This window comes from Candidatus Chlorohelix sp., from assembly GCF_037138995.1.
In the GTDB taxonomy this organism is placed as follows: Bacteria; Chloroflexota; Chloroflexia; order Chloroheliales; family Chloroheliaceae; genus Chlorohelix.
Genome location: NZ_JBAXHI010000022.1, coordinates 1 through 57,671 on the forward strand (window position 1 = coordinate 1; position 57,671 = coordinate 57,671).

Annotated in this window: 48 protein-coding genes (1 of these 48 running past the window's edge); 16 read left to right on the plus strand and 32 right to left on the minus strand. The window is 45.6% G+C overall.

All coding sequences use genetic code 11. From position 1 onward, the window contains the following. The 5 genes from WCK19_RS11150 to WCK19_RS11170 all read left to right on the plus strand — a co-directional run. Positions 1-1,558, plus strand: a 1,558-nt coding sequence (locus tag WCK19_RS11150; RefSeq protein WP_342397456.1) for a hypothetical protein, incomplete at its 5' end; no start/stop codon positions are given. A 359-nt stretch (positions 1,559-1,917) separates the two neighbouring features. Next, positions 1,918-2,850: a hypothetical protein gene (locus WCK19_RS11155; RefSeq protein ID WP_342397457.1), complete on the plus strand. Its 933-nt coding sequence runs from the start codon at positions 1,918-1,920 to the stop codon at positions 2,848-2,850. 319 nt (positions 2,851-3,169) lie between these two features. Further along, complete coding sequence (locus WCK19_RS11160; protein WP_342397458.1) at positions 3,170-3,595, plus strand: septum formation initiator family protein; 426 nt, start codon at positions 3,170-3,172, stop codon at positions 3,593-3,595. Positions 3,596-3,623: 28 nt separating this feature from the next. Next, on the plus strand, positions 3,624-4,229 hold the full coding sequence (locus WCK19_RS11165; protein ID WP_342397459.1) for a sulfite oxidase-like oxidoreductase: 606 nt from the start codon (positions 3,624-3,626) through the stop codon (positions 4,227-4,229). A gap of 2 nt (positions 4,230-4,231) precedes the next feature. Continuing rightward, positions 4,232-4,921, plus strand: coding sequence for a class I SAM-dependent methyltransferase (locus WCK19_RS11170; RefSeq protein ID WP_342397460.1), 690 nt, complete (start codon positions 4,232-4,234; stop codon positions 4,919-4,921). Positions 4,922-4,981: 60 nt separating this feature from the next. Here the strand turns inward: WCK19_RS11170 and WCK19_RS11175 are convergent, their stop codons facing one another. The 7 genes from WCK19_RS11175 to WCK19_RS11205 form a co-directional block, all read right to left on the minus strand. Further along, positions 4,982-5,530 carry a GNAT family N-acetyltransferase gene (locus WCK19_RS11175; RefSeq protein WP_342397461.1) on the minus strand — a complete coding sequence of 183 codons (549 nt, stop codon included), beginning with the start codon at positions 5,528-5,530 and terminating at the stop codon, positions 4,982-4,984. Between the two features lie 44 nt (positions 5,531-5,574). Then, positions 5,575-6,075: a GNAT family protein gene (locus WCK19_RS11180; RefSeq protein WP_342397462.1), complete on the minus strand. Its 501-nt coding sequence runs from the start codon at positions 6,073-6,075 to the stop codon at positions 5,575-5,577. 160 nt (positions 6,076-6,235) lie between these two features. Beyond that, positions 6,236-7,177 (minus strand): A24 family peptidase, encoded by a 942-nt coding sequence (locus tag WCK19_RS11185; protein WP_342397463.1) that lies wholly within the window; start codon positions 7,175-7,177, stop codon positions 6,236-6,238. Next, a complete protein-coding gene (gene aroE / locus WCK19_RS11190; RefSeq protein WP_342397464.1) occupies positions 7,117-8,025 on the minus strand; it encodes a shikimate dehydrogenase in 909 nt (302 codons plus the stop codon). Before aroE ends, WCK19_RS11185 begins: the two co-directional genes overlap by 61 nt. Before the next feature lie 139 nt (positions 8,026-8,164). After that, positions 8,165-9,226 carry an endolytic transglycosylase MltG gene (mltG, locus tag WCK19_RS11195; protein ID WP_342397465.1) on the minus strand — a complete coding sequence of 354 codons (1,062 nt, stop codon included), beginning with the start codon at positions 9,224-9,226 and terminating at the stop codon, positions 8,165-8,167. A gap of 183 nt (positions 9,227-9,409) precedes the next feature. Beyond that, positions 9,410-10,504: an ABC transporter ATP-binding protein gene (locus WCK19_RS11200; RefSeq protein WP_342397466.1), complete on the minus strand. Its 1,095-nt coding sequence runs from the start codon at positions 10,502-10,504 to the stop codon at positions 9,410-9,412. Between the two features lie 578 nt (positions 10,505-11,082). Then, positions 11,083-12,882, minus strand: a complete 1,800-nt coding sequence (locus WCK19_RS11205) for an ABC transporter ATP-binding protein (protein ID WP_342397467.1) — start codon at positions 12,880-12,882, stop codon at positions 11,083-11,085. A gap of 289 nt (positions 12,883-13,171) precedes the next feature. On the opposite strand from WCK19_RS11205, the gene WCK19_RS11210 reads away from it, so the two are divergent. The 5 genes from WCK19_RS11210 to WCK19_RS11230 are packed head-to-tail and all read left to right on the plus strand — an operon-like array spanning position 13,172 to position 21,343. Further along, entirely contained in the window at positions 13,172-14,110 is a 939-nt protein-coding gene (locus WCK19_RS11210; RefSeq protein ID WP_342397468.1) for a hypothetical protein, read from the plus strand. 56 nt (positions 14,111-14,166) lie between these two features. Further along, positions 14,167-16,092: a DNA repair protein RecN gene (gene recN / locus WCK19_RS11215; protein WP_342397469.1), complete on the plus strand. Its 1,926-nt coding sequence runs from the start codon at positions 14,167-14,169 to the stop codon at positions 16,090-16,092. Next, complete coding sequence (locus WCK19_RS11220) at positions 16,089-19,301, plus strand: O-antigen ligase family protein (RefSeq protein WP_342397470.1); 3,213 nt, start codon at positions 16,089-16,091, stop codon at positions 19,299-19,301. The genes recN and WCK19_RS11220 overlap by 4 nt, the downstream gene beginning before the upstream one ends. Next, positions 19,298-20,440: an MraY family glycosyltransferase gene (locus WCK19_RS11225; protein WP_342397471.1), complete on the plus strand. Its 1,143-nt coding sequence runs from the start codon at positions 19,298-19,300 to the stop codon at positions 20,438-20,440. Before WCK19_RS11220 ends, WCK19_RS11225 begins: the two co-directional genes overlap by 4 nt. Positions 20,441-20,488: 48 nt before the next feature. Further along, positions 20,489-21,343, plus strand: a complete 855-nt coding sequence (locus tag WCK19_RS11230; protein WP_342397472.1) for a fumarylacetoacetate hydrolase family protein — start codon at positions 20,489-20,491, stop codon at positions 21,341-21,343. A 61-nt stretch (positions 21,344-21,404) separates the two neighbouring features. Here the strand turns inward: WCK19_RS11230 and WCK19_RS11235 are convergent, their stop codons facing one another. Next, a complete protein-coding gene (locus WCK19_RS11235; protein WP_342397473.1) occupies positions 21,405-23,720 on the minus strand; it encodes a glycosyltransferase family 87 protein in 2,316 nt (771 codons plus the stop codon). Positions 23,721-23,805: 85 nt separating this feature from the next. Then, complete coding sequence (locus WCK19_RS11240; RefSeq protein ID WP_342397474.1) at positions 23,806-24,042, minus strand: hypothetical protein; 237 nt, start codon at positions 24,040-24,042, stop codon at positions 23,806-23,808. A 1,425-nt stretch (positions 24,043-25,467) separates the two neighbouring features. On the opposite strand from WCK19_RS11240, the gene WCK19_RS11245 reads away from it, so the two are divergent. After that, positions 25,468-27,657: a hypothetical protein gene (locus WCK19_RS11245; protein ID WP_342397475.1), complete on the plus strand. Its 2,190-nt coding sequence runs from the start codon at positions 25,468-25,470 to the stop codon at positions 27,655-27,657. 247 nt (positions 27,658-27,904) lie between these two features. Here WCK19_RS11245 and WCK19_RS11250 read toward each other — a convergent pair whose 3' ends face one another. The 17 genes from WCK19_RS11250 to fabZ all read right to left on the minus strand — a co-directional run bounded on the left by WCK19_RS11250 (position 27,905) and on the right by fabZ (position 46,288). Next, a complete protein-coding gene (locus tag WCK19_RS11250; RefSeq protein WP_342397476.1) occupies positions 27,905-28,351 on the minus strand; it encodes a hypothetical protein in 447 nt (148 codons plus the stop codon). Between the two features lie 12 nt (positions 28,352-28,363). After that, entirely contained in the window at positions 28,364-28,960 is a 597-nt protein-coding gene (locus WCK19_RS11255; protein WP_342397477.1) for a hypothetical protein, read from the minus strand. A 16-nt stretch (positions 28,961-28,976) separates the two neighbouring features. Further along, positions 28,977-31,226, minus strand: coding sequence for a cobalamin-dependent protein (locus WCK19_RS11260; protein ID WP_342397478.1), 2,250 nt, complete (start codon positions 31,224-31,226; stop codon positions 28,977-28,979). Between the two features lie 26 nt (positions 31,227-31,252). After that, positions 31,253-33,352 carry a DUF4388 domain-containing protein gene (locus WCK19_RS11265; RefSeq protein WP_342397479.1) on the minus strand — a complete coding sequence of 700 codons (2,100 nt, stop codon included), beginning with the start codon at positions 33,350-33,352 and terminating at the stop codon, positions 31,253-31,255. 64 nt (positions 33,353-33,416) lie between these two features. Beyond that, a complete protein-coding gene (locus tag WCK19_RS11270; RefSeq protein ID WP_342397480.1) occupies positions 33,417-34,388 on the minus strand; it encodes a bifunctional 5,10-methylenetetrahydrofolate dehydrogenase/5,10-methenyltetrahydrofolate cyclohydrolase in 972 nt (323 codons plus the stop codon). 3 nt (positions 34,389-34,391) lie between these two features. Continuing rightward, the gene (locus tag WCK19_RS11275; RefSeq protein ID WP_342397481.1) at positions 34,392-35,795 is read right to left on the minus strand and encodes a hypothetical protein; all 1,404 of its coding nucleotides are present in this window, start codon (positions 35,793-35,795) and stop codon (positions 34,392-34,394) included. A 66-nt stretch (positions 35,796-35,861) separates the two neighbouring features. Further along, positions 35,862-36,518, minus strand: a complete 657-nt coding sequence (cobO, locus tag WCK19_RS11280) for a cob(I)yrinic acid a,c-diamide adenosyltransferase (RefSeq protein ID WP_342397482.1) — start codon at positions 36,516-36,518, stop codon at positions 35,862-35,864. A 17-nt stretch (positions 36,519-36,535) separates the two neighbouring features. After that, positions 36,536-37,075, minus strand: coding sequence for a hypothetical protein (locus tag WCK19_RS11285; protein WP_342397483.1), 540 nt, complete (start codon positions 37,073-37,075; stop codon positions 36,536-36,538). A gap of 524 nt (positions 37,076-37,599) precedes the next feature. Further along, positions 37,600-38,328: a DUF177 domain-containing protein gene (locus tag WCK19_RS11290; RefSeq protein WP_342397484.1), complete on the minus strand. Its 729-nt coding sequence runs from the start codon at positions 38,326-38,328 to the stop codon at positions 37,600-37,602. A gap of 30 nt (positions 38,329-38,358) precedes the next feature. Then, positions 38,359-39,216 carry a hypothetical protein gene (locus tag WCK19_RS11295; protein WP_342397485.1) on the minus strand — a complete coding sequence of 286 codons (858 nt, stop codon included), beginning with the start codon at positions 39,214-39,216 and terminating at the stop codon, positions 38,359-38,361. A 92-nt stretch (positions 39,217-39,308) separates the two neighbouring features. Next, complete coding sequence (coaD, locus tag WCK19_RS11300) at positions 39,309-39,806, minus strand: pantetheine-phosphate adenylyltransferase (RefSeq protein WP_342397486.1); 498 nt, start codon at positions 39,804-39,806, stop codon at positions 39,309-39,311. A gap of 14 nt (positions 39,807-39,820) precedes the next feature. Next, complete coding sequence (locus WCK19_RS11305) at positions 39,821-40,615, minus strand: RsmD family RNA methyltransferase (protein WP_342397487.1); 795 nt, start codon at positions 40,613-40,615, stop codon at positions 39,821-39,823. 21 nt (positions 40,616-40,636) lie between these two features. Then, positions 40,637-43,264 (minus strand): C39 family peptidase, encoded by a 2,628-nt coding sequence (locus WCK19_RS11310; RefSeq protein ID WP_342397488.1) that lies wholly within the window; start codon positions 43,262-43,264, stop codon positions 40,637-40,639. A gap of 11 nt (positions 43,265-43,275) precedes the next feature. Continuing rightward, positions 43,276-43,998 carry a hypothetical protein gene (locus WCK19_RS11315; protein ID WP_342397489.1) on the minus strand — a complete coding sequence of 241 codons (723 nt, stop codon included), beginning with the start codon at positions 43,996-43,998 and terminating at the stop codon, positions 43,276-43,278. Positions 43,999-44,008: 10 nt separating this feature from the next. Beyond that, positions 44,009-44,509 (minus strand): GTP-binding protein, encoded by a 501-nt coding sequence (locus WCK19_RS11320; RefSeq protein WP_342397490.1) that lies wholly within the window; start codon positions 44,507-44,509, stop codon positions 44,009-44,011. Positions 44,510-44,632: 123 nt separating this feature from the next. Then, positions 44,633-45,838, minus strand: a complete 1,206-nt coding sequence (locus tag WCK19_RS11325; protein WP_342397491.1) for a glycosyltransferase family 9 protein — start codon at positions 45,836-45,838, stop codon at positions 44,633-44,635. Positions 45,839-45,844: 6 nt separating this feature from the next. After that, the gene (fabZ, locus tag WCK19_RS11330) at positions 45,845-46,288 is read right to left on the minus strand and encodes a 3-hydroxyacyl-ACP dehydratase FabZ (RefSeq protein WP_342397492.1); all 444 of its coding nucleotides are present in this window, start codon (positions 46,286-46,288) and stop codon (positions 45,845-45,847) included. 65 nt (positions 46,289-46,353) lie between these two features. Here fabZ and WCK19_RS11335 point away from each other — a divergent pair, with 65 nt between their 5' ends. Beyond that, positions 46,354-46,731, plus strand: coding sequence for a metallopeptidase family protein (locus WCK19_RS11335; RefSeq protein ID WP_342397493.1), 378 nt, complete (start codon positions 46,354-46,356; stop codon positions 46,729-46,731). Between the two features lie 53 nt (positions 46,732-46,784). Here WCK19_RS11335 and WCK19_RS11340 read toward each other — a convergent pair whose 3' ends face one another. The 3 genes from WCK19_RS11340 to ruvB all read right to left on the minus strand — a co-directional run bounded on the left by WCK19_RS11340 (position 46,785) and on the right by ruvB (position 50,276). Further along, a complete protein-coding gene (locus WCK19_RS11340; protein WP_342397494.1) occupies positions 46,785-48,239 on the minus strand; it encodes an NADP-dependent isocitrate dehydrogenase in 1,455 nt (484 codons plus the stop codon). 96 nt (positions 48,240-48,335) lie between these two features. Further along, a complete protein-coding gene (locus tag WCK19_RS11345; protein ID WP_342397495.1) occupies positions 48,336-49,154 on the minus strand; it encodes a hypothetical protein in 819 nt (272 codons plus the stop codon). Positions 49,155-49,172: 18 nt separating this feature from the next. Beyond that, entirely contained in the window at positions 49,173-50,276 is a 1,104-nt protein-coding gene (ruvB, locus tag WCK19_RS11350) for a Holliday junction branch migration DNA helicase RuvB (protein WP_342397496.1), read from the minus strand. Between the two features lie 225 nt (positions 50,277-50,501). On the opposite strand from ruvB, the gene WCK19_RS11355 reads away from it, so the two are divergent. From WCK19_RS11355 to WCK19_RS11370, 4 genes are all read left to right on the plus strand, one after another. Continuing rightward, positions 50,502-51,338, plus strand: coding sequence for a HEAT repeat domain-containing protein (locus WCK19_RS11355; RefSeq protein WP_342397497.1), 837 nt, complete (start codon positions 50,502-50,504; stop codon positions 51,336-51,338). Then, entirely contained in the window at positions 51,262-52,161 is a 900-nt protein-coding gene (locus WCK19_RS11360) for an alpha/beta hydrolase (RefSeq protein WP_342397498.1), read from the plus strand. The genes WCK19_RS11355 and WCK19_RS11360 overlap by 77 nt, the downstream gene beginning before the upstream one ends. 223 nt (positions 52,162-52,384) lie before the next feature. Then, on the plus strand, positions 52,385-53,806 hold the full coding sequence (locus WCK19_RS11365; RefSeq protein WP_342397499.1) for a trypsin-like peptidase domain-containing protein: 1,422 nt from the start codon (positions 52,385-52,387) through the stop codon (positions 53,804-53,806). Positions 53,807-53,879: 73 nt separating this feature from the next. After that, positions 53,880-54,041: a hypothetical protein gene (locus WCK19_RS11370; RefSeq protein WP_342397500.1), complete on the plus strand. Its 162-nt coding sequence runs from the start codon at positions 53,880-53,882 to the stop codon at positions 54,039-54,041. Between the two features lie 219 nt (positions 54,042-54,260). Here the strand turns inward: WCK19_RS11370 and WCK19_RS11375 are convergent, their stop codons facing one another. The 3 genes from WCK19_RS11375 to WCK19_RS11385 all read right to left on the minus strand — a co-directional run. After that, positions 54,261-56,282 carry a VanW family protein gene (locus WCK19_RS11375; protein WP_342397501.1) on the minus strand — a complete coding sequence of 674 codons (2,022 nt, stop codon included), beginning with the start codon at positions 56,280-56,282 and terminating at the stop codon, positions 54,261-54,263. A 184-nt stretch (positions 56,283-56,466) separates the two neighbouring features. After that, complete coding sequence (locus WCK19_RS11380; RefSeq protein WP_342397502.1) at positions 56,467-56,961, minus strand: FHA domain-containing protein; 495 nt, start codon at positions 56,959-56,961, stop codon at positions 56,467-56,469. Positions 56,962-56,968: 7 nt separating this feature from the next. Beyond that, a protein-coding gene (locus tag WCK19_RS11385; RefSeq protein WP_342397503.1) for a DUF3662 and FHA domain-containing protein crosses the window boundary here: on the minus strand, positions 56,969-57,671 show its 3' portion. 110 nt of this gene lie beyond the right edge of the window; 703 of the gene's 813 nt are visible here — the last part of the coding sequence; its start codon lies off the right edge, out of view — the gene reads right to left on this strand; the stop codon is at positions 56,969-56,971.

Here is a 57,671-nt window from a genome sequence, read left to right on the forward strand (position 1 = left end):
AATAGAATCGGCGGCAGAAGAAGTTGTAGAGCCTGAGCTAGAAGCGGAAGTAGAAGCGGCAGAAGAAGTTGTAGAGCTTGAGCTAGAAGCGGAAGTAGAATCGGCGGAAGAAGTTGTAGAGCCTGAGCTAGAAGCGGAAGTAGAATCGGTTGAACTTACAGAGGAAGAAGCTTTTTTTGCAGAGTTAGAGCGAGAAATAGCCGCGGAAAAGGCGGAAGCCGCGAGGTTGGCTTTGGAAGCGGCAGAACTGGCAGAGTTAGAGCGACAAATAGCGGTTATAACGGTGAAGTCGGAAGAAGTTGTAGAGCCTGAGCTAGAACCGGAAATAGAAGCGGTAGCTCTGATAGAACCTGAGCTAGGGTCGAGAGTTGCAGCAGTGGAAGAAGCTGCAACGCTAGAACCAGAAGTAGCGGCAGAAGAAATTTTAACTCATGAGCTAGAAGTAGAAGCGGCAAGTAACGAACCGATTATAGAACTGGATGATGCTGACCTATATGAAGCGTTGGCGAAAAACGCTTCGGAAATCGCTCCAACGGTAGTGGAAAAACTGTCTGTGCCTACCTTAGAGCCGCTGATGAGCGCAAATATCGCGCCCGAAACGAAACCGTTGGAGATTAAGAATGCTACACCGATACTAAATAGCTTGCCTTTGCCTTACAATAGCAACGCCAGCGAGCTAAAAACTAAAACTACTAGGGTTGCTCAAATTGAGGTGCCGCTCGTTCTGCAACATCCGGGTGTAACTGAAGTTGAAAAGCCCGAACAAAAAGCTAAGTACAAATTGCGCTCGTTATCGCTGTTTATTAAAATTCTCATCCTGTTATCTGCGATTATATTGTTGATATTGCTGGTAAGCTTCTCAAAAGCGCCGATTAATACGGTAAGGCTAGTTCCCAATACCCCTGCCCCCGCCAATTCATCCATTACTACACTGGTAAGCAGTTTAAATATACAAGCTTCTACTAATGATGTCTCGCAACCGCATCTAGGGCAAGAGCTTATAACCACTTTGCCAGTTTTATTCAGGGATAGCTTCACGCCTAACTACAACCCCAAATGGAAAATGTTCGATAACAAGTGGAACGTAGTAAACGGCATATTCAAGACAATAGATAATCGCCCCGGTACGCTGCTGCTAGATATAGGTGCGGTTCAGAATTATGAATTAGCGCTGGTTACGGAATCATTCGCCCTTACCAAATCGCTTGGAATATACTTCGAGGTAAACGGCGAACCTACTAATGGGACGCTCGCCGCTTCCAAAAGCTATATCAGCATTTCTTTCTTTAACTGTTCGTTATATGATATAAATACCAAAATTGATGGCAAACCAGCTTTATCCACCAGCGTTACAACAAACTATACTTATTGTAACGAGGATACACGTTATGCCAAACCCATCATAATTCAGATTAAAGCTAATGCCCTTTATATTTATACCAGCAACAATAATTACAAATTGTTCAAAACAGATTTGCCTCCGGGAGTTACCGTTGGTAAAATCGGAATAGTATCGGGTGGAGTTGGTATATCCGATATTCGAATTATCGGACTGTAAAATAAGAGATATGTCGAGGGTGAAACCCTCTCGCACAAATACGCCCGTGTTTGGGCGGCTTAATGTTTGGGGCGGATGTAGGAAATACCGACTTTATAACTGCACTAGGCAATATTTTAAAGATTCAGTTTTTTCCCCAACATTATGATAAAATAAACTACATCCTAGAGAGTATGCTTGCGCCCAATGGAATTGGACAAATAGAAGGAAAGAGTAACCCTTAACCCGAATAAAATCTTAAAAGTGTCAGAGTCGGTCACCTCAATTTCAGGTTCTTTTTTTTACTTTTAGAGAAAGTCTTGTATAATTGTCCCGGTTCTTGCTGCAAAAGGAAACAATCCTTTCTAGTTGGAGGATATATGAGTGAAGATGCCAAAACGGAAGTTAATAATTTAAAAGAGAAGCCTGAGGATACTGAATCTGAACAACTAAATGCAGTAACTGAAGTTCTTGAGGATGCAAGTCTAGATCAGTTAAAGTTAATTGATTTGGATGGCGCGGTCGAAGCGGATCAAACCCCCGATGAAGCGGAAGATGTGCCTGAAAAGCAGGTAGTAATTACGGAACAGGAAGCAACCCAACCTGTTACCAAATTAACTGCTTCTAAGGAAGAAAAAATAAATGAGGCTACTTCGACTGAAAAGTTGGTGAGCCAAGTTGTAAAAAAATCAGAAGTTACACAAGCCAACTCCCCTAAACAGCAAGAGGCGGCTACCGATAATAAGCAAGACAAAAAAGTTAGCATCGGTGAAGAAACGAACGGAAACAAGGTTAATAATATTGTAGCGGAGGTAAAACCCAAGATGATTGATTCCAGTCTCAACCAAAACCTGAACGGAAATGATGATCTCGAACAGGATGCGCAAGCTAGTCGCGATAAGGAGATAGAAACCTTACGTGGTATTATTTATGGCTCGCAGCAACGAGAAGCTGAGCGACGCTTCAAGGTCTTTGATGCGCGGCTCGAAGCTATTTACGAAGAGTTTCGGACATCTGCCTCCAGACAGCAAGATGCACAGGCAGCGTTAGAAAATAATTACAACTCTTTGGAAGAGCGCACCAAGCAGGATTTTGAAGCCCTCGAAGCCCGCTTGCAGAGCTATCGCCGCGAATTGCTGGAAAAAATCAGCATTATTGAGCGGCACTTGCAGGAAGGTATCAACACCTTGCGGCGTGACCTTAGCGCACAGGTTGAAACGCTCTTTTTTGAAAAGCTCAACACCAAAGATATCGGCAACCTGTTGATTGAAATGGGCGTGCGGCTTCGCAAAGAGCAAACCGGAGATAACTAGACTGCGCCAATAATTTAATCTTAAGTTTCCGGAGGGCTGGTTATTAGCTATAACCAAAGTATTAGCCAGCCCTTTCCTGTTACTTTTATGTGCTATTTCTCGCCTATCGTTGTACATAATTGCTCAACCCAAACTAAGACACCTCTAGTTTTCGCCTGTTGTCATTTGCTTTCCCCTTTTGAAATTCAAGATTGTGACAAGAAAACCTGATAGCCAATTAAAAATTTAATAATATTTTTCCCGTTGACATAATCAACCTATAACCCTAAAATGGGCGTACTGGCAAACTCATCATTAATGCAGGTAAAAGGCAAGTAAAATGACCCGACTAAGCCCCCTAGTAGCTAAACTGAGTTCGCGGTTAATTATCATCGGGCTGCTCGTAGTGGCTTTCGCTTTCGTGGCAATTTATATCGGTCAATCCTTCCGCATCCGCGAGATGCGCGAACAGAGCGACCAAAAGAAAGCGGAATTGGCTTTATACGAAGAGCGTAACACGCAACTCAAGCAGCAACTTGAATTTTTACAGGGACCGGGGTACATGCTTTACGTAGAATTGGTAGCAAGGCAAGCATTGGGTCTAGCTAGACCCGATGAGACTGTAATATTACCTGTGCAGCAGGGCGCTAACGGAGCGGCGATTCGTCCCGGTCAGGCTCCTGTAGGGCAAAAGGTAAATGCCCCTCCTCTGGAGCAGAAAAGCAAAACCGGTTGGGATAGTTGGTGGAGCTTTTTCTTTGGCTAAAGTTTTAAATCGGAGGTTTTAAAAATAAATGGCTTTTCAATTCTTTAAAAAATCTGACCCGGATATGTCAAAGCGCGTACCTCCGGGTCAGTCTCTTACCAATAGCTTCCCGGTTCTGCACTATGGTCCGGTTCCCTTTACCGATTTGGCAAAGTGGGATTTTAAAATATTCGGTACTGTCGAAGAACCGCTACGCTTTAGTTGGGATGAAATTATGGCGTTGCCACAGAGTGAAATCACTACCGATATTCACTGTGTAACGCGCTGGAGTAAGCTTGATACGGTTTGGACGGGCGTGTTGGTCAAAGATTTGATGAAAAACGTCAAGCTAAAACCTGAATCCTACTTTGTATTGGCGCATGCCGAACACGGCTTTACTGCCAATATACCGCTCGAAGTCTTTCTTGATGACGATGTGATGCTGGCGCATAGCTTCGACCGCAAGCCGCTCGCCCGCGACCATGGCTACCCCTTGCGCTTGCTCGTTCCCAAGAAATATTTCTGGAAAAGCGCGAAATGGTTGCGCGGTTTGGAGTTTATGACTGAGGATAAGCTCGGTTTCTGGGAGCGAAACGGTTACAGCAACAGTGCCGACCCGTGGAAAGAAGAACGCTACAGCGGTGATAACTGGTAGGAATGCTTAAAACGCTATTGCTACCTATCCGGTTTATGCGCCTGCTAGTCTTGCGCTTACTTAGGTTGGCGTTTCAGGCGCTATATTATCCGCTTGCCCCCTTGTACGATAAAATCGCCGAAACCGCTTTTCTTGGTCAGTGGGCTAAATGGCAGCGGGCGGTTTTGCCGCGCTTGGTTGGTAAGCAAGTGCTTGACCTTGGTTGTGGAACCGGCACGTTATACCTCGAACTGCTAAAATGGGGCTGTACTACAATCGGTGTAGATGCCAGTGCGCCGATGCTGAAACAGGCACATCGCAAGATAAGTGCGGCTGGCAAAACTCCGGCTCTCGCGCTTGCCAAAGCCCATAAACTACCCTTTCCAGATGAGACTTTTACATCAGTGGTGTGTACCTTTCCTACTTCTTATATAAGGGAACCTAATGCTCTCTTGGAAGTCGTGCGGGTGCTATATCCGGGCGGTAAGCTGATTATTTTAGATACTGCCCAACTGCGCCCCTTTAATCGGCGCGCTCGCTTCCTATTGTGGTTCTATACGCGAGCGCTAGGCTTCGGAGGCAGACCTTCCGATAATACGGGTTACGCTCGCTTTGATTTGCTATTGCGTGAGGTTGGGTTGTTGCGGCGTGATGAGATGTTCGAGGATGAGCAAGGTGAGGCTCATATAATAGTTGCCATCAAACTGTGGTAGAGAAAAGAGAGGTTGGTAACTCTCTTCGGGTTTTGCCTGAAATCTTTCTTAAAACATGCGTTATTGTTGGGGCGCACGCCACGGAATAGAACGGTAGAGCAATAAATCATACTGCTTATTGTCACCTGAACTTTGAACCTGCGTTCCCGCTTCTACAAAACCAAACTGTCGGTAAAAAGCACGCGCACCGTAATTATTTTCCCACACCGTCAGCCATATTGTGTCGAAGCCCCTGTTTTCGGCTTCTTTCAACAGCGATTGCAACAAGGCGGCTCCCACCCCCATACCGGTCAGTTCTCGCCGCACATACAGCCGCACTAATTCAGCCGGACGTTGGCAATTGATTTTGACGGTTGGGTAGTTGGCGCGTAATTTGGCATATCCAACCGGTCCTTGTTTGACTTCTGCCAGAAGAAAAAACTGGTGTGGGTTAGCGAGTTCGTTGCGACGCTTATCACTGTCTAAACAAGCCTCATAATAGGCTTCTTTATCTTGTGAGCTACCACCTGCTGCCGCGATTTCAGCAAGGCTGCGGTTGCTCAGTTCTCCAACCAAATCGGCATCGGCATGGGAAGCCAGCCGAATGTTTAATTTTTTGTTTTGTCCCATTGGTCTGGATTTTCTGCATAAAAGTACTCATGATTAGCGTAAGACTATGCGTTATACTCCTGTCGCAATAACGACATAATTATCAATGATTCAAAACACTCGCCGGTTTTTACACACTCGCGGAGGATGCCTTCCTCCACAAAGCCCTGTGCCAAATAAACCCGACGCGCTCTTTCGTTATTGCTTTTTACATCCAGCCAAAGGCGATGCACACTCAGTTGCTTAAACGCTAGTCTCTTAACCTGCCTTAACACTTCTGTACCGTAGCCCTTACTTTTTTCTGTGACGACGATTCGACGAAGCTGTAAACTCAAGTCGGGACTATTAATATCTTGTAGAATAACGTACCCTATTTGTCGGTTTTCTGCTGTATTCTCTGCTACCAGATGCAAAAAGTCGGGATTTGTAAAAGTATCCAGATGTTGTTGCCTGCTCCACTGACCGATATAAGGGCTGTTATTTTCGTCCTGCTCCGCAGCCAAAACGAACTCAAGGTCGCTTTCCAGAGTAGGGCGCAGCCTTAGATTACTAGCAGTATCTGTCATCGCTTTCTCCTTTTGAGTTTAATTACACAACGCAGTACCACGTCAAGTTGGATAACGTATCTTTCTCTAAGTTCGCGTTTGTACAAAATAGAACATTGATAGGCAAATAGACAGAAGTTGGCATCTATGTGTTTTCAGCGATTAACATGGTATGACTAAATTAACTCACCTGCACGCCGAGTATATTGAGCATAAAGCGGAAGATTATTTCAAAAAGTAAGCCAAGCAAATCGGTGAGTATGCCTAAAGGTCCCCAACGCCAGACACTTTCGCCGAATATTATCGAGAGCATAGTAGCAAGGCATAGGGTAGTGCCGTATGGAATGAATTCCCGCCTCCCCTTTTTGTGGAGGAGCATCACTAACCCTGCGGCGATTCCATTAAGTACCGCGCCCATAAAAAGGGCGGCAACCGAACTGGGAAAGCCGAGTATAAAGCCCATTAGGGCTGCCAGCAGTACATCGCCAAAACCTAACGCCCTGACTCGATATATCGCGATTGCCAGCCAATAGAGCATTTGGAAAGTCACGCCACAGAAAAGTGCGCCCAATATCCCGCTTCCGATTCCGTCCGGCAATAGCTTGTCTTGGTGTGAACCGCTTAGGATGCCGGTTAGGATTGCCACTAAACAGCCGAGATAAATCATGGCGGGAAATATCAGTCGGTGACGCAGGTCAATTGCGCCGACCACCACCATTAAAGTAATATAGAAGGCGTTAATAGCATAAATATAGAGCGGGGCATTCTGAAAACGCGCCCATGCAGCGACAAAGCATGCGACCAGTAACAATTCGAGTAGCGGGAAGCGGAGCGGCAATTTCTTACCGCAGTGGCGGCAAATGCCTTTTTGGAGAAAAAAGCCGAACAGTGGGAAATGGTCATACCAGTGTAGAGGTTCGCCCCCCTTCATACAGCGCAGGGGGGCAAAAAGCGCACGCTCTTCAATCGGGAAGCGATTAGCCACAATATTGGCTACCCAACCTGCGCCTAATCCGGCGAGACCGCACACTATGTAAGCCAGAATCTCCAAATTGAGCCTGTTTACTGTGAAGCTTGTACCGCCGCGAACATAACCTCGCGGGGTGCGGGCAAGCCCGTCCAAAGTTCAAAACTGAGCGCACCTTGATATACCAACATAGTGGTACCGTCTATCAGGTGTTGCGCTTTCTCGCTACGAGCTTGCTTCAGGAACGGGGTATCTCCATAAACCAAATCAAAGAAATAGGTCAATCTATCGGGATGATGCCCACTCAATTGCCACGCGGTAAAGGGGAAAGGTTTATCCTTATCTTCGGGTTTTAAGCCAAAAGAAGTGGTATTCACAATCAAGTTGCGGGGGTTGCGGTTGGGGGGCCAGCCCGCCGAGTCAAACGGCAAGGGGAAAATATGACAATTAGGGAACTGTTCCGTGAAATGGTCGGATAGCTCGGCGGCGCGTTCGATAGTGCGGTTTGCTATCGAGATTTCTATCGCGCCCGCTCTTGCCAATGCGTAAACTATCGCACGAGCTGCCCCTCCAGCACCAAGCACCATAGCCCTAATACCAGCTACTTCGCAACCTTCCTCTTTCAGGGCTTGCAGGAAGCCTCCCACGTCAGTATTGTGTCCTGCTAGGTATTGGTCTTCATGTAGGAACAAAGTATTTGCTGCGCCCACATCGCCCGCTTCTGGAGTTCCGGTTTCCAGATGGGCAAGCACACTTTCCTTATGTGGGATGGTAACGTTTAAGCCCAGAAAATCCTGACTCTTCATTTCTTGCAGAAAAGTTGCCAAATTTTCCGGCGCTACTTCCCATTTTTCATAGCGATGCGGTAAGTTGTAATATTCGAAAGCAGCGTTCTGGAATTGGGGCGAACGCGAGTGGCTGACGGGATACCCGATGACACCGACCGGGCGGGGTGTTCCATCAGCACGATAAAGACGTTTGGTTGTTTCCGGCATCTGGGTCATTTGCTCACCTAATGTTTCAGCTTTAGGGCTTTCGTTTCGAGAAAAGGGCTTACATCCTTTGTCTCTATCCCGGAGATATTTTTACTGTTCCGGGCGAAAGTCCTGATGTTTTTTATAATTTCGGTTTTTCCATGTATGGTTAATTGCTATACTTCTTTACTTTAGCAGCGTGTTCTTCGTAAGTGCGTGAGAAATCATGTGTGCCTTCCTTATCACCTGTAGCCACAAAATAATAATAATCGGTGGTTGCAGGTTCGGTGGCGGCGCTGAGTGAAGCCAAGCCCGGATTACAGATTGGTCCGGGTGGTAAAGCCTTTGCTTTGTAAGTATTATAGGGCGAGTCTATTTCAAGGTCTTTGAGTGCAGGTTTATCCCACCATTTGCTAAAATTCAGATTAGTTCGGGCGTTTTCGGTGTCACGCGCCCACTGAGCGGTGGGGTCGGATTGTAACATCATGCTCTTGTTAAGGCGATTGTAAAACACGCTGGCAATTATCGGGCGTTCGGGCGCTACTACCGCTTCACGTTCTATCAGCGAAGCCATTGTTACTACTTTGTAGATGCCGATACCAGCACGCGCCTTGTCGCGCAAGGTTGCGTTATATTGGTCGCCGAAGCGTTTGAGCATCATAATGATAATGTCATCTTCGGTATAACTGGCGGGTATGCGGTACGTATCGGGAAACAGGAAACCTTCTACCGAAGCGCCGGGTGGCTTATCGTCCAGAAAGCCAAACTGGTAATCGCCTTTTTTGACAAGCTGGCTAAACTTTTCTTTGTTCCAGCCTTTTTCTTCAAGACGGGTGGCAATTTGTTCCAATCGCCAGCCTTCCGGGATAGTGACTTGCCGTTCTACCAGACGGGCGCTGGTGATAGTTTCGAGGATTTCATCCATCGTCATATCACGCCGTAGGTAGAAATAGCCTGATTGCATGCGTTCTTCTGCGCCTAACATACGGGCGCGTACTCTGAAGACAAAGGTATTACGCACCAACTTGGCATCGTATAAATCCCCAGTAACTTGGCTGAAACTCTCACCAACGTTGATGTTAAAAGGTACTACATCAGCACTGGCGCTTGGGCGTGAGCCTACTTCCATAAAGAAATATACGCCGAAGCCGGCTATTACCACCACCACTATCATTATTAGACCGAAAATGATTTTGAGGGTTACGCCGGATAGCCGGGAGATGATATTCAAGCCACGTCTCCTTTAATTGTAAGTCTGCTAATTGTAACAAACCGTGAATCAAAGGGCAAGCCGTGAAAAAGAGGTGTTACTACACGGTTTTGACGAGTTGAGAATTAGGGTATCCTCAACACGATTTTACCAAAGCTTAGCGGTGTGTTCCGTTCGCTTTGATAAGTTCAAATACTCGGTCAATTACAGGCTTCTCTGCTCCTTGCCGTAGCGCAAACATGCTACTAGATGGTGAGGGTCGGCTTCTTCTTCAGAAAGTGGTACTGGCATGCCGGTATTGTCACGCTTAAAAGTGCGTGGAGTTAGCGGTGGGGATACCTTGTGACATTCCTCAACTCTTTCGGCACACCAGCGATAGAAAACGCAGCCGGGTTGCTTGGCGGCGGCTAGTTGGGCAACTGCCGCATCCTTACTTTGAAAGCTCAGGCTGCTGGCTTCTGATTCCATAGTTGAAAGAACCGGGTCATTTTCCCGAAAATGCTCATATTCAGACAAGGCTTGCGCCGGGTCGAGGGCTGCGCCGGGCAATGGGCTGGGGGAAGGGTTAATTTCAAGTAAGGTGCGGGTGTAGGGGTGTGCGGAAAACTCAAATAGGCGTTCGGTTGGCACGATTTCCATGATACGCCCGCCAAACATTATGGCGGTACGCCCTTTAGCGGCGAAGTAGCGCACCATAGAAAGATTATGAGAGATAAATAGGAAAGCAGTACCAAACTTGCGCCCGACTTCCAACATTTTATTCAGAATTTCAGTACGGGTATTCAAATCTAGATTGCTGACTGGTTCATCTGCTACCACAAGGCGGGGGCGGGTGGCAAGAGCGCGAGCGATGGCGTAGCGTTGCCGTTGTCCACCGCTTATTTGATTTGGGTAACGGCTCAAAAATTCTTCGGGGATACCGAACTTGTCAATTAGTTCATTGGCAAAGGCGCGTGCTTCTGCTTTCCCATCTGCTCCGGAATAGCGATCTACCATCTCGTACAGTAAGTTGTCCAAACGATTTTTGGCAATTTGGTTCATCCCGCTGAAATTATCTTCGGAGATAAAGCGAAGGTAGCGACGCGCCTTGTTGACTTCGGCTTCGCTCAGCCCGCTCAAGGGCTTACCCATGAACATTACAACGCCACGATCTGGTTTATCCAGTCCGGCAATGATTCTACCTAGAGCGCTTTTGCCGCTACCGCTTTCTCCGGTTAAGCCGAGGATTTCTCCTTCGTTGATTTCCAGTGAAACACCGTTGAGAGCGGGAATCCGCTTACCTCCAGAGAGAATATTCAATATTCCTTCATCGGAAGCATAGCTCTTATAAAGATTTTTTGTTGCAAGTAGGAGAGATGTGTTATCAGGCATAAAAATTATTTAATGTATTTTGGTACTAAAGTAATGTTTTTCGTAATGTTTCTTTGCTAAATTAAGAGTGTCAGTAAATAAAAGAGCGTGAATGTAATGTAACAAACGCAATTGTAGTCCTAACCGTCACACTAACGTTTTTATTCAAATCTGTCATAGCAACTATCTAAATTACGTCGTTATTAGTCGCAACATCGTCTTATTAAAAATTGGCACATATGTAGCACTACGTTTTACTACAGCTTTAGCACCGTCATACTCAAAATCGCATAACGTCATAGCAATTAATGAAGTAACGTCACACCCACCAACCTAGTCATTATATATTCTTAGTCAAGTCGCAGCACAAATCTAGCTATATCTAATTCGGTCACAGCAATGTCCTAGTCTTTCACGCTCTTTTATTTTACTGTAAAATTAATATTCTATCTCCATAACTTTTTTCCTGTATTTTTCCCACGCATTCTTCATAGCCTCTCCTAGTTTCCAGAGAGGCTTTTTTATTTTCATTCGTCCTGAAAATTACGGGTATAGAGGCGGTAATACAAACCTTGTCGCTCTATCAAATTTTCATGTGTGCCTTCTTCCACCAGTTCGCCTTTATCCATCACCACTATTTTATCTGCCTTCTCGATAGTGGTAAGACGGTGTGCAATCACAATGGTGGTGCGGTCTTTCATCAAGCGGTCAAGCGCATCTTGCACTAGGCTCTCGCTCTCATTATCCAGCGAGCTGGTGGCTTCATCCAGAATCAGGATACGAGGGTTGCGTAGGATGGCTCGGGCAATGGCGATGCGCTGGCGTTGACCCCCTGATAGTTTTACCCCTCTTTCCCCTACCAGCGTTTCATAGCCGTCAGGTAATTTCTCAATAAACTGGTGAGCGTTAGCCCCTCGCGCCGCTTCTTCGATTTCTGCGCGGTTCGCTTCTAATCGTCCATAAGCAATGTTCTGAAAAATGGTAGCGCCGAATAATACAGGTTCTTGCGGTACTATCCCGATTTGTTCGCGCAAGCTTTTCAGCGTTACGTCCCGAATATCATGTCCATCCAGCGTGATACGCCCCGCTTTTGGGTCATAGAAGCGCGGTATCAGGTTGGCGATAGTGGTTTTACCCGCGCCGCTTGGTCCAACCAACGCTACCACTTGCCCTTGTTTTGCTTCAAAACTTACCCCGCGTAATACACTGCTGCGCTCGTCATAATCGAAAAAGACTTCCTCAAAGCGCATGTCTCCTGTGCCTTGTGTTAGCGGTTTTGCGTTCGGCAAATTGGTTACAGCGGCGGGCTCATCAAGTAGATTGAAGATACGTTCTGCTCCACCCAACGCTTTCTGGAACTCGCTGAATAGCCCGGTAAGTGTGCCGATGGGACCGGCTACTACGCCCATATAAATCAGGATTGAAACCAGTTCGCCGGGAGTCAGATGTCCATCCAACACCTGCTGACCGCCAAACCACAGCACTACAATAATGGCGCTGAAACTCAGGAAGGTAATCAACGCCACAAAACCGCTCTGCAAACGGATACGGCGCATGGCAGCGGCGTACACCAGACCGATTCCGCTCTTGTAGCGGTCTATTTCGTAGTTCTCACGGGTAAAAGCCATCACGGTTTTTTGGTTGCTGATAGTCTCTTCTAGAATCGTGGTGGTCTCACCTAGATGCTTCTGCACTTCATTAGAATGAAAGCGGATGCGCTTGCCCACAGTTATAGCAACGACAGTTAGTATCGGTATTAACGCCAATATAAGCAGCGTCATGCGCCAATCTCGCGTGACAATCATGACAATCGCGCCTATTAAAGTCAGAAGGCTTTGCGCTGCGCTTATCAAATTGGTAGTGACGGCGTTCTGAACCATCGTCACATCATTGGTTAGGCGGCTCATAAGTTCGCCGGTGCGCCGTTCGTTGAAGAAGCCGAGTGATAGAGTTTGCAGGTGACTGTAGAGCTTTACCCGTAGGTCGTTGACGATACGCTCACCCGCGTTGTTTAGCAGATAACTTTGCAGGAAGATGAAAAACGCTTGAAAGGCGAATACCAGCAGCAGAATCATAGTGATGTTGTTAAGACCGTTGCGATCGGCTTTAACAAAAACGGTATCTATCAAACTGCCAGCCATTGCCGGTAATGCCAAACCCATCACACTCCCGATTAACATCGCAATCGCTGCTACCACCAACCACAGCCAATATGGTTTGGCGAAAGCCAGCAAGCGTAGCAGTTCGTTACGCTGGGGGCGTGGGCGCGTCTGTGCTTTTCTATCCACTATATCGCGCAACTCGCGCTTTTCTATTCTTGTTGCCATTTTTTTATCAGGTTTCTATCTAAATTTTCTTAATAAGGTCATTTTAATATGCTAAGTTTCAATATTATATGCTGATACCGATTTTGAGAGGGCAAAAGCACATATAGATTACGTATAGGTGGCGTGGAAGTTTCTAATTCGTCTTGAAAAAAGATTCAGTTTTGGCTAGACCTAAATGCTAACCCCGCTGAATTGCGATTAGTTAACTCAGGCTTTATAATCAATACCTGTCGTAAGCCTCGCATATCAGAACGCAGCTATTGAGAAGAGGGGGGACTACCGCAAACCGATGAAGATTGCTGAAGCGGTTACAGTTGGTGCAGTTGATATTGGCAGTAATACGGTACATCTTGTTATAGCTCGCACCGATGGCACCGAAATCGAAATTCTGGAAGACCAGAAAGAAATGGCGCGTCTTGGAGATGACGTAAGCTATCACGGTGAAATTTCGTCCTCTAAGCTGGAATTAACCATGAACCTTCTAAAAAACTATCGCCAGCTTTCCGAGAACCGCAACGCCCATTTGGTAGTGACTGGAACCGAGCCGTTACGCGCTGCTCGCAATTCTATCAAATTGGTGCAACGCGCCCGCGAAGAACTCGGCATTAATATCAATGTGCTATCGCAGCCCGAAGAAGCAATCCTCAGCTTTAGGGGCGCAACTTTCAATATGCATTTGCCCTCTCACTTTGTGATGGCGGATGTGGGCGGTGGTAGTACCGAAATTGTGGTGGTGAATTTCCACCAAATTCAATCTATAATCAAGTTGCCGGTTGGTTCAATCAAGTTGCGTGCTTTGTGCAACGCTGGAGACCCTCTGACGCAGGCGCAAGTGCATGCTGCCCAGTTCAAGCTCGGTGAGATATTCGGAGCCGCCCAATGGCCCCATCTGCCGCTTGGTCCTAATTTCGGGATAGTGGCGGGCGGGAATGCCAAAGCTATTACCCGCCTTTTCAATCGTGGGCGACGCGGTGAGTTTTTACGCTCCCCCGAACTATTGGGAGCGGTTAACCTAGCGATGTCCAAGTCATCCGAGCAAATCACGCAGGAATATAACCTCGTAGCCAGCCGCGCCCAAACTTTTTCTACTGGCGCGCTGATAATCCATGCGATTATGGATAAATTCAAGCTGAATAGTATGTTGGTAAGCCGTTACGGAATCCGCGAGGGGCTATTGCTTTCATACGCGCATTTCCATGAGGGCTGGCGAGATTCGCTGGCGTTATGATAAAATGTAAACGCTTTATTAGAAAACGCGTTCGGAATTTAGAGTAATATACATATATGCTGGTAGAGCTAAATATCTCCAATTTTGCCATAATAGATTCCCTCTCGTTGCGTTTTTCGCCCGGTTTTAATACGCTTACTGGGGAGACGGGCGCGGGCAAATCTATCATCATTGACGCGGTGGGCGCAATTCTTGGCGCGAAAACGGGCGCAGAATTTATTCGGCATGGGCAGAATCAGGCGCGGGTAGAAGGCTACTACGAGTTGGCAATGTCCGACAAAATGCTTGAGGATGAGCGATTTCGCCACTTGCTGGAATTGCTACAGCGTGAAAATCTGCTGGAAGATGAACATTATGCACACCAAACCCTTCGCCTAAACCTTAGCCGTGAAGTGAATCTGAGCGGGCGTTCGGTTTGCCGAATCAACGGTAGTTCGGTACGGCAGGACATACTGCGCGAGGTAGGCGAAGCGTTGGTGGATATTCACGGTCAAACCGAGCATATCTCACTATTGCGCGTCAGCGAACATCTGGAATTGCTCGACCAATATGCGGGGGTGATTCAACGGCGTGTCCGTTTGAGCGAACTGGTGGGGCAATTACGCACTGTTCGGCGCGACATCAACGGGATGCAGCGAGATGAGCGCGCGATAGCTCGGCGGGTTGACTTGCTTAAATTTCAGCTTGAAGAGCTTGATGCGGCACGCCTCCAGCCCGGCGAAGAAGAAGAAATGCTCAAGCAGCGGCAGATTCTGAACAGTGCGGAAAAACTGACTGCCGTTTCCGATCGCGCCTATAAATTGCTGTACGAAGGCTTTGAAGAAGGCGGCGATGAAGGCGGTTATGGCAAGCGTGGGCGTGGTGGCGGAATGGCTGTACACGCGGCTTTGGCTGAAATCGAGCGTTTGCTGAGCGATTTGCTGAAGTTTGAGGCTGAGGTCGGCAAACACCTTGAAACGGTGCAGGAAGCCGCCATTAAATTGGAGGATGTAGCGCATGCCATGCGTGATTTCCGTGACCGAGTGGAATACGACCCCAAACGCTTGGAGGGTATTGAAGAGCGGCTTGAAATGATTCGCGCCCTCAAGCGCAAATACGGCAACGGTATTTCCGAAATACTGGCATACCGTCAGAAAGCCGCTATCGAACTGGAACAAATTGCACACAGCGATGAGCGGTTAGTAGAGTTGCAGGTGCAAGAACAAGAACTGTTGCAACAAATTGGGACGTTGGCGGGTGAAATCTCGAAAATTCGCCGCACCTCTGCCGACAAACTGGCGCAAGAAGTGGAGCAATCGCTACGTGATTTGAAGCTGTTACGCGCCCGTTTTGAGGTCAATATTACTCAGAAGGAAGACCCCTCTGGCGCGCCCGTAACGCTTCTCGATGGACGCAAAGGGCTTTTTGCTTTTGACGGGCATGGCGTTGACCGAGTGGAATTTTATGTCTCTCTTAACCCCGGTGAGCCTCCCAAACCGCTTCAGAAGGTTGCCAGCGGTGGTGAAACCAGCCGCCTGATGTTGGCGCTCAAATCTATTCTGGCAAGCGCAGATTCTGTTCCCACCCTGATTTTTGATGAGGTGGACGTAGGCGTGGGTGGGCGTAGCGGTCAAGTGGTGGGCGAAAAGCTGTGGCAACTTACCAACTCAAACAATCATCAGGTAATTTGCATTACTCACTTGCCACAGATTGCCGCTTTTGGTGATTCGCACTTCAATATATTGAAAAAGGTAGTAGAAGATCGCACGCTTACCACTGTACGGCAGCTAGAATACGAAGCTATTATCGAAGAATTAGCTGCGATGCTAGGCGGGTTGCCTGTCAGCGATTCTATGCGTAACAGCGCCATCGAAATGCTGAAGGATGTGAAGGGCTGGAAAGATGCGGTGCATAACGGCACGCTCGAACAATTTTTGGCGCACCGCCATTCCAATCAAGCTACCGGACAGGGGCAATTGTGGGAGGAACTTAAGACTATATGACAAGGCGCGTAATCCAGGTTTGCAATGTGGTGATGGAAATTACCTGGCTTCTGGCGTTGGTGTCAATTCCGCTTTATTTTAACATCTATACCAGCCGCGTCTTTGAGCCTGACAAAATCGCGCTTTTTCGTTCTTTAGTGTTGGTAATAGGCGTGGCGTGGTTGCTCAAAGTGGTGGCGTTGCGTGCCTCCGTGAATGTAACTGTTGCGACTCGCGCTAATCCACGCCGGGCTTCTCGACCCATCCACGAGGAATTTCTGCCAGATGGTGATGTAATCGGATCTGACAACCGTCCTTTGTTTCGCCGTATTGCCACGCGCCCCCTTGTACTGCCTGCTTATATCCTGACTTTTGCCTATATCTCTGCCACCCTCATTTCGGTAGTTCCCGGTGTCAGCTTATGGGGCAGCTACGACCGTTTAGAGGGTACTTATACCTTTTTAAGCTACGTGGTGTTTTTCCTTGCTATAGTCTTTAATCTGCGCGAACGCCGCCAACTAGAGCGCATTATCAGCTTTATCTTGCTAACTAACGTGCCTGTTAGTATTTATGGGGTGATGCAGCACTACAAAGCCGACCCGCTACCGTGGCAAGGTGATACTACTTTCCGTGTTACCAGCACGATGGGCAACGCTATCTTTATATCGGCTTACCTTATAATGGTAGTACCAATCGTGGTGTATCGTATCCTTACCACCGGGCGTTGGTTGTTGGAGAACCGCTCCACCTCAAGCCGTTCTATTAACGGACGCGCTCGAAATGTTGCCTTTAGTTGGTTTGGGCTTTACGCTTTTTTCTTTATCTTTGAGTTGGGCTTGTTCTATGTCATTCTCAACCTGAACGCTAACTACCGCCCTGAAACCACCGGAGCATCACAGAATTCTACACAGCAGTTGATTGACCAAGCCGGAGTTGCTGCCGGAAATTCCAATCAACTTGTGGGTGGTACTTCTATTGGACCAATTTGGTCATTCCCATTGGCGTTGCTGCTTAGTTTTGGTATATTCTTCCTGTTTACGGTTAAGCGCAAGGATACCGATAATAATTTTCTGTTTCGGCTGGCGGAATTTGGTTGTTATATTTTGCTGCTCGGCTTGGTAATCGCGGTAATCGTATTTAGTAAAAGTCGTGGACCGCTTGCCGGTATGCTTGTCGGCTTGTATATTTTACCTCCGCTCCTATTCGCTATCTATAAGCGTTGGCGTTGGTTGGCGGGATGGTTGGGGATAGGGATAGTCGGTGGGGTATTGCTGCTGCTCTTTAACCTTCCGCAAGGCTCAACGCCGCTTGAGCCAGTATTTTCCACTCTTCGCAAGAACCCGGAAATTGCCCGGTTTGGCGAGTTTTTGCAAACAGAGGACGGCACAGGCAAGGTTAGGCGTTTAATCTGGCAGACCGATTTTGAATTGCTAGGCGATACTGCTGCCAAAGACCCCTTGAGATTGTTGCTTGGGCATGGACCCGAATCCATGTATTACATCTCACCACAATTTTATCAGCCGGAATTGGGCTGGTTTGAAGCCCGCAACGCTATCCCTGACCGTTCGCATAATGCCTATCTCGATGCGTTGGTGAATACCGGTATCTTTGGATTTGTGGCATATCTGGGATTTGTGCTGTTATTTTTCTATTACGGTGTAAAATTCTTGCGCCGTTCGCGCCGGTTTGAATACCGGGTTTTGCTGGCATGCCTTATGGCTGGCATGCTTTCACATCTGGTGGAAATATTTACCGGAATCCAAGTGGTCAGTAGCTTCATGATGTTTTTCCTGTTTGCCGGGTTGCTTGCAGTCTTGGGTGGGTTGGTGCAGGGTAGTTATGCCTCTAGCGTGGAAGCGGATGCGCCTACTCCGGTGGAGGAGAAGGTGGCTGAAAAGGTTGCGGCAAGCTCGAAACGCTCTCGTGGAGGTGACCGAGTCGTTGCGCCGGCGCGGGTCACTCCTGTTCGGGGTTCTTCGGCGGCTTCCGTGCAGGGCTATTTTGATACCGCTCTGCTAAACGTGCCGGAGACTAGCCTCAAGTCATGGTTCTGGACGGTAAGCGGGGCAGTTATTGTTCTTACCTTCTATTTTTCGGTTGTTATCAACTGGATGCCGCTAGTCGCCGATGTTGCTTTTAAGCAGGCGCAAAACCTGTTTTTCTCCAAACGCCCCGAAGAAGCCGCCCTTTATTACAAACAGGCTGCCAGCGCCGCTCCTACTGAAGACCGTTATGCGCTTTTTCTAGGACAAGCCTACATTGAGCTTGCCGATAAAGTTCGACAGGCTGAACAGCAAAAAAAGACCCCAAACCAACAAGCTGACCCGAATGCTCAAAACCAGATTCTTGGCTACCTGCATGCAACCGAAAGCGAACTGCTTCGCGCTCGCGACCTTGCCCCCCTCAATCCCGACCATTATTCCAACTTGGCGCGTATGTACGGTTCATGGGTGACTTATGAACCAGCAAAACGTAAAGAATTGGTTGCAAAACAGCTTGATTGGTACGATAAAACGATTGCATATGCCCCCCGCAATGTGAGGGTACGTTCGGAATATGCCATTGCCCTGATTAATTCCAGCCGTGCTGCCGATGGTACAGTTGATCAAGCAGTACAGGAACGCGCTATCAAGACAGGTGAGGAGTCGGTGAAAATAGACCGTTGTTACGACTTTGGGCGGTGGGTGCTGGGCGATATTTATCTTGGCGCGGGGCGCAATGATGATGCGGCAATCCAATTCGGCTACCTCTCCGACCTGAATCCAAAGGAATTAATCAATAACCAACGCTATTTGCAACGAATCCAGATTATGGCGCAAAGCAAACAAATTGATCAAGCGTTGATGGTTCAAACCCTGTTAAAGCCGCTTGCTTCTGTTGCAATCCAATCTTCTCAAATCGGGCAATTTACCAATTCTTGCTCGGAACTATCCAGACCCTATGTGACAACCCCTCCTATTGACTCGGATAAAGCCTATTATAATCAAACTGCCGGGATTTACCTGTTCCACCTTGAGCGGGTACAAGAGGCGGAACAACGTCTAATTGTGGCTAACCAGTTAGATGCTACCAGCACCTATACACACGCTTACCTTGCTGCAATCTACCAGAAAAGCGGGCGTACCGATCAGGCACAAAAAGAATACCAGAAGGCTTTAGACCTTTCGTCGCAAAACACCGACACAAAAGCGACAATTCAAGGCTTCCTATCCAACTATTTCAAGGCATGATGTATCAGCAGGCGACAACCCAGTCTGCCCCCGAAAATCCGGGCATGGCTTTTTATCTGGCTTTGTTCGTGGGGTCATTGTTGTTGGCGCTGCTGCTTACTCCTTTAGTGCGCCGGATTGCGCTAAAGTCCGAGATTGTAGATGCGCCCGGTCTTCGCAAGATACATAGCTCGCCCGTACCTTTATTAGGTGGGGTGGCAATCTACCTAGCCTTTACGCTGGTACTATTGGGTTTGACAAGCTGGATTCTGCCGTTTTATTTTTCGCAGTTAGTCGCAATTTTGTTTGGCGCAACTTTGATGAGTATTACTGGATTTCTGGATGACAAGTATGGCTTATCTCCTCTAGTAAAGCTGCTGGCGCAGTTAGGCGTGGGCTTGTGGCTGATTATTAGCGGTGTACAAATCGAGGTGTTTCGTGTTCCGGCAATAAATGTATTGATTACGTTGCTGTGGGTAGTGGCTATCACTAATGCCATGAATTTTCTGGACAATATGGATGGACTTTCAGGCGGCGTTAGCGTAATCGCCGCCGCATTTTTCTTTCTCTCCGCTTACCAGAGCGGGCAATGGTTGGTAGGGGCATTGGGAGCAACGCTGGCGGGTGCAAGCGCTGGTTTTGTTTATCATAATTTTGGGATATTCTCGCAGAAATCGCCTCACCAAATATTTATGGGCGATAGCGGTTCATTATTTATGGGCTTTTTGCTGGCGGCATGCGGCATCAAGTTGCGTTTTCCCAATACCGATTTTGTAACATGGATGGTTCCAGTGTTAATACTAGGTGTGCCGTTGTTTGACATAACACTTGTAACCTTATCGAGGCTCAGACGTAGGTTGCCCATAATGCGAGGCGGCAAAGACCACACTTCCCACCGTTTGGTTGTGTTGGGGCTGTCGAATCGCGAGGCGGTTTTGGTTATCTGGATGGCGAGCGGGGCGTTGGGCGTTGCTGCGCTGGTTATTATGGGTGCTTCAGTACGGGATGGTTATGTAGTGGGTGGCGTAGTGGCGGCGCTTGCCGGATGGGCGGTGTTGCGCCTTGAGCATGTCCCGTTGGTGAATACCAACCCGGCGGTAAAAGGAAGCGGCAAAGGCTTGAAAAATAATGCAGAAACGCCAAAGCCTAAAATAAAATAATTTAATCAAGCTTAAAAAACAAATCAAATTTTAGGAGACTCTATATTTATGAAGCTGGTGAGCTTTAGCGTCAAGAAAAATCTTCGCCCACAGCGCGGGGCTATAATAGAGACCGCAAGCGGTCAGAAGGTTGCGCCTGTTTCCGGCGGCTATAATGACCTGAGCGATGCCCAACTTGAGCAGATGTTAAACGAAATAAATGCGTTAGATGTAACGACATTACCGGATTTAGACGAGGTTACTTTACATAATCCACTGCCAACGCCCGGTAAAATAATTTGCATAGGCTTGAATTTTATGGATCATGTGCTTGAGGTTAAGGCGCAAGTACCCACTGAGCCGGTTATTTTCTCCAAATGGCACAACACGCTGGCGGGCCCGACTGACGAAATCATAGTGGATAAAGCTACTCAGCGGGTGGATTATGAGGCAGAGTTAGCTTTTGTAATAGGTAAAACCGCCTATCAGGTAAAAGAGGAAAACGCCTTCGAGTATATCGCGGGCTATCTATGCTCCAACGATGTGAGCGCACGCGACCTGCAATTCTCGCAAAGCCAGTGGGTGCGCGGCAAATCGCTTAACGGTTTCTGTCCGCTTGGTCCCTATATTGCCACTCGTGATGAAATTGCCGACCCCCATAATCTGCGAATCCAGTGCCGAGTAAACGGACAGACCCGACAGGATTCAAACACCGCGCAACTTATCTTCAAGATTCCCGCGCTGGTGGCGTTTCTCAGCGATGGCATCACCCTTGAACCGGGCGATGTTGTTTTGACCGGAACGCCTCCGGGAGTCGGCTTTACTCTCAACCCTCCCCGTTATCTGCAACCCGGTGATGTGTGTGAAGTAGAGATTGAGGGGTTGGGTATGCTACGAAATTTATTTGTTGTGCCTGCAGACTGATAGATTGTGTAAAGTTTGCTGCCTCAAAGAACGGTGTAGAAAGCTCGAAGTTTGAGAGAGGTTAATCATAGTAATTCTTTGCCTCCTTTTGTCGCTTAATCAGCCACAGGTACAAGCCCCACAGGATTAGCAGCGCGGCAAGGCGATAACTGGCGCCGAGTCGCGCCAGTCCTACCGCTTCACCCGGAAAGAAATCATAGGTACTGCCGTATCCTAACAGCCCGAAGCATACCCCAAATACTAATAACTGCCAGCGCGGGGTCTTTGCGTTGCTCAATACTTGCAATAAGAGCGCTAATGCGGGTAACGCCAACATTTCATTATTCATCAGAGCAATAGGCGGCACAATCAGTCCGGTCAGAATAAGTACACCGGGCAGTAACCTTGCCGTAGATGGATTCTCCACCTCGTGCCGGATTTGCCATAGCCGCCTAATGGTGAAAGCGATTAGCCCAAATGAGCAGACATATCCCGTAAGCAATGCCCAGAAAGGATATTCACCTCGGTAGCTCAAGGTTATTTCGGGAACGCTCAATCGCGCCAATGCCCCGAAGATTGACTGATTAGAAATATCCATGTCCGGTCTGGTCAGGATAATACCAACGGCTCTGAAATATAGATTGACATTGTCCCAACCCATTGCCATTATTCCTAACAACCCCACTCCCAAAAAACCTATTCCCAAACTCACCAGACCGCGCCAGCGTTTGGTGAGAACGAAATACAATGAAAGTACAGCCGGAAATAGAAGCAGCCCTGACGGAATAGCCAGATATAAACCTGCCATAACGTTACGCTTCTCATTTATTTTCAGCAACGCCAGCAATAAGCCCAGCAGCGCAATTGTGTTTACTTGTCCAAAGCCGATGGTATCGGTTACGGGACTGAAACTCAACGTCAGAAACAGCACAGGGGCGCGAAAGTGAATTTTGCCCGAATTCTGTCCGAACAGGCGCAATAAAAGTAGCAGCGTGGGTACAAGCAATAGCAAATTTATAACCCTCCAAAACTGTAGCGCTATTTGCTGATCTGTGCCGAACAACTGGATTAGTGGCAAGAACAGAGCGGCATAGGAGGGGGGTAAGCGTGGCGCTACGGAAGGTTGACTGAGTAAACGGTCAAGGTCATATAAATTGCGCCCATTCTGGCTGTTTAACAACGTCACATAATGGCTGCGGAACTCCACCCCTCGAAATGGGTCAACTTGAAACGTATATATCTGATTGTAGAGAAAAGAAATGAAAGCTGCTGCCAGCATTGCACGGGAAAACCAACGTTCAAAAGTAGTCAGTCCATCAGGTGAGTTATCTTCTGGTCTCAGGTTGTGCGAATTGTACATACCCGCGCTAAAAAGCAGCGCTCCGGTAAAAACCCCTGAAGTAAGTGAGGAAGGGTTTAAACTGTAGAGATGGAGACGCAGAAAAGCAAATTGTGCCAGCGGGATGAGAATGTAGAGGGTGGCGGAATATACAAACGGGGCAGGTAATTTCGGGGCGCGTTTTGAAAATAAACCTGCCAACCACAGCAATAGCCAACTGATGGGAAGAATAAAACCCCATGCGGAAAGATAGGGTTTAAGCGCCAGCGGGGTAATAAGCAACCCTGCCAGCAATATTGTTCCGGCGATAGCTTCCAGCAACAGCGCCCATTTATTTTTCATACCCAGCAAACGGGCGATACCCCAGCAGCATAGGCAAATTATTGCCAGCAAGCCCGGCTCCCACAGAGTAGAAAGCCAGCCTTCTAGCCCGAAATTGCTATAATCCGGCTCTATTTTTGTTTGAAAAAAGATTGTGGAAAGGCTGCGAGTATCACCGCTACCGGGAGTATAGGCGTTGCTGGATTCAAATCTGAGCCGTAAATATTCGAGGGTTGGGCGAATATGCAACGGAAGGGTTAGAATATAGTCTCGCCCATCGTAATAGCCTGCTATATTGTGCGAACCGAAATTATATTGGTTGTATTCAATCTGCCCAGTTACATTCAAACTAACTCCGGTTTGGTCGGGAGGGCGGTCTGGTCGGGGCGCAGAGAGGCGCAGCGTCAGCTTAAGTGGCACAGAATCAAGCGGCCAAGGTAGATTCAAGTAGGCAACTTGTCCTGCCCAACGGTAGGTAAGGTCGTGCTTATCCGTTTCCGGGGTTGTGCTGTTTTGGGTTTCAGGTTCATAAAAGCCGCCATCACCCACGTTTAGGTACAGTCTATCTAAATGATTCTCAGCGCCAATATCCAGCGCCATAGGAGGACGCAGGAGATTTATCAGAAAAAGCAGCACCATCACCAGTAACGCAACAACGATTGACGGCGGTAGCGCTTTTTCTAGAGTTTGCCGGTAAGCTTGAACCGATTTATAACCTGCCGGTTTTGTCGGCAACAAATTCTATTACCTCACGGGTAAAGTGTATAGTGTTAATTTGCTAATCAGCGAGTGTAGCGGGTAATAAGGCGATACATCCGGCAGTCTAGCCGGAAGTAATAATTCGTTCGCCTTGTTCATCCGGCTCAGAATTATCCTCAGAAGTGGTACGGTACAATTCAAGCGCCTTTATATAAATCGAGTTAGCTTTGGTAAAGGCATCTCGCAAATTGGCTGGACTGGCGCTGCCATCTTTCGCTGCTTGAGTTTGGGCAAGCCATTGCTCGAAAGCGGCAACCTCTTTCCTCAGTTTTTCAAGATACTTGTGAGAAATAGCTGGCATTTTTTATTCCAATCTCCTCAGTTTTGAGTTAAAGTTGTGATGTTTTCGAACTACGATTGCCTGTTCTCTAATACATGAACAATTAGTAGCTCTTTTTACCACTATTTAACCGCTATTGGGTTTGACTTGTCAATAGAAGCAGGGTGATTCAGAGAATAATAATTGTTACAATTGGCGAATTCAACCTCTTGGCAAAGCGATTTTCCGCCTCAGTAGCGAATTGCGGTTATACGCGGGGTTTTTAAGATAACGTGGGTGGCATCGAAACACTGATAAAGGCACTAATAAAAATTAACCAGTATGTTAAAATGATGTTAAGTAAGGCTTTTTTTGAGGTTCTTTTGCAATTAGGATGAATTCGTGCAGCGTTATCACAAAACTTGGTCATATTAAAAAGGGCAGATTCCTTTGGATATACTAGACGCTATTCTTAAAAATAGCACACCTCATTCTGAGCCTATTAGAAAAAAAAGGCGAGTCACTTTATTATTTCTGATATCTGCTATATTTATATATTCAACTTTATATTGGATTCAACCAAACTTAATAATAAAATATACGGCTGCCAAGTTGGCTACACTAGATTCTAATTCTACTGGGTTTTACTGGCCTCAAGTTGATGAGTTAGGCAATGTTTTTTCTTGGACTAAAGATAATGCCAGTCTGTACTTACCACACCAAGAATACAAAAATCCTTTAATTATAACTTTTGGTCTAAAAAGTGCTTCATTTGCAGGTGGTAAGAACGTCCCGGTAACAGTTTTGATTAACAATGTACCCGTTGGACAACTACTTCCAGATTCTACAAATCACAATTTCCAGGCACTCTCCATAAAAGCAATTCCATCAGAATTATCTTCAAATAGTCTACTTATTGAATTGCATACCGAAACTTTCAGCCTAGTTAATGATACCAGAGACCTAGGCGCGATGTTAAGTTTCATTACTGTAGATAATACCGCGGCTTGGACTCCCCTTTCTAACCGTATATGGCTATTCTGGCTTTTACCAATACTCGCATGTTCCATATTATTTTCACATTTTCTTTCAAAGCGATATGAAATTAAAGTGGCGGGGTATCTAACCATTGGCTTTTGTATAACTGGGGCGTTTTTACTTTTGATAGCCCTTCTGCTTTTAATTTTTCGTACCGGTTCAATTTCAGGGCTTACTCGTCCAGTTTGGATTACCAGTTCTGCGTATTTGTTTCTACTTTTTGCCTACTTTGGGCTTTCTCTACCTTTTGGCACACCTCATTCAAAGAGTTTATGGGAAAAGCTGTTAAGCTTTCTAAAACAAGTCAATACTAAGTTGGCGAGAAAAGGTTGGTATAACCGTTCTCTCAAACTAATGTCGCCTTCCGCAGAGGCAAAGCGTCTCAATTATCCACTTTTACAAAACCCGATAATAAAGCAATATCATTGGTTGATTGCTCTGTTTCTTTACACCCTTATTACATTAGCAGTTACTCACCCCATAATTTTCCACCTGAATGATTGGGTACTAGGCTCAAGTTCCGAAGGTGATAGCATGCAACACATATGGGGTCTCTGGTGGTTTAAAAGAGCGCTGGAAACTGGACAGAACCCCGCCTATACCGATATGTTGTTTGGCTTGCTTCCTTCAACTCAGATATTTGTATGGACATACTATAACTGGGTGGTAGGGTGGGTGTTCCAATGGTTTCTCAGCCCACTTGGGGCATATAACTTGCTGATGGCACTGAATTTCATCTTTGCCGGGTTTACCATGTACCTGTTAGCTGGGTTGTTCGTTGAAAGCAAACGAGCCAGTTTTGTGGCAGGTTTTATCTACACTTTTTCTTCTTACCATTTTTTCAGAACCGAAGGGCATCTAAATCTTGCTGCAATCCAGTGGTTACCTTTCTGTGCATGGTCTGTGATTGTCTTTTTTCGCAAACCGTCACTAAAAACAGGACTATTAGCCGGGATAGGTATCGCGTTGGTTCCACTCACCGATGCCTATTATCTGGCTTATTTTTTGATTCCATTTGGTATTCTTTTTTTTGCTGGTATGCTAATTAAAAACTTCAGTTGGTTTACAACCCCACGCAATCTTATATTAAGCGGAGTTGTAGGATTAGTAACACTGGCGTTGTTATCTCATTTTTTGATTACATATCTGATTGTTGATGCGGATGTACAGTCTAGCACTCGATACACCGCAGAAATCTCTACGGAACAAATCTCGGCTGACTTATTGGCATTCATAGTACCAAGTTATAGCAATCCCTTCTTTGGCAAAACTACACAGAGTATCTACAAAGGAATGGAGTTTTATAATGAAAAGAATATTTTTCTTGGTTACACTACTTTGGTATTAGGAGCTTTATGTTTCGCTTTCAGAAAAAACCGAAACATAAAAAGCTTATTCTGGGTAGCTCTAGCTCTCGTTACTTTTTTGCTGAGCTTAGGACCGCGGTTATATATCGGTGGTGAACCTGATGTGTCATTGCCTTTTTATTCGGCGCTCTATCGTTTGCCACTTCTCTCCAACTTTCGTGCGCCCGTTCGTCTCGGATTGGTTACACTTTTAGCTCTGTTAATTCCGGCAGCTATGGCGCTTAATGCAATTTTGCGTTCTAGTTTCAGCCGATCTATTAGTGGGCGAATTATTTTAAATGTGTTATTGCTGGCAATACTGGGCTTTTCCCTGATAGAACAGGCTTACGTAAGTTTGCCTTACCCATCAAGTCAAGTAAAGATTCCTTCGCTTTATTACCAGATGGTTCAAGATAAAATTGATGGACTGGTGTTAAATCTACCGGATATTCCTTTGCGAGGTTCGGATTTGTTTTTCCAAACCATTCATAACAGACCACTTGTTGGCGCCTATGCGCCCAGAATCAGTGACCGTATGATTACATCAATGCAAAACTTACCATATACTGGAAGTTTTTATAATATTGAATTAGCCGGAACTGCCGCCGCTCAACAAGGTGATATTTTCCCTGTGGAAAGCATGCTGCAAGGATTACAACGAAATAAGGTCAGATATGTGGTATTACATGATGACCAATCTGTAAAATCTGAAAAAATGGAATGGATGAAAAACTTTTTAAACAATAATCTCGGCAACCCTTTCTACAATAATATAGAAGAACGACTAATGGCATGGCAGATTAAATCCAACTCAAGCCTCGACAATAGCGCTTTTCATTATAAGCTCGGAGATGGCTGGGTTGGGTTATTACAGGCTAAAAAGGGAGTGCTAGAAAGGGAGGTAGTACAGGATGGACAGCTAATTATCAGTTCTCCAGAGGTAGGTTTACAAACCATCAACATTTCAGCATTAGCGCTTCTCAAACCGCTAACTATGGAAATCAGGCTAAATGGCAAATTGATTCAGACCATCAAAATGGATACTCCCGGAAAAGTAATAAATATAACTTTGGAAAGCACTAATCTAAATGTTGGTGATAACTTGCTTGAGTTCCATTCGCGGGAAGGGTGTTCAATACCCAAAGAATTAGACCCCAAAAATAGCGACAACAAATGTTATTCGTTTGGAATAAGGCAGGTGCAAGTGACTAACCCACTGCCACTCTCAAACACTTCGTGGTCTCCCAGCGGGAACGTTGGTCAAGGCTTCTAGCGACCAGAGAGCCACCATGCATGGCACTTGATGGAACTTTCGAAAAGAATTTGAGTGTCCATAAACATAAAACTGAAAAACCAGCATTGGGGGCGAGATTATATAAATTCTGATAGCTTGCCGTATCTATTTGCTCGAAAGCTTGTGGTTTTTTTCCTTAGCGTCGCTTCTGCCCTAAATCTTGTAAGTACCCCAAGTTGCGCGGTTAGAATAGGGATTCGGGCAGAAATGGGATTTCGTCCTCTGCTTAGACGGTAGGCTTAATTTGCATCCCGGTAACTATTTCCCGCCAGCTATACTCGAAGATTGAGCGCATCTGGTTAGACAATGCCTGAATATCGCCTGCCAAGTTAGGGTCAAGCCGATCTAATAAAATACTTTGAAAGATATTAATCATAGACATATCGCTATCCCGTTTGAAAAAGCCTTGATTATTCATAACGGCATTGCATTCCCAGATAACGATATTATAGAAAGGCGTGAGGTCGCCAATCAATAAGCTGACCGTGATTAATGAAACCATCTGGTTGGAAACAGTATTGGCAATGCTCGCAGAAGCATATTGAGCAAATACACCCGATTCCAGCAAACGCTCTGCCAACTCCACTTCAAGTGCTTCAGCATTTTGTTCTAAGGCAGCAGCGAGAGCAGGATAATTCAAGTTTAGGTTTAGATTAATTTGAGATGGTAGCATAGTTATAACTCCTTATTTCGCTTTTGTGTTAAGGCTTCTGCGGTGCTGTCGTGCCAGTTCTTTTTTACTGCCGGGTCGAAGTTCCTCCGCCATAATTAACAAATCATCCCAAGATTTCTCTACCCGGTCAGAACCGAAATATTCCGTTAAATCAGCCAATCTAATCCGGTCAGAATCGTTTGTTAAGAGATAATAAACCAATTCAGCTAACTGAATAGGCTCTTCTTTGGGCTGTTCTTCGACAATAGGCAAGGGCAATGGAGAAGTTGCAACAACTTCCTTACAAAGAGTTTCATGCACATGATGAGCGTTTGTTCTCATATTCAGCCGTTTTTGCTTTAAATTGCCAAGATAGTTGGCAATATCTTGCTTGCGCTGAACTGTTTCTGCCTTCAAACTTCCCGATTGATTACGGCTATTTTCAAGCCTAGCATTCGCTAAATCCTTCAAATAATTGCTTGTATTTTCGCGCAGATTTAAGTTATCCTCTTGGATGTGCTGATGTAGCATTTTCGTTGAGGCTTCACGGTCACAACGATAATTTTTTAATAATTCCCCAACTTCAGCTTTGAGTTCATCAGCTGAGGATTCTATCTTTCGATTTACCATATTTCACCATACAACTTTAATTCTGTTGGTTGGCTAACCGCTGCTCCATGAGCCGAGTGGTTTGCTCCACCGTACTTTCCACATCGCTCCCAAGAATATCAGCCCCAATACTTTGTAACGCATTCGGGTTATTGTAAATAGCTGCCCCTCCTACCTCAATGATGCCATTCCAACCGCTCTGACGCAACGCCCGAATGGCTTTGATGGCTCGGAAAATTTGCCCCGGTAGGGAGACTGACAAACAAACCATATCTATTTTATGTCGCTTGGCTGCGTCCACGATTTCTAACTCAGGCAACTCCGAATTTAGTGGGTAAACTTCCCAACCCGCCCAACGCAAGGCATCGCCTAGCAAGCTTAAACCGAGGGTATGGGTATTGCCGCTCACGCTGGTTAACAATGCGCTCCCGATTCGCTTTGATGGCATACCGGATTTACTGCTAAGTACCAAACTGCGGCAATATTCTGTAATACCGTAAGCCAAATGTTCCTGCGCTACGGTCATTTTCCCTTTCTCCCAAAGCGTCCCTACTTGGCGCATCGCCCTGGTAAAAACTGCATCGTAAATGGTTTCATGGACTACACCATCTCTAAGCGCTTGTTGTACTACCTGCACTGCTTGATTGAATGAGCCAGCTTCAAGCGCAGCAAGATACAACTCATAATATTGCTGAGGCGATACCCGCTTTTGTTCCAAATAAACATTCAAGTGGTTCTCAGGTTTGGCTAATGCCTGTAAAATCGTGAAATTTGAGGGAATATAGTTTTTAGTCTGCTGGTCAAATTTGAACAAACCCAAAGGAACACCTTGCTCAATAAGGTAGTACAATTCCTGACCTATACCTTTTACCTCGATAATCCCGGTATAGGCATCTTTTTCAAAGGCGCGGCGTAGTCCATTAAAGTTTTGCTGGCTGGCAGTCAAATTAGAATAAGGTCGTCGCCCCTTTTCTTTAACGTTTCCCCAATCTACCGGTAGTTCCTCTGCGGACTCTTTAGTTGTAGCGTAATTGCCTACCGTTTCTGGAGTAGGGCTAGAAGCCATCAAACCCGGCAGAGCCACTTCTGGGTTTTTTATGGTAGCCTTGCCGTTCATGCTTGCTCCTAGAGCCTGAATAGGTTGTAGCGAAGCTATGCTAATTTTCTCTGTATCTGGAACACTCAGCATATCAAGTTTCACGCCGACCTCATTCAGCATTTGCACAAACAACACTTCGGTTTTTTCGAGGGTGTTATTCAACGCTTCGTAACAACCCAACGCCTCGCCTTCAATGATTAGGTAATAAAGCGTGCGAGAGGGGGTATGAAGTTTCAAGATAACAGAGGATTTTTGCTGAATTGATTCCTGAGCCAGCTTCATTATGATTTCGGGTGTAGCGTGAAGGTTATTCTGGGCAATAATATTACTCAGAATAGCCCGATAGCCTTTTAGCTCTTTGGCGCTTGAAGTAACGGTGTTGAGAGTCCAGTTACTCAGGTTTGCAAACATAAGCGCGGCATCAAAAGCTGCTTGACCTGTCAGGATACTGCCGGGTGCGCTATAACGCGCCAAAGTGATTGTGCCATCTTCCAATACAAGTAGGCTTTTTTCATCTCTATTCTCAATCTTGATAGCGGTCAAGAGAAAGCCGGTAAAATGGTTGGCTATTGCCTGTTGGATAAAAGGTAGCAGGTTTGTTTTCTGGCGAGAAATCTCAGTTCCCTGTGATTTGCCGCCTAATTGGAGTAGTTCAGGTGTAGCAGACTCTTGCGCCAATGTAACGGACAAACCCAAACCCGGAAAAGTAGTGGTACTAAAGTTATGGGCGGTTGCTCCATTATTCTGGGGAGCTTCAACTTTGCTCACGCTATTAGGCATAGATACGTGGGCTTGAATCGGAATTTGTTTTTCGCTATAACTCATTGTTTCAACTTTCGGCGGAGTTATTACAATACTGGATGGGGCGGGCTGGAACAGTTGCAAAGTCTCTCGAAAGAGTAATCCTTGCTGATTGTCAATGCTACAGCTAGTATCATACTCAGGCTCAGAAGTTTTGTGCTGGTATTCTATTGTGCCATCATTCCAGCCCAATAAAATATACAAAGCTTCTTCCCCAATTGCTGCATCACTGGTTGCATGGGTAATATTGCCGGCATCCATATAGATATAAGCCAACTTATCACCTTGCTGACAAAGCAACCGCCCGGTGAACTGCTTGGCTTTAGCCTCCTCAATTATAGAGGCTAATTTATGGAATTCGTATTTGGTTTCAATCGTAATGCTCATTCTTTTCCGCCTTAACCTTTAAAATTTTAGCCCGCTATGAACATCCAATCTTCAAGTAGTTTTTTCGGAATTGCCGGGTGTATGTCATACTTTGTATCTGGCGCTTCCACAAACCGATTCATTGTCTGGTTTACTCTAGTCATCATATTTTCTTGCGATTGATAACCGCCAAAACCATGCCCCTCATGCATAAGATAATAGACTAGCCCGGTTGAATTATAGAAAACAATGCTGCCGGTAAAGTGGTTCTTTACCAACCGGAGCATTCGTTCCATAATATTTTCGTTTTGGCACTGCAAGCCTGTTAAGCTGCTGGGAGCGGGTACTCGTGTGGTCAGGTAGGCATCCAGTATTCCCGGCGCACATCTACCGATTTTGATGTCAGAAAGTTCGGGCAAAGGCGCACAGTATAAGCGTTGTAACGCTGCTTCACCAAAATACTGCCGGTTGCCATCATCAAAACTCTGGAATTTAATGTTGCCATCTTGGAAATACAATCTAGAAAAATATGCCGGATTCAGATTTCGCCCATTAATTTCCAAATAGCCTTCTAATTTAACCTGTGTCACCCGCTTGATAATCCAGCTTATATCCGGGTTAGAGGCATGTTGCGAAATGCTATTCAATCCATCTTGCTCCCAATTCGTCAAAGTAGAAGGAGGCAAACATTCCTGAGATAACGTGAAATTATTTCTAGCGGTTACGGCATGCTCAGTTCTTGCCTTTTGATATACTGGCAAATAGTTAGCGGATTCAGTTCTTGCCTTCTGCGTAGCTTCGGGTTCAGTTTGCACAAGCGAATCTTGAGTTTCAAATATTTCCTGAATTTCACTTGATTTAACCGGATTTGTGTGAATTGCCTCAATGCCAAAAATTGCCACCATACCCGCCGGTATTTGGGGACCTAGGGCAAATTCAGGCTCATCCATCTCATTTGTGGCAGCATCAGGTTGTGTCAGGCTGAACTCCGGTAACGGCTCGCTACTATCGTATAGCAAATTATCTGAAGTGCTGGCATAGTTTTGAGGTTCCTCTAGGCTGAGGATTCCCTCCTCGTTGCCTTCCAACCGCTTAAACTCGCTTTGGAACTTATCCATCCCATCATTATGTGCCGCATATTGCTGATTTAGGTTAAATTCATCAGACGTTGCGGGGTCGTGCGACAATTTAAACTCAGGATAGCTACCTTCAATTGCAGGGGAGTCATAGCCTAGACTAAATTCAGTCTGCGTTTCAGTGGTATCCGTTGCAAAAAGCCCGTTCTCTAAGCTAAATTCAGGATAGCCCGTTTCACTAATGTTGACTGGTTGCGCGGTAGGCAATTCTAGGTCAAACTCAGGATGTTCTTCTGAAATAGGGGGTTCTGCTTCAACCGCCGATTCCGGGTTTATGCTCAACTCTTCTAATATTTGCTCTGCCGGTTCTGGTAATATTTGGTCTAAGCTGAATTCATATGCGGTATCTTCCAAACCATTTTGCAAATTTTGACCAAGTATAAATTCAGGCTGCTCTCCGACAGAATACGACTCGACTGTTTCCATGTGGTCAAGCTCAAACACCAATTCCGTTTGCGCTGTGGTAGAGCTTAGAGTGTTCTCTACTTGCTCTATCTCAGCAACATCCGGGTGGGTTAGAACAAAGCTCTCATTCTCTTGCTCAGCTTTTATAGCCAGTGGTGGTTCTGTATAAATTAGGTTTTGTTTCTCTATCGTATCAGCTATTTCCGGCATTTGTACGTCAACTGGAGGTTTTTTTTCTCGAAGGTATTTTGTGCCTCCTGCAAGTTTAGACTGAATTTGACGGCATGTATCCGGCTCATTCCCACCATTGTGCAAAAGAGATAACGCCATACGGAAGATTTTTTCTTGTGCATCGGTGATAGTATGCGGGGTTACGATTTCAGAAGTTTCAAACCATATCTCACCGTTTTGCCAACGCAGCAAATCACTTAAAATGAAAGCTTCATTGGTTATAACATTGTCTTCCGCCTCAACGTGTACTAGCTTACCTTTCCGTAGGGATAAGGTATAGCGTTTGGCGGTATTCTGACAATGTAGTTGCCCAGTAGTACCTTGCTGCTCGCACTCTATTAGTAAGGTTGCTAGGTTAGAATGTTCTAGTTTCATTTCAAATGACTCCAGAGGTAGAAAGCATTTCCCACAGTAGAACTAAGCCTGAGTTATTCACAATTTATGCTGCTCCTACGACAGCCATAGGCGGTATCTGGTTTGGTTTGTAATCGAGGGTGGGCTTCCCCTCCGATTTTAGCGGGTCTGAATCAATAATAGCTCTAGGGCTAGGTCGTTCTACGCTTGCGATTGCCCTTGCAGCTTTTAACACATTTTCCAAAAGGCAGATATTTGTCAAAGGACCTATTCCACCCGGCACAGGGGTTATTGCGCCTGCCACGGCTAGGCTTCTTTCAAATTCAACATCCCCGGTCACTTTATCCCGTGACATATAATTTAACCCGTAATCAATGACTACTGCGCCCGGTCTAATCATTTCGGCTTTAATCAAACCCGGTTCACCGACAGCAACAATCAGAATTTCAGCTTGGCGGGTATGGGCAAGCAAGTTGTTGGTTTGGGTATGGCAAAGGGTTACAGTGGCATCAGCTTTAGTCAACAAACAAGCTAAAGGACGACCTACTTCCAAACTACGCCCAACGATTACGGCGTGGCGACTGGCAGGATTGATATTATACAGACCTAGCAATTTAATCGCGCTTAAAGCAGATGACGGCACAAGATTGGGCTTGCCCATTAAAAGATGCCCCATATTAGTTGGGTGCAAACCCTCAACATCTTTTTCAGGAGAGATAAAGCTTGCTACCTCATCCACGTTTAAATGTTTAGGCAAGGGTAGCTGAAGCGAAATGGCATGAATACTGGTATCCTGATTATGTTGTTCAATATATTTTCTCAGCTCATGGATTTTAACGTTATTAGGAAAGAGTTGAGCTGAAAAATGGATGCCGGCATCGGTTGCCACATTTGAAAGAGAGCGAATATTATCAATTGTTGCGCGGTCATCACACATTGCCATTACCACTAATCCGGGCGTTTGATTGAATTGGCGGATGAATGTGCTTACATTTTGTCGAAGATGCTGCCTCAAGTTATTGGCAATAGTGCGCATGTCCATTATTACGGCTGTCACAGCTTATTCCCTCCTAGCTTCTGTTGAAACGGTCGGATCTTTAACTTTAGAAAAAAGGTCGCCCCAATCTACTGCACCTGAAATTTCAGGTAGATTTGCTTTGCTGGCATCCAGTTGTCTGGAGATTATGGTTCCTATATCTTCACTACTGGGTTGTATTGGGTTAAGTTTCGCATCAGGTTTAGTTTTCTTGATTGGTGTGGCAAGCATTACGGTAATCAAGGCTTTAGAATCGCTGGGTGGTACAGCTAAAGCACCGGTCAGCAACTGCAATTTGCCCGTGTTTGGCTCAGGTCCGTAAATCCCAATTTGCAAGCCCCTTTCGTAAAAGAAGAAATAATAAAGTTTCAAACTATCAAAATAAAGAAGGGCTACTCCATCTTGGCGTGATTGTTTGAAGGCTTCGTGTATTTTGGTAAGATTGGCTTTACTGGCTTTTATATCTTGATAAGGCTTCTCACCTGAAACCAACGCTCTATATGCTTTAAGTACGCGAGCCTCAACTTTATATATTTCAGGGTGTAATCGAAAAGCATCCAATTTTTCAAATGCGTTCTGACCGAATAATCGCGCTTCTTCATGTTCATTGTGATACACAATATCCAGATTATACCCATCATAGAAAAGAGCCAATCCATACTGTTGTTGGGCTTCAACATGTGTAGTTGAATCTAAATGATAGTAGATATATCCGGTAAAACGGAATCTTTGAAGGCTATCCAGTTGTTCCTTTAACGATAGGTTTTCCAGTAAAGCGTCTAATTGGTTTTGGCGCTGACCTTCCGGTAAGAGCAAGCTAGTTTTTAACAGCTGATATGGATAGCTTGGTTGCTGCGGCACTTCCAAAACTTGGTAAGTTTGCGTAGCAGTAGCCGAAGTTGGTACGATACTTTCGAGAGCTTTTACATTAATTTCTACAACTTCAGGGTTGCTTACAATTGGGCTTGCGCTGTCTAATTCAGCCACAACCGGAGTGGTAGTGGGTTTAGATTCTACCGTCTCAGGCGTAATTGTATCGCTATTTGCAATAGTATCCTGTTCCACAGGGGGATTTATATCGAAAAGAAGGGAATCAATAAATTTATCGAACTTGCCATCATTTGTCAGAATCTGTATAACCATCATGAAGGCATTTCTTATATCATCCTCAATATTTTTATAGCTTATCAGTAATGGTAATTTGTGCCATTCAAGCGTGTATTGCTCCCATGTCAATAATTCACACAGCAATTCTTCTGAAGTGGCTTCTCTAACACCCCCACAGATATAAGTAAGGCAACCCTCATGAAACATCAAATGAATAAAATTTTGGTTATTCTGGTTACAGACCAACATGCCTTCGGCTTTTTCATTCTCAATAACTTTTATCAGCTGAGGCAATAATCTGTGGCTAAAGGTTTGATTCACGTTTGACTCCAAAAAGTTATACCCCTAACCGGCAAAATCACGGCGCGAATTTCCAGACTTATCCTCTTAAAACTCAATTCCTTTTTGAGCTTTAATGTTGGCATGATAAGGATGCTTAATCTCGGTCATTTCCGTAACGAGATCGGCATATTCGATTAATTCCGGTGGCGCATATCGCCCGGTTATTGCCACATGTGTACGGTTTGGGCGATTGTCTAAAGTCTCTTTCACCTCATTCCAATCAAGCCAGCCATACTTCAATATATAAGTTAGCTCATCCATCACTATCAGGTCATACTTCCCGGACAAAATTTTCTCTTTACACAACTCCCAGCCTGCGCGAGCCAACTCCTTATCCTTTTCAATATTTTCAGAGAGCCAAGTAAAGCCATCCCCAAGCTGTATCATTTCAATATCAATTTTTCGAGCGGCTTTTTCTTCACCCCAATTAGCTGTTCTGGCTTTGATAAACTGGAGCATACATACATTCATACCCTGCCCCCAAGCACGTACCAACATTCCAAAAGCGGCTGTAGTTTTACCTTTTCCAATACCAGTATTTACCAGCACCAAATTTTTCCTAGTAGCGTATTTGGTTTTCTTAATCCTATCCTTATGGCTGGAAAGCTGGAGGGCGAGTCGTTCCTCCTCGCTTATATCGGTCTTTATTTCTGGGTCAACTTCAGCTGTAGCATGTTCCGGTTCTAATTCAGGTGAGTGCATATGTATAATCTTTCTGGTCAGTTACTTAGATGGTAAATACGCTCTAGCAATCCTAAAAGAACAACTTTTACACTGTCAGGTCTAGCTATGTCACATTCAAACATCTGTACATCTTTTGCTAATTTCAGCTTCTTACGAATACTTTGTAGCGGGATGCTTCCCCGTGACTTAGAGTTATTGACAACAACTGCCGATACCATCTTTAGTTTTAGAAGATAAAAATTAATAATTTTAGATGCGCCGAGGATGCACTCATTACTATAATCATTCATTACTAAAATATCGGCAATACAATTTTCAGCTAATATATGCCAAAAAGGGCTTATCACTTCAAGATTTGGAATATTATAGAAGTGAAGCATGGTGTGCTGGTCTATTTTGAGTTCGCCAAAGCCAATATTGAGTGAGTCGAATATTGGCGGTAATAGCACCCCGTATTTCTGAAAGCTTGCACTCGGATTTAACATATTTATAGAATTAATAAATTGAGTACCTACTTCTTTAGATACTCCAATAATTAAGATTTTTACAACCGAGATACCTTCAGATTGGTTCATAAATTAGTGAGATTCTCATAATATGGGCATTATTAGGTAGGAACACTATTAAAAATTTCTAGCCCATTGCAGCATTATAACAAATTTCCCCCGAATTACTTTAGATTGCAGATATTTATTTTAGAGTTAAGAAAATCTACAAGTAAATGTTGTAATAATAGGATTGTATGAATTTTACATTACAAAACACATTACAACGATATTAAAAAATGTACGCGACCGTATAAAAAATACCCATGCTACTTGCTCAGATAAAATTAAGCACATAAGAAAGTACATATATAATTGACTTAAAGAGAGGAATCAAAAGCTTGTGGGATTATTCCTCATTGAAAATTAGAAATGTCTAAATAAAATTGGATTTCTAAATTTATATTGACTGCATTTTTAGATAGTGCGCTATAATTGCGGGCGCAACGCTTTTAAAATAAAAGCCCCGCCTTCAACTACCAGACGGGGCTACTCGTATCTTTCAATATTCAGTCAGGGTCAATTACGTGCTGTAACAGGCTGCGTTTTCTTTTTTATTCTTCCAGCCGTAAATTTTTCAAAGCAGACCAGCGAACATCAATCGGAGCAGGGGTGTATTCTTCGACTTCCGCATCTTCATTATTTACACGCTCTAGCTCACTGTATAAACCGGGGCAATCTTCTCCACAATGCGGGTACAAGGGCAAACTTACCAGAATTTGCTGGCGTAAAGCTTCTCCCAAATCCAGTAGGTGATTTTCGTCAATCACCAACTTTTCATCATCAAACCCATCTTCAGATTTTAGCGGTAAGCCGGTAATTATATCAATGCTGGGGCGATATATATCTTGCAATTCAAACTCAATATGTGTGGCGAAATCGTTCAAGCAGCGCACACAATTTAGCATCGAATCCGCCTCGAATTTTCCCTGTACCAGCACATCTTGTACTACTTTGGTAAGGTGGACATGCCCTTTTATATTGGTAGCAACTGTCCCCTCGGTTTCATCGAGTTCTAGCTTAGCCGTTTGCACATCATAATTACGGGTCGCGCCTTCATGTGAACGCAATAATTGCGAAACATTAAAAATCAGGTCGCCATTTTTATCAATTATGATATGCGCTTGCCGATTCTGAAAACGAGTTGTGCGCCTAAGCTCACGGTCGTTATTCCTAGATAACTCGGTATTTAGCGATTTTGGTTCAGGATTGGGATAACTGAAATTAAAACGGCTGCGAGTCTGACGTGGGATACGCCTAGGTTGTTCTTCTGAATTATCCATTTCTACACTTCTCGTTTCTAATTGAGACGATTAATCCCCGTCTTCGTTTTCTTGCTCTTGTTCTTTGGGGGGCGGTTTTGGTACTGCCCTAAGAACCGGTTGCCGGTTTGGGTTGAAGAAATTCCCGCCTTTTTCTGGAGATTTGGGGTTGGGCTGCGCCGGCGGTTTCGCCTGATTGGGCTGTGGCTGCTGCTGCTGAGGCGGGCGTTGTGGCTGATTTGATGTAACAGGCTGCTGCGGTTTCTTTGTTACATTAGGAGTAGGCTGCGCTGGTTGCCTTACGCTTTCGACAGGGGCATTAGAGTTCTTTTGAGCGACTTTTTCAGGCGAAACATACTCCGGTTTATATTGCTCTTGATACTCGTCAATTTGTTGTTGGTATTGTGCCGCCTGATCTTTAAAGCTACGCAAACCATTTTGAACCATGCCAAAGTGCTTACCCAATAAGGTTTCCAACTCTTGAAGTACCTGTACCGCGTATTGGTTAGCACCTTCTCTCATTTCTTGCGCTTGCGCCACCGCTTCATCATACATTGACTGTGCTTGCAGGTGCATCTCATCCGACTCTTCGGTGGCAACACCAATAATTATCTCGCGTTGCCGTTCCGATTCCGCCAGCAAACCCTTTTCGCTTAACATATGTTGCCGTTCGCGCTCTGCTTGCTCAATGAGGTGATGGGCATCTTCAGTGGCATCCGCTAGAATACGCTCACGCTCAAGCAAGGTGCGTTTGGCAATTTTAACTTCTTCGGGTACAGTAATACGCATTTGGTCAATCAAATCATAGCATTCCTGCTCATCAATCATAATCTTGTTGCCGGTGAGCGGAACTCTTTTGCCATTGCGTATTAGGGCTTCAAGCCTGTCAATTAAATAATCAATGTCCATGCTTGGTGTTGTAAGAGGGATAAATAATTATTTTCCATTTATGCTAATTTGTACTATACATAATTGTACAATACTATGCAACAATTATGAACTCAAGTTAGCTTAATTGGCACTGTATTATAGGCTGTGTAAAGCTTTGTGGCTATGTGAGGCGGTACCATCTGAGATACATCTCCCCCAAGCCGTGCGATTTCCTTTACCATGCTGCTGGCAATATAGGAGAAATTCTGTGAAGTCATTAAATAGCAAATCTCGATGTGAGGCGCAAGATTGCGATAATTCTGGGTTAACTGCAATTCATAATCGAAATCGCTAACAGTACGAAGCCCTCGAATAATAACCTGTGCGCCAATCTCGTGGGCGTAATGGGTAGTCAACATTTTGTAATGCTCCACCCGGATGTTAGGAACATCCTTTATAGCTTCGATAATCATAGCTTTTCGCTCTTCGGTAGAAAAGAGCAAATTTTTGACAGGTGCATCGTAAGGGGCAATTACTACTTCATCAAATATTTTTGCAGCGCGTGTTGCAATATCAATATGACCATAAGTTATTGGGTCAAAACTTGCGGGATAGAGCGCCAGTACCACAGAATTAATTCCTCCTAGTCGTTGTCAGGTGCGGTTAAAAGTTCAGTTGGTGGCTCTCCCTCCATATAAATAGAGAAAGCAGAATCGCCATGTTGGCGAAACCGGATACGCTTTAGAGTTGCAGAGGACGTATCAGGTTTTTCAGTGTCCGCGCCCCCTCCTTCGTAGCTGTCAGCCAGCGTTACGCGAGGCGAATGCCCTATTATTACCAGACCTCCCGGTTTTAGCAAACCACTTCTAGCTACATGTTGAATGGTTTCAGGAATTTTTGGGTCGGCATAAGGCGGGTCAAGAAAAATTATATCATATTTGTTATCTTCTACATCTAATATATCTATTTGCTCTGCTACCGAGTTTTGATTCTCCTCAATTTCGAGTTCCAGCGTCAAACGTGCATCCCGCCAACTACCACCCTTACGGCGATGCAACCCTCCGGTGGCGCGTTGCTTTCTTTGGCTGCTTTCACTAGAGGGTGGCGCATTTAAAAAGCTGGTTACACTGCGATTGTTAACCCGCGCTAATTGCTCAAAGTCGGTATGTTCAAGGTTATCTGAAATGATTCGGCAAGTGCCAGCGTTAACTTCTACAAAATCCGCCCACTCTGCCCCTCTTGATAGAGCCTCTATCCCGATAGAGCCTGTACCTGCGTACAAGTCGAGAACTCTGCCCCAATCCCGCTCAAGCTGTGACAGAATATTAGAAAGCATTGAATATACTGCGCCCTTGACCTTATCAGCCATAGGGCGTGTACTCATACTTTTCGGACCTTTAAGGGTATGCCCTTTGGCTATACCTGAAATGACGCGCATTATTTATCCATTCTCCAATAGTTAGCCGATTTTATCCCAGCTTAGTTTTGCTACACTGCTGCTATCTCCATTGAAATATTCCAGCACAATTGTAACAGGTCCAGACAGCGAAAAATCAAAGCTATAGGTTTGAAGGCTGCTAGGTCTCCAGTATTCATTGGGATTATCTCCGCTTGCAGCTACCCCGTTCAAGAATAGGCGGAACCCGTCATCAATCGTAGCGGTAAAGCGGTAATTGCCAGAGTCAAAATCAACGGTTTTTGTCCAACGCGCCGAAAAGTTAGTTGGGAAGATGCCGAGTTTCCCGCCTTCAAGCCCACTTGTTCCAAAGTCATAATTCAAATCCGGTTCATCACGGATAAAGCTAGGCGAACCTAACAATCCCGGATTATTGAAATATTCTGCTTTCCAACCGTTGAACTGGTCAGCCCAAGCATAGGCATCATTCGGTTGCGCTTTGCTCGTATCCCATACTATATAACCTGCTTCAAAATTGACCTGACGAAGCCCCTCAAGATTGGTGAATTCATCACTCATTACCGAACCAAGGGGTCCATTGCTACCGTTATAAGCATCTCGATATTTTGACAAGAATTGTCCCTCAATGACAAATGCCGGTTGCAGCACAGGTATAGGTGAAGCATTTGGCTGGTCGTTTCGGTCATCGAGACTGATAAGGGCTTGTCCAAAAGAGCCTCCGTTAAATTCCTGTACCCAGCGCGAGTTATCGGGGGGCGCTACTTGTGACGCAGCATTCTGTCCTGTGCCAAGCGCGGAAATACCGCCATTTCGTTTGAAAGCTGCTACGAAACGCGCTTTCTGCTCTTGCGTTGTGCCATCTCCCACAATCGCCGGCACACCATCCTGTATGGCGGGCTGTTGCGGTTGCGTTATAGGTGGTGGAGAAACTGCCGGAGGCTGCGGTTGCGTTACAGGCGGTGGAGAAACTACCGGAGACTGAGGTATAGGATTATCAACCAGCAGCATCCAAGGGCAGAACCCAAACTCCCACCAAGCGTAAATGTCGTCAGACCCGCCTTTCTTGCGCCAGTAAGGGTCATTGCAAATGAACTTGCCCTCATTGGTCAGACCCTTCACCAGAATAACATGTCCGAAGCCATGCACATTAGTACCAAGCACTACCGGCTTTCCATTACGTAGTTGCTGCTTTACCAAATCCTGATTAGGAGTAACTGAACGTGCGCCAAGCCCATGTTTGCTCACGAAATCCGCTGCCAACCCGCCATAAGCATCCCCGCCATTTGTACATGCGCCATAAGCTCCCGCCACCCAATGCCCTTTGGGGTCGGGTTGGGTTCGATTTATGCTTATGCTTCGCCTATTTGTATAAGCGTTGCTTATATACCAGCCGTAAGGACTTAAACCCCACTCGTAGTTTTCATTGCGTTGGTCGAGCAACCCATAGGCTGCTAACAACATGGTGGAAGAAGTAGGTCCACACGCCCAATTGCCGTCAAAATTTGGAGCGGTATCATGTAACTGATGAATATATGGCACACTCAGCAAAACATCAACATTGCCCCCAGCTGAGAAAGCGCTGACCCCTCCACCAATACTATCCGCTGCTATGCTGGTTACTTGTAATGAAGAATTCCAATCAATTACGGTACGGCGAGAGCCATCGCAGCCAATGAATTCAACGCCACTGCTCACTTGCGCGAAAACTCCCGAATTATCGCTCGCCCAGCAAACCACATCGAAATAGTTTACATCTGCTTGTACCGATAAAATCATCGTAGGTTGTTCAGAACCATCGGTTTTGACCGTCCACACTGTACTTCCAGCGACTTGTCCCTGTGCATCGAAAGTACGGCTGCTAAAGGCTAATAGGCTATTGTCGGGACTGGCGTTTATATCGGTTACGGCAAACTCAAGATTAACGGTATATATTTCTGCGCCGCTATTTGCATCTACTGCTCTTATGGGAGTGGCATGGTTAGATTGGAGATAAGGAGAAGGGCTAAGGCTGTAAATCAGCGCGTCTTTATCGCCTATTTTGCATAATATAAGGTTATAGGCATTATGATTAACCCCATCAAGTACATCGCTCAACAAAAACTCGTGTTCTTTAAACCCCTCAAGCGTTATTTCGGCATAAGTAGCCGCCGCTCCAACCCCGTAGCCTCTGCTGCTGATATATAGCTTTTTGCCATCAGAAGAAAACCCCGTGATACTTTCAGCATCATCCCCGTATATTTTAGTGGGCTGGCTCCCATCGAGCGGAATCAACCATATTTCGGATACAGGCTGACCGTAGGGGTCGGCGGTAGGAGTAGATTTTATCACTGCCAGTTGCGCCCCATCAGGACTCCAAACCGGGTAGCTGTAGCGTTCAGACCCGAAAGTCTGGAAAATGGCAGTTGCTTTCAGCGAAGCTAAATCGGCTAATTTTAGAATCGGGCTACCAAGCGCCCCATCTGACATCAGATAAACCAGCTTGGCTCCATCCGGTGAAAGTACCGAATCTACATTTACACTGGTAGGTAGCAAACCCAAATCCGAAGGGTCAACCGTTATTGCATGGAATACATTTATACCATTTACTATATATATACCGGGTAAGCCCCCGGTTGTAGCTACAAATGAACCACTAGCCGGTAAAGCAACGGAGGTTAGTGTATCAGACATTGGAGACTCCTTTATCTGGTAAACATTTGAGGGTAAATTATTAATACACTGAGGAACATTAGCAAAATTAGGACACACCAGAAACCTAGGATTAGGTTTCCGCTCATAATTATTATCCGCCGCGAAACTACTAGATTCTCCGAGTCATTTAGTTTAAAAACCCAGTTTCTAAGCATATTGTTGGTTTTATCTAGGAAATGCAGCCCTGTTCTGGTTGAGAAGAAAAGAAGGCACAGCAAGAAAGAGCCTAAACCTAAAATGCCGGGAAAGGAATGGTTCGACCAAGCCGCCAATATAGCCAACCCTGCATAGAAAAATACAATAGAGTTTTGCTTGATGAAATTATAAAAGAAAAAGGGAAGCAGTTTAGCATATACCACTCTTGGAATTTCTTCACCGTTGGATAAGGCGCGTTGAATTGAGCGTTCGCGTGCCTCCAACAGTTTGTGATGCACCGCAGAGGCTTCCTCTTTCAATTTTAAGGTAAGATTGGGGATTTCACCATGTTCAAAACTGATGGTTAGATAGCTAAAGGCTTTGCCCTGTTCAAATTCAACCGCTAGTATGTGGCACAAATCGAAACTTTTATAGCTGATTTTAGTGGTTTGTACCAGCATACGTTCATCGGTAAGATAGTAATGGGGAAATTGGCGGTTTGCACCTCGATAATCTTGCCCCTTCCAGAGCAAAACTTCGCCCGGCAACAGAATAGCTGTTTCTACTGAGAGGGACATAGGCGCAAACCTATTTCTTTTCAATGGATTGTATGGCTAGTTTGGCAAGCATGCTAAAGATTTGATCGACATTTTCACCGTTACGCGCTGAAGCGGTCAGATGTGGGGCGTGCGCGTAATTGGCAAATATTTCTGCCCATTTCTCTGGGAAGCGGAAACCTAAATCTATTTTGTTACCTACTACCATAATTCCGGCGTTTGGGATGGTAGAGCGGCACATATTATTCCAGACTGCCAGTTGTTGTAGTGTTTTCTCACGGGTTACATCATATACCAGCATACAGCCGACTGCGCCCCGATAAAATTCGGTGCGTTCAAAATATTCGCCTGCAATATCCCATAGTTCCAACTTTACAGGGCGACTACCAGCCATCGCTATATGCGTAGTGACATTTAAGCCAAGGCTGTGGCTATACTGCCCGCTGAACTTTCCCATGGTGTATTGCTCTACAAGGCTAGTTTTGCCTACAGTCTTTTCACCCGCTACTATCACCTTGATGCTTTGCAGCATTGCGCTTGGCTCTCTTTCAATTTTCCGGCAAAACCCACCGTGATGCTCTCTCTATACTTAAATGTTACTACTGTGTTTATCGGATTATACTCTAACCCTGCACTAGCTACAATAGTATAGTCTTTAATGTTTAAGGCTTTTTATTGCTTCCCAAACTTGAGAAACTGTAACCTTCTCGATTCCACCCTGTGCAGCGGTAATTGTCTCATATTCGTGCAAAGGTAAATTGTTTTTCCAATCGAGATTGGACGGATAAACTGCTTTTCCTGTATCGGTATAAGGACCATAGGCTACCGGATTGCTCGGTCCGAAAATTGCGATTACTTTTGTGCCACACGCTGCTGCCAAGTGCATCAAACCGGTGTCATTTCCAATAAATAAAGTGGCTTTTTCAAATAATGCGCCGCTTTCATCTAGGTTAAACATACCCACCGCATTAATTACAGATTCCTGTAAACCTTCGGGAATTGCGTACAATAGACGCTCAGCTAATTCGCCATCACCCTGTTGTAACGCTCCAATTATTATAACAGTATAACCTTTTGTTATTAGCTTTGCGGCGATTTGGGCAAAATTCTCCGGTTTCCAGCGTTTGGATTTTACCAATGTATCAGGGTTGTTGCCGCCTCCCGGATGAATTACCGCCACCGCACCTTTGCTATTCTGAAAAGCGGATAGGGCTTCCAGAAACCCTGCCACCTTGCTTTTTGCTTTATCCGATGGGTAAAACTCCATTTTTGCTGGCGTTGGGTCAAGTCCGGCGGCTCTCAGTACATCCTTATAAATTTCAGCTTCGTGCTTTATTATAGAGTTGCGTTCAAGCCGAGAACGGATGTTTAGCGCAAAACCTCGTCCTCGGCTATCAATCCCTACTCGCAGTTTTGCGCCTGCCAACCACGGTAATAAAGTCAGTAAGGGTGAGCGATCTAGGGCTATTATTGCCTGATAACGCTGCTGCCGCATCTTGCGGATAAATACCAGATATTGCTTTAGCGTAAAAGCAGAGCCGCTAACGCCTGTATCCAATATTCCATCTAGGCGCGGGCTGCCTTCCACTATTGGTTTAGCCCACGCGCTTACCGCATATTCCAAATGTGCATGCGGCAAAGCCTCTCGGAGAGCAGCAATAACCGGCGTAGTAAGAATTACATCTCCCAAACAACATGGCTTAAGGATTAGTACCCGCGCTCCGGTAGGCAAATCTTTCAAGTCTGCGCTAGACCGCTCAAATAGCCTGAACAATACTGCCAAAGCCCGGCAAACCAATGAGATTAGCTTTTCGCGAATCATGGCAAAGCGATTACGCCGGAAAGTCCCGGTTTTATTCATGGTTTTTTATGCTTGACCGGGGAGTGGTCCTAGGGCAAAGGTCATTTCCCCACGTGCGGCTATCTCGCCATCCACAGTAGCAATTCCTTGCGCTTTACCAACGGGTCCACGCACTTGTATCATTTCTGCCTCAAGTCGCAAAATATCGCCGGGGCGCACCTGTCGTTTAAAGCGTACTCCATCCATGCCGCCGAAAAAGGCGATTCGCCCTTTATTCTGCTCCATACCGAGTAACGCCACCGCGCCTACTTGCGCCAATGCTTCAACGATTAACACACCGGGCATTACCGGGTAATCGGGGAAGTGTCCTTGAAAAAACCACTCGTTATAACTCACGCTTTTAATGCCTACTGCGCGTTTACCCCATTCAACTTCTATTATCTTGTCAATAAGTAGGAAAGGAAAACGATGCGGAATAATCTTCTGGATTTCGGGGATTGTCAATTCCATTGGTAGGGTAATCTCCTTTTTGAAAAGCTTTTGCCAATTTCACTATTTTAGCTATAATCAAGCATATGAGCAAACTGGAATTTGAAAAATATGTAAAACTAGCTATCCGTAAGCTGCCGCCCCGTTTCAGAAAAGCAATGGCAAGCGGTAATCTGATTATTGTAGTACAACAACGCCCCACTCGTGAGCAACTATTCAAATTAAAGCTCAATCCGGCGGAAGAAAGCCTATTCGGTTTATATGAAGGGGTCTCGTTACCAAATCGCACACAGGGCTATAACATGGCATTACCGGACAAAATAACTATCTTTCAAGAATCGTTGGAAACGGCTTATCCAAACCCTTTAAGTCTGAAAGAACAGGTGCGCCGGACAGTTTTTCACGAAGTCGCCCACTTCTTTGGTATAAGCGATGAAGAATTGGATGCGATGGGCTGGGGATAAAAAAAGAGGCGCAATTGCTGCGCCCTTTGATTTTTGTTAAGCTATTTTTGCGCTTACTGCCCGTAGCTTTGGGTATAACCCTGTACACCATCGAAATTATATAGGCTTTCAATTTCGACAAAATCTAGTCCTGCCGCTGCGAATTTGCCGAGCAATTCTACCAAGTCGGCATGAGTCACCTTATGCCCATTGCTGGTTTGGAAGCGACAACGCCAATGGTCAGTGTTAAAGGTTTCCGCCATACCTTCGGGCCACACCTTCACCCCTCGATTGGTAATAATTTTCAGTTCCAGCCCACTAACGGTAATATTTGTCAGCTTTTCAGCCAATTCATTAGCATTTGTACCTGTCCAATCCAGAAACACATCTACGCCCACTAGCACCTTGACAGCACGCACCGATTCGATTAGGTGCATTTCATGAGAAGCTACCCCGCCCTCATCGCTGGCTTTGTAAGTTACCGTTTTGAGAGTTTCTGGATTCTGCCCTAGACGTGCAACAACCGCTTGCGCGAATTCTTTAGTGCCGACTTTTTGCTTACTTATGCCTTCAGCGTAGATGTCATAAGTATGAATACCGTCTTCGATGGTACGTAACCAAGCGTTGTGGACGCGCTCAGCCACCTTTGACTGCCCAATATGAACCAGCATCATCACCGCCCCTAGCAACAAACCGGAGGGATTCGCCATATTCTGACCAGCGCGGCGCGGTGCAGAACCGTGAATGGCTTCAAACATGGCGGCATGTTGCCCGATGTTAGAAGAACCTGCCAAACCTACCGAACCCGCGATTTGAGCCGCGACATCGGATAGTATATCGCCATACAGATTGGGCAATACAATCACGTCAAAGGCTTCCGGCGTATCTGCCATTTTGGCTGCGCCAATATCCACAATCCAACTTTCGTTTTCAATATCTGGATATTCTTTGGCAACCTCATCAAATACTTTGTGGAATAACCCATCGGTCATCTTCATAATATTATCTTTAATGAAGCAAGTAACCTTTTTGCGATTATACAACTGGGCATATTCAAAGGCGTATCGAATGATTTTTTCGCTACCGGGGCGGCTGATGAGCTTGAGGGATTGCACCATTTGTTCAGTTTGGCGATGCTCAATTCCGGTGTAGAGGTCTTCTTCGTTCTCCCGAACAATCACAATATCCATGCCGGGATGTTTGGTATCCACAAAGGGGTGATACGCCACGCAAGGGCGCACATTAGCATAAAGACCAAGCGCGTTACGAACCGTCACATTGAGGCTTTTATAGCCGCCACCCTGCGGCGTGGTGATGGGAGCTTTCAGGAAAACTTTGGTGCGGCGGATTGATTCCCACGCTTCCGCTTCTATACCGGCATTGTTGCCGCTCAAATAAACCTGCTCACCCACAGCCACTTTCTCAATTTCGATTTCTGCGCCCGCTTCGAGGATAATTTGAAGGGTAGCATCCATGATTTCGGGTCCAATCCCGTCACCATGCGCTACAGATATGGGAGTTTTAGACATTAGAACCTTCTCTCCTGCTCCTAGTAAAAATGAGGTGTTTACAATTTTAATATAACACGCACTGTTTCTTCACACAAATTGAGCTTGACAATGATGTTAATAGGTTGACAGCAAATCTTTCCATTTGGTTGCCGCTACGCTATTCTTACCGGTGCGGTCAGTATCGGCATGCGCCAGTGTAATTTCGTAGCTGACCCCATCCATTGTGGTAATAGTTAAAGTATCCTCGCTTTGCTTGACCGTGCGAATGTTCTTACGGGGTAGTACCAACAGACTTTTCCCGATTCTGATAGCAGGGTTTGGTCTTTTTTCTTTACCGTAGGTTATAAGATAAAGGGGAGTTAGCAGCATTAATCCAGCTTCGGGCGAAAATTCATGGGTTTCGCTGAGTAGGCGCAGACGCACCGGCTCAGGTCCTTGCACTGGCTTTTCAATAGAATTACGAGCTAATAACCGTTCAAATTCGGTTCTATCCTCTTTACGGAGCATGGAGGCATGCACAAGTATTGTCTCAAATTTCGATAAGATGCGGATTCCATTAGCGCCCGCCGGGTCTAGCTTGAAGCCAGCTTTGCCATAACTGAGTTGCTCGTAATCGTAACAGACAGCTTTTGTCTGGGACAGGTCGAACTCAGCCATTTTTTTTGCACCGTTTTTTGCATACAGACTATTATTTTCATGTACAAGAGTTGTACCTGCCACCACTATGCTGATATACAGAGCGGTCATTAAGCCGATGACGCTCAAACCGACCAACAAAAGACCCAACAGCGCAAGTAGCGTGAAAGTTATCGGTGTGGTACTAATGAGCAATGCGCCTAATCCTAGCAAGGCTATGCCGAAAAGAATTAAGAAAAGAGCATTGAAAATTAGCTTTACATAACGGTTAGGTACAAAGCGGAAATTAAATGCCAAGGTCGGTTTCTCCTAAATTTATTCGTCAGTTGGGGAATCCCATAGGGTAGATTGGCGGGTTGCAGTTGGGGTAGTATCGGAATCTATTAAACCAAGTCTTTCCCTAGCGCGTGCCGTAGGCTTACGCTTCAGGTGGTCATACGCGCTCTGGGTAACGATGCGCCCACGCGGGGTACGCACAATGAAGCCGAGTTGCAGCAAATAGGGTTCGTACACATCCATTATAGCATCGGTTTCTTCACTGGTAGCGGCAGCAAGCGTTTCTATACCTACGGGTCCCCCATCGAATTTATCAATCAATGCCGTTAGGATGCGCCTGTCTCCATCGTCCAGCCCTAAGTCATCAACGTCCAGCATATTGAGCGCGTCTTGCGCCACTTTGCGCGTAATATGCCCTTCCGCGCGAACTTGCGCGTAATCCCGCACACGTTTTAGCAAACGGTTAGCCACACGGGGAGTACCTCTCGAACGGCGGGCAATTTCGGCTGCGCCTTCCGCATCCATCGGAATCCGTAATATCACGGCGCTGCGTTGGATTATCAATTCCATTGCTGCTTGCTCGTAAAAATCAAGTCGGTAAACCGCCCCAAAACGGTCACGCAAGGGCGAGGTCAATAGCGCAAGGCGGGTGGTCGCGCCGATTATGGTAAAACGCGGCAATCTAAGATGGATAGTCTGTGCGCTGGGTCCCTTCCCGGTAACAAGGTCAACCGCGAAATCTTCCATTGCCGGGTATAGCACCTCTTCAATGGTACGGTTCAAGCGGTGAATTTCGTCAATAAACAGGATGTCCTCACGCTTAAGGTTGGTTAGTATCGCCACCAAATCTCCGGCGCGTTCGATGGCGGGTCCGCTGGTGATTCGAATATTTACGCCCATTTCAGCAGCAAGAATATTACTCAGCGTAGTTTTACCAAGACCGGGAGGCCCATAAAATAAAACGTGGTCAAGCGGTTCTTTCCGAGCTTTGGCAGCCTCAATCAATATTTGTAGGCTACCCTTAATTTTATCTTGCCCTATATATTCGGCAATAGTGCGAGGGCGCAAAGTAGCTTCAAAGGCACGCTCTTCCGGGCGTTTCTTAGCAGAAATTGGTCTTTCGTTGGTTTCGGAATCTGGCATTGGGAAAATTTTATATCTTGTTATATAATTTTTTTTGTAACTACTCAGCCTGTACGAAAAGGGGTGCAGGGGAAACTCCCCGCTGAGGTAAATAGGGGTGTCCCCTATACACCTTCCCTCCCTTTTCCCCCTTCAAGGGGTTAGTGGGTGAATAGTTACTTTTTTTAGTATAATGCTATAATTATAGCGCGTTTGTTCATATTTGTCTCGCAGAAATATATAGGAATGACTGATAAACACTTTCAGACAATTTCAAATCGCTTGAGCAAAAGCTATCAGCTTCTAGCTGAAGTAGAACACCGCTTGAAAAACCCGCAAGATGAACCATCCCAACGGGCAAGTTTGCTCAAAAGCAAACAAAAAATAGAAGAGCGTATTTCTGAATTAGAAATCACCTTGCTATGCCCCCTCAAACCTATGATGCCCGATAAAGCATTTCATTCACCCTCCTTTGAAACCCTAATCACCTACCTAGAAGATTCTGACTCGGCGCTACGTTTCTGGGCTTTAGGCGAATTAGTCGTATCTAACCAACAACAGGCTTATCCCTACCTACTCAAATCCTTGAAAGACCCTGACCCTGAAATTAGAGTTACGGCGGTTGAGGCGCTTGCCCATTTTGGACGCTATGCCGTAAAACCCTTGCTGGCATTATTTTCAGATCGCGATTATCGGGTGAGAAATAACGTAGTAACCGCGTTGGCTTGCATTGGACCTACTATTTTGCCCTATCTTATTAATATACTCAAGGATGAAATGGTGGAACGGCATGTGCTAGTAGTTGCTACATTGCGCGAAATCGGTCCTGTTATTTTACCGCAATTGCATGAAATGTTACGCTGGCCCTATTCTAACCTAGTCTATTCGATTGTTACCGTAATTGGAGATTTGGGTAATGACGAAAGCCTGAGCTTGCTTCAACCATTGGCGGATGGGCAGTGGCAGCCTACCAGTTGGGGAGCTTCTATTAGCGAAGCCGCTCGAAATGCAATTCGCAAAATCCGCCGAAGAAAAACCATGCTTGAATCCGGTAAGAATCCCGCTAGGGATGAGGATTTCTAGCATGTATCAAGCCAACTCAGGCAAAGTGCAGGTTGGGGCATTAAAGCTCGCGTATGAGCAAGTTACTCCGGCAGAAACGCAGGGCAATCTTTTGTTGCTCACCGGGCTTGGCGCAACCAAAGCCGCTTGGTATGGGCATCTTACCGCCTTCGGGCGACAATACAGAACCGTTGCTATGGATTATCGGGATGCGGGCGGCAGTGATAATTCATTGGAATCTTACACTACGCGGGAGCAAGCGCACGATGCCGCAGCGGTTATTAATGCGCTAAATCTCGCCCCTTCCCATGTTATCGGGGTTTCGATGGGCGGCTATGTGGCAATGGAACTGGCTTTAAGCTATCCTGAACTGGTAAGCAGCCTAGTGTTAGTATGTACCAGTGATGGCGCACCCTCTAATTTACCGCCTACCTCACAAGGGCTTGCCGCGTTGGAATGGTATCCCGGAGAAGATGGCGCAGCTTTTCTCCGGCGCAGTTACCCTTTAATCGTTGCACCCGGCTATTTCGATAAATACCCCGAAAGATTGCAAAAACTAATAGAAGGCATGGCAAAAAATATAATGCCGTTTGAGAATTACCGACGGCAAAAAGCCACGATTCTGAGTCGCAACCTATATCCGCGAGTGTGCCAACTGGACAAGCCCACGCTCATTTTACATGGAGAGGATGACCCGGTTTCTCCGCTGGAAAACGCGGTTCAATTGGCGCAGCACATCCCCCACGCAAAGCTAATCACCTACCCTGACTGCGGTCATCTGATAACTATGGAGAAAAGCCGCGAATTTACCTCAGATGTTTTGGCTTTTTTAAAGCAAAACTAACACAGGGCATATCAAAACCCCTCTTACCCGCTTAACTTTAACGCCAACCCTTCAGATTTCTATCCAATTATTGTGGAAATAATACTTTCTTTGCAATTGGATAATACCTTTTTACAAATTACCAAATCTTTTGAAATATCTATTAGTTAAAATGGAAGTGTAAAGAAATGCAAGCAGTATGCGCGAACGAGGTTTAAGCAATCTAAAATGAAAGACAATTATTATGAATTATAATAACGAAATTCCAGCGCGGGAGGGGAACGAAAGCTTCTCGCCTTATCCTGAAAAATATAACAATAACGAAATAGCACAACCAGCCGCTGAGATGGGCAATACAAGTCAGGCTTATTATGGCTACACTCAGCAAACTGCAAATTGGTATAATCCTATACCACAGAATCAGCCCGTCCCAAAACCGCGCAAGACCGGAAAAGCCCTACGGCTAATCATGATGCCTGCGCTGTTCTTGCTGGCATTGTTAATGGGTATGGCAGCTTCAAACATATTCCTGAACGTAAATAATAGCTCTAAACCCTCCGGTTCAGTAGCTATCGTAAACAATACTAACACCAACCCGGCAAAAGTAGTTCCGGCAAGCCTTTCCACTACTGCGGCAGGACAATTAACCGTCACCCAAATCTCAGAAAAAAATCGTCCGGCGGTGGTACAGATTACTACTATGCAAAATGCGACTACCTCCACCCGGAGTAATCCATTCAGCGGAAACTCAAGCACAACCCCTACCCAAACCGGAGTTGGCTCTGGCGTTATCTATGATGCCGCTGGCTATATTCTTACCAACTACCATGTGGTAAACGGGGCGGATTCGCTTATCATATCGCTACCGGACGGGCGTTCCTTTGATGGTACAGTGGTAGGAAAAGATATGCAAACCGACCTCGCCGTAGTTAAGATTGACCCTGCCGGCGCAAGTTTACCAGTGGCGGAACTTGGCGACTCATCACAGCTTAAAGTCGGCGATGGAGTAGTAGCAATCGGTAATGCGTTGGCGTTGCCCGGGGGACCTACCGTCACTGCCGGAGTAGTTAGCGCACTTGACCGTAGCGTAACTGAACCAAGTACATCCGGTAGTAGTAGCAGTCGTGGTACTACTTCCAGTGGTCCCCAACTTTATGACTTAATTCAAACCGATGCCGCTATCAATCCCGGCAATAGCGGTGGCGCATTGCTGGATATGCAAGGCAAAGTAATCGGAATTAATACGCTGGTAGCAGGACAGGCAGAAACGGGCTATCAGGCAGAGGGAATCGGCTTTGCTATCTCTATCAATCAAGCTAAGCTGATAATTGATCAACTGGTAGCGAATGGCAAGGTAGAGCATGCCTTCTTAGGTATCTCCTTCCAACCCCTAACCCCGGCGCAAGCTAAAAAGCTTAGCCTTGCTACCGGTCAGGGTGGGTCGGTTGTGATACAGGTACAGAGCGGTTCACCAGCAGCTCAAGCGGGAATCAACAATGGTGACGTAATCATCTCGATTGACGGGCAAAAAATAATCGGCGAATCAGCTTTGGGCGAAATCATCAGCCAACACAAGCCCGGAGACAAAGTTAAGCTCGAAATCATTGGCAGTAACTCCCAGTCACGGACTGTAGAAGTGACTCTCGGATTGCGAAATTCAGCCTAACTTCTTAACCTTCTTTTCTCTCTTCTAAAGACCGGTATCTCTAGAAAATATCTAGGGCGACCGGTCTTTCTTGATGGGCAGTAAAGCTACTTTCCAAAAGCCACAAGCAGTTCGTCATAATCTTGCAAAACCGCCTCGCATAATTTATAGAGATGGGCAGGGTCGGTATGAGAAACCAGATTCCGGTATCAAGCTGATAAATTACTGCGATGGATTTGTTGAGACAGTGGTCTAGGTTGTGTCTTCTCTCAAAAAAGCTAGGGAAAAAGAGGGGATACGAAAATAGGCTAAAATGCCAAGGGCTGTTTCAGAGGGGCTGTTCTAATCTTGGTCTCAGAAGTAGGGTTCACTTCAGGTGGTGATAGCCTGCCGACTGATGCGATTATTTTCACTCTACGTTTTTCTCAAAAAAAGCCCCCTCCTCAATTGAGAAGGGGGTTACTGTTATCAGATATTACGGTTTTTTGGTGTTCGGCGTGGGAACCGGAGTTGTGGCAGGAGTTGTAGGCTGCGTATTTACCGGAGGAGTAGTGCCACCTGCACCCGGAGTTTGCTGCGGGCTTGCCGTTGGCGTGGGGGTAGGCAAGATGGGTTTGCCATCAGGGCCTTTAACTGGTTTACCATCGGGACCGGCATAGGCAGAACCTAGTTTGTAGATATTAGGCCACGCGCTAAAGGTAGTAGGGAACTTGTCTTCTTTTACCACTGTTCCATTTACCTTGATAACACGGGTTATTTGGGTGGTAAGACCACGCCGAGCGCTATCTACTTGTTTCCTCTGCAATGGGTCAAGCGATTTGTCAATTTCGTAGCGATCCGGTGGAGGGTTGGTTACGTTAGCAATACCGCTCGAAACTAGATTGACGGTTTGTCCGGGGACTTTGGTACCGATAAGCCTCACATAAAGTTTGCCCTCTATTATTTGGGCATCGAGATACATCCAATTGTCGGTATTGTTTTCAAACTTCATATCCACGCCCGGTTGATAAACCGCTGCATCGAATCCGACAGGCTCTCCTAATTCTTCGTACCAACTAACCCGGTAGATATGGGCGTTGCGTTCAACAATCGGCAATCCCGCATAGAAAGCGGCGCGGAAGGTAGTAGTTGAAACTTGGCAAATACCCCCCCCCACATCGGGAGTAGTTTGGTCAGCAATAATCGCGTAGCCTTTTACATATCCTCGCGCTGAGCTAATTTCTCCTACGGCATCCAGAAAACTGAATATACTATGAGGACGGATGAGTTTTCCGGTAAGGTAGCTTGCACCAACTTTTATATTGGTGGCGCGTTCAATCGCTGAACCTGCCCATTGGGAAACGCCTTCACCGATTACCTCTTTTAAGCCGAGCTTGTCCAGATTACTGGTATCTAGTTCAGGTTGTTTTACATCGACCGTTAGGGTAACGGTTCTATTATCCGGGGTTGGGTCGGAAATTTGCTTGACAATATCATCGGTTGAACGATCCACAATTAAAGTTTGACCATCCAAACTGGGAGTTTTAATTGATATTGCATTATTTGCCCATGTAATAGTGCCGTTTTTGGGTTGTTGGGTAATAAGGGGAGTTAAATCGGTGACAAATTTTTCTACCCAAGTGCGATCTACCGTGTATCTAAAGTGCTTTGGGTCAGCTGCGCTAACGGTGCGCTGCACTTTTATGATATTCATCAACTGCGCCTGCTCAATATTCCAAGATTTATCTTTGAAGGAAACTTTTACGGGCGTGCCTACCATTGCAGTGAGCTTATCTTTGAAATCGCTAAATTCCTGCGTGCTGATAACGGTAGGGATGTCGCCGACCTGTAAAAGGTTCTGGGTGGAAGGCTTCAATGATAACAGACTATCTTTGATGGCAGTAAAGGTTTTATCATAAAGTACGTTAAATCCAATTTTGCCTTCTGTTGCTACTACCTTACCATCTTTGATTTCTATAATTGGTTCTATCGGGTCACGCCTAATACGGTCGCTGATGTCGCTTAAAAAGCCATTGAGCTTGGTTTCATTTACCATAACTTCAACTGGCACATTTTTGGTCTCAGGATTTAGAGCTTTAGCCAACCGCAAATCCTTAAAGAAATCGCCGCTTTTTGAAGCATCAAAAGCTTTATCCAGACTGGCTTCGTAATTTATAGTTACGCCCAATTGCTCAAGGGTGGGTTGCCATTTTTTATCCTGAAACTCCAGTATAACGGGACGATCATTGAAATCTTGCATTTGATTTATAATGGCGTTACGTGCTTCATTGCGAGTCATTTCGCCTACATAAATTCCACTTATACTAACGCCGGGGTCAATTTTGTTTTGGTACTGCATATCCATTACAGCATTGGCAACGCCCAAACTGGCTAGTAAGACAAGAACAAATACCCCAGCTAGTATCCCAATAAATCTACCGCCTAGGCTTTTTTGTTTGGGTCTTATAGGGGGATGCTCTCGTTGTTCATTTAGGGTGGAGAATTTATTAGTTTCCATTAATTAAATCAAACCTCTTTATTTAATAAAGACCGACACATTGTGGTTTTTTATTAAAATAATAATATATGCAGTTTATGACTATTGAGTTATCCTATTATAACTTAAAATCCCATATGAAGCCAATTGCTACATTTCTTTGGAAATCATACTATTTAATGACAATAAATAGTATAGATATTAACTATTCTAATCGGAATTTCACTCGCCCGATTCCCACTACATCTCCGGTACGCAACGCTCGCGGTTGTTCAAGGTGCTCTCCATTGAGAAATGTGCCGTTGGTACTGGAAATATCACTAAGCCACCATTGCCCATCCCGCCTAGCTATCAGCGAATGTTCAGTGGATACATAATCGTCATTTAGTATGATTGCATTATCTTGCCGCCGTCCAATTGGCATTACCGGGCGCAAATCGAATACCATACCAGATTTTACAGTTGTAGCATTACCCGTTTCAATTACAACTAGCCTTCCCGAATTAGAGAGGGCAGGCGAAGAATGTTGTTCAGGGATAGGGGTAGCATCAAGTTCGCGGGCAACCAAACGGGCGCGTTTAGTGGAGGCGTTAAATTCGCGAATAATAACTCGTACAATCAGGAAAAGAAAGAAATACAATACAAATATCAGGAGAACCCTTAAAATTAGGATAAAGATGTCAAAGACGGATATATCCATCTACTTCTTACCCTATCCCGAAGATTAGCTCTAAACCGCCTAGCGAAACTTTATCGCCGGGGGTTAGCACAATTTGGGTTATAGGAAGCCCATTGAGGCTGGTACCATTGGCGCTATTCAAGTCGGTTAACAAAAATTGCCCGTATTTGAACTCTATTCGCGCATGATGGCGCGAGATTCGCGGGTCATTTTCAAGGATTATATCGTTATCCAGACCTCTCCCGATGGTAACATCACGATTGAAAGCGAAGGATTGGGCGGGGTTATTGACACGGTAGCTTTGCGCTGTCAAAGTTGCTTTAGGACGTTCAAAAGCAATGCTGCCAGCGGCATTTCGTTGTTCGGCGTTCAATGCCAATGCTCCGATATTCAGTACGGCAGTTCCTTCCAATAGCTGATTTTGATTTACTGGATTTACTGCTTTTGATTGCGGTTGGTTGGAATCTTTGGAATCTAATGTATAGGCTTTAATGAGGTAACGATTCTTTTTTACCTGTTCACTGCTGTTCAGCCAAACACGGGGCGAACCACCGCTAAAAATAAAGTGGCGCTGCTGACCGTAGCGTACTACATGCTCTGCCATATCTTTTTCAATCGAGGATTTATGAGGGGCAAACTGGTCAAAATCATATTGGCTGATATATACTTCATAGCGATTGGGAACATAGCTTTTGCCTAAAGCTACTTCTTTGACATCTTCCATTATTCGC

Bases quoted from the DNA above. Each gene is read 5' to 3' on its own strand.
- WCK19_RS11155 (WP_342397457.1), top strand. From the start codon at position 1,918: ATGAGTGAAGATGCCAAAACGGAAGTTAATAATTTAAAAGAGAAGCCT.
- WCK19_RS11160 (WP_342397458.1), top strand. From the start codon at position 3,170: ATGACCCGACTAAGCCCCCTAGTAGCTAAACTGAGTTCGCGGTTAATT.
- WCK19_RS11165 (WP_342397459.1), top strand. From the start codon at position 3,624: ATGGCTTTTCAATTCTTTAAAAAATCTGACCCGGATATGTCAAAGCGC.
- WCK19_RS11170 (WP_342397460.1), top strand. From the start codon at position 4,232: ATGCTTAAAACGCTATTGCTACCTATCCGGTTTATGCGCCTGCTAGTC.
- WCK19_RS11175 (WP_342397461.1), bottom strand. From the start codon at position 5,530: ATGGGACAAAACAAAAAATTAAACATTCGGCTGGCTTCCCATGCCGAT.
- WCK19_RS11180 (WP_342397462.1), bottom strand. From the start codon at position 6,075: ATGACAGATACTGCTAGTAATCTAAGGCTGCGCCCTACTCTGGAAAGC.
- aroE (WP_342397464.1), bottom strand. From the start codon at position 8,025: ATGACCCAGATGCCGGAAACAACCAAACGTCTTTATCGTGCTGATGGA.
- WCK19_RS11205 (WP_342397467.1), bottom strand. From the start codon at position 12,882: ATGGCAACAAGAATAGAAAAGCGCGAGTTGCGCGATATAGTGGATAGA.
- WCK19_RS11210 (WP_342397468.1), top strand. From the start codon at position 13,172: ATGAAGATTGCTGAAGCGGTTACAGTTGGTGCAGTTGATATTGGCAGT.
- recN (WP_342397469.1), top strand. From the start codon at position 14,167: ATGCTGGTAGAGCTAAATATCTCCAATTTTGCCATAATAGATTCCCTC.
- WCK19_RS11220 (WP_342397470.1), top strand. From the start codon at position 16,089: ATGACAAGGCGCGTAATCCAGGTTTGCAATGTGGTGATGGAAATTACC.
- WCK19_RS11225 (WP_342397471.1), top strand. From the start codon at position 19,298: ATGATGTATCAGCAGGCGACAACCCAGTCTGCCCCCGAAAATCCGGGC.
- WCK19_RS11230 (WP_342397472.1), top strand. From the start codon at position 20,489: ATGAAGCTGGTGAGCTTTAGCGTCAAGAAAAATCTTCGCCCACAGCGC.
- WCK19_RS11240 (WP_342397474.1), bottom strand. From the start codon at position 24,042: ATGCCAGCTATTTCTCACAAGTATCTTGAAAAACTGAGGAAAGAGGTT.
- WCK19_RS11250 (WP_342397476.1), bottom strand. From the start codon at position 28,351: ATGCTACCATCTCAAATTAATCTAAACCTAAACTTGAATTATCCTGCT.
- WCK19_RS11255 (WP_342397477.1), bottom strand. From the start codon at position 28,960: ATGGTAAATCGAAAGATAGAATCCTCAGCTGATGAACTCAAAGCTGAA.
- WCK19_RS11260 (WP_342397478.1), bottom strand. From the start codon at position 31,226: ATGAGCATTACGATTGAAACCAAATACGAATTCCATAAATTAGCCTCT.
- WCK19_RS11265 (WP_342397479.1), bottom strand. From the start codon at position 33,352: ATGAAACTAGAACATTCTAACCTAGCAACCTTACTAATAGAGTGCGAG.
- cobO (WP_342397482.1), bottom strand. From the start codon at position 36,518: ATGCACTCACCTGAATTAGAACCGGAACATGCTACAGCTGAAGTTGAC.
- WCK19_RS11285 (WP_342397483.1), bottom strand. From the start codon at position 37,075: ATGAACCAATCTGAAGGTATCTCGGTTGTAAAAATCTTAATTATTGGA.
- WCK19_RS11290 (WP_342397484.1), bottom strand. From the start codon at position 38,328: ATGGATAATTCAGAAGAACAACCTAGGCGTATCCCACGTCAGACTCGC.
- WCK19_RS11295 (WP_342397485.1), bottom strand. From the start codon at position 39,216: ATGGACATTGATTATTTAATTGACAGGCTTGAAGCCCTAATACGCAAT.
- WCK19_RS11305 (WP_342397487.1), bottom strand. From the start codon at position 40,615: ATGCGCGTCATTTCAGGTATAGCCAAAGGGCATACCCTTAAAGGTCCG.
- WCK19_RS11310 (WP_342397488.1), bottom strand. From the start codon at position 43,264: ATGTCTGATACACTAACCTCCGTTGCTTTACCGGCTAGTGGTTCATTT.
- WCK19_RS11315 (WP_342397489.1), bottom strand. From the start codon at position 43,998: ATGTCCCTCTCAGTAGAAACAGCTATTCTGTTGCCGGGCGAAGTTTTG.
- WCK19_RS11320 (WP_342397490.1), bottom strand. From the start codon at position 44,509: ATGCTGCAAAGCATCAAGGTGATAGTAGCGGGTGAAAAGACTGTAGGC.
- WCK19_RS11325 (WP_342397491.1), bottom strand. From the start codon at position 45,838: ATGAATAAAACCGGGACTTTCCGGCGTAATCGCTTTGCCATGATTCGC.
- fabZ (WP_342397492.1), bottom strand. From the start codon at position 46,288: ATGGAATTGACAATCCCCGAAATCCAGAAGATTATTCCGCATCGTTTT.
- WCK19_RS11335 (WP_342397493.1), top strand. From the start codon at position 46,354: ATGAGCAAACTGGAATTTGAAAAATATGTAAAACTAGCTATCCGTAAG.
- WCK19_RS11340 (WP_342397494.1), bottom strand. From the start codon at position 48,239: ATGTCTAAAACTCCCATATCTGTAGCGCATGGTGACGGGATTGGACCC.
- ruvB (WP_342397496.1), bottom strand. From the start codon at position 50,276: ATGCCAGATTCCGAAACCAACGAAAGACCAATTTCTGCTAAGAAACGC.
- WCK19_RS11355 (WP_342397497.1), top strand. From the start codon at position 50,502: ATGACTGATAAACACTTTCAGACAATTTCAAATCGCTTGAGCAAAAGC.
- WCK19_RS11360 (WP_342397498.1), top strand. From the start codon at position 51,262: ATGCAATTCGCAAAATCCGCCGAAGAAAAACCATGCTTGAATCCGGTA.
- WCK19_RS11365 (WP_342397499.1), top strand. From the start codon at position 52,385: ATGAATTATAATAACGAAATTCCAGCGCGGGAGGGGAACGAAAGCTTC.
- WCK19_RS11370 (WP_342397500.1), top strand. From the start codon at position 53,880: ATGGGCAGTAAAGCTACTTTCCAAAAGCCACAAGCAGTTCGTCATAAT.
- WCK19_RS11375 (WP_342397501.1), bottom strand. From the start codon at position 56,282: ATGGAAACTAATAAATTCTCCACCCTAAATGAACAACGAGAGCATCCC.
- WCK19_RS11380 (WP_342397502.1), bottom strand. From the start codon at position 56,961: ATGGATATATCCGTCTTTGACATCTTTATCCTAATTTTAAGGGTTCTC.